Here is a 57671-nt window from a genome sequence, read left to right as displayed (position 1 = left end):
CTTGGCCGTGACCGTGACCGAGACCGAGACCGAGACCGCCGCGGCGGCGGGCCGCCGTCGCTGGACGGGGTCGTGGCCCGCGCTGCTCGCGCGGCGGACGCTCGCCCTCGTGCTGCTGGCCGCGGCCTGGGAGGTGCTGCCCAGGACCGGGCTGGTCGACCCCGTGTTCGTGCCGCCGCTCTCACAGGTGCTGGCCGCCTGGTACGACCTGCTGCTCAGCGGGCAACTGGCCGAGCACTTCGAGGCGTCGCTGATCCGCTCCCTCGGCGGGTTCGGCCTCGCCATCGTGGTGGCCATCCCCCTCGGACTGGCCATCGGCTGGTACCGCCCGGTCGCCGACTTCCTCAGCCCGGTGCTCGAACTGTTCCGCAACACCTCCGCCGTGGCGCTGCTGCCGGTGTTCATCCTGATCCTCGGCCTCGGCGAGCCGTCGAAGATCGTGTTCGTCTTCTACGCCTGCTCGTGGCCGATCCTGCTGAACACCATCAGCGGAGTGAAGACCGTCGAGCCGCTTCTGGTGAAGTCGGCCCGCTCCATGGGGCTCGGGCCGCTGCGCCTGTTCCAGAAGGTGATCCTCCCGGCGGCCGTGCCCACCGTCTTCACCGGTGTCCGGCTGGCCGGGGCGACCTCGATCCTCGTCCTGCTCTTCGCCGAGATGGTCGGCGCCAAGGCCGGCCTCGGCTACCTCGTCCAGGACGCCCAGTTCAACTTCCGCATCCCCGACATGTACGCCGGGATCATCACGATCTCGGCGCTCGGCCTGCTGTTCAACCTGCTCCTGCTCCGCGTGGAGCGCCGCTTCTCGACCTGGAGGACCGTCTGATGACCACCCGGAAGCTCCATCTGAACGCCTTCCTCATGGGCGTGGGGCATCACGAGGCCGCCTGGCGCCATCCGCGCACCGAGCCCGCCCGGCTCACCGACGTACGGCACTACCAGCAGCTCGCCCGGATCGCCGAGCGGGGCAGGCTCGACTCGGTGTTCCTCGCCGACGGGCTGGCCCTGCACGGGGACGTCCGGCACAACGCGCTCGGCGGGCTCGAACCCCTCACGCTGCTGTCGGCGCTGGCCGCGGTCACCGACCACGTCGGCCTGATCGCCACCGCGTCCACCACCTACGGCGTGCCGTTCCACCTCGCCCGCGCGTTCGCCTCCCTCGACCACATCAGCGGGGGGCGGGCCGGATGGAACATCGTGACCTCCGCGGGTGAGGCCGAGGCCCGCAACTTCGGCATCGAGCGGCCCGCCCACGCCGACCGCTACGCGCGGGCGGACGAGTTCCTGGAGGTGGTCACCAAGCTGTGGGACAGCTGGGAGGACGACGCCGTCGTCGGCGATCGCCAGGCGGGTCTGTACGCCGACAGCCGGAAAATCCACCCGGTCAGGCACGCGGGGCGCTATTTCCGGGTGAACGGGCCGCTCAACACGTCCCGGACCCCGCAGGGGCGCCCGCTGCTGGTGCAGGCCGGCTCGTCCGAGGACGGCAAGGAGTTCGCCGCCCGGCACGCCGAGGCCGTCTTCACCGCCCAGCAGACCCTCGCCGAGGGCCAGGAGTTCTACGCCGACCTCAAGGGCCGCCTGGTCCACTACGGCAGGCAGCCCGGGGAACTGCTGATCCTGCCCGGTCTGTCCCCGATCATCGGGTCCACCGAGCGGGAGGCGCTGCTGCTGGAGAAGGAGCTGGAAGACCTCATCATCCCCGAGTACGGCCTGGCGCAGCTGTCCACCATGGTCGGCATCGACCTGACAACGGACGACCTGGACCGGCCCCTGCCGGACGTGCCCGTCGAGACGGAGGGGGCGCAGAGCCGCCGGAAGCTGGTCGTCGACCTCGCCCGCCGGGACGACCTGACCGTGCGGCAGCTGCTCGTCCGCCTGGCCGGCGGGCGGGGGCACCGGGTCGTGGCCGGCACGCCGGAGCAGATCGCCGACGAGATCCAGGAGTGGTTCGAGAACGGCGCGGCCGACGGGTTCAACATCATGCCGCCGGTCCTGCCGGGCGGCCTGGAGGACTTCGTGGACCACGTCGTCCCCGAACTGCAGGTGAGAGGGCTGTTCCGGACCGAGTACGAAGGCCGGACCCTGCGCGAGAACTACGGCCTCGCCCGGCCCGCGTCGCGGTACGCGCTGAGCCGGCGCCTCGAGGTGGTCGGGTCGTGAGTTCCCCCGCCTGACGGGCGTCCGGCGGGCCGCCGGCCCGTCCGAAATCACCGAAGCCCCGGCCGTGACCGTACGGCCGGGGCTTCGGTGACGTTCAGGCCGCGATGGGGGAGTAGGCGGCGGCGTCGCCGGTCAGCACCGTGCTGGGCCGTCCGTCCGTGCCGACCGGAACGCTCCCCGCGATGGTGACGCGGTGCAGGCGGCGCGGCCGGTCGCCGAAGTCGTGCACGACCCGGTGCTGGGTGGCGCGGTTGTCCCAGACGGCGACGTCGCCCGCGGCCCAGCGCCAGCGCACGGTGTTCTCCACCTGGGTGACCGCGTCCTGGAACAGCCGGATGACCGAGTCCGAGACGGACGACGGCAGCCCGCTGATCCGGCGGGCGAAGTCGCCCAGCAGGATCGACCGCTCCCCGGTCTCCGGATGCACCCGTACGACGGGATGTTCGGTCTCGAAGACGGTGGAGGCGAAGACCGCGGCGTGGGCCCGCGCCCGCTCGGGGTTGTCTGAGCCGGAGATCCGCGCGTAGTCGAACTGGTTGGTGTGGACGGCGCGCAGCCGGTCGGCCAGGTCGCGCAGCTCGGTGGGCAGGTGCGCGTACGCGGCGGCGGTGTTCGCCCACAACGTGTCGCCGCCCGCCTCGGGCACGGTGAGCGCCCGCAGCACGGAGGCGGCCGGCGGCCGGTCGACGAAGGTGACGTCGGTGTGCCAGCGGTCGACCTTCTGGCCGTCGCGGTAGTCGAGGTCGAGGATGTGGGCGTTTCCGCCGAGAGAGGGAACGGTCGGATGAGCCGTGGTCGGCTCGCCGAGCAGCTCGGCGAAGGCGACCTGGCCGCGCTCGTCGAGATGCCCCTGCCCGCGGAAGAAGACCACCTTGTGGGTGAGCAGGGCCCGGCGGATCTCGGCGACCACGTCCGCGGGGAGATCGCCGCCGAGACGCACACCGGTGATCTCGGCTCCGATGCGGCCTGCGACGGGGGTGACGGTGAGCGATGACATCGAGTTCTGGTCCTTCCGGTAGGGGGAGATCCGTTGACAGATTAACCCACTTTTCCTACTTTATTAATAGGTATTCCCTTCGCGGCCACGGCCGAACCACCGAAAGGCCCACCCCCCGATGTCCAGAAGTCGCCTTCTGCCGGCCGGTCTCTCCTTGTTCCTGTTACTCACCCTGGCCGCCTGCGGCACGCGCGGCGAGAAGAGCGCGGCGGCCGGTGCCGCCGGGCCGGTGAAGGGCGGCACGCTCACGTTCGCCGTCAACACCGAACCCTCCACCTGCCTCGACCCCCACCAGAGCCCCGCCGACGTGGCCGGCCTGTTCACCCGCCCCGCGCTGGACTCACTCGTGTCCCTCGACGCCGAGGGGAGGATCCACCCCTGGCTGGCCACCAAGTGGACGGTCTCGCCGGACCAGAAGACGTACACGTTCACGCTGCGCGAGGGCGTGAAGTTCTCCGACGGCACGCCCTTCGACGCCGCGGCGGTCAAGGCCAACCTGGACCACATCGTCGCCCCGGCGACCAAGTCGCAACTCGCCGCGGGATACATCGAGCCGTACAAGGGCAGCGAGGTCACCGGCCCGCTGACGGTGAAGGTCCACTTCGGCAGGCCGTACTCGCCGTTCCTGTCCGCCCTGGCCACGGCCTACTTCGGCATCGAGTCGCCGCGGTCGCTCAAGCAGCCGCAGGACGCGCTGTGCAAGAAGGTCGTCGGGTCCGGGCCGTTCGTGATCGACGAGTACGTCCAGCAGAAGAGCATCACCTACCACCGCAACCCCGGCTACGACTGGGCGCCGGAGGGCGCCGGGCACACCGGGCCGGCGTACCTGGACAAGCTGGAGATCAAGGTCATCACCGAGGACTCGGTCCGGCTCGGCGCGCTGACCAGCGGACAGGTCGACGGGATCGCCAGCGTGCCGCCGGTGAACGTCAAGCAGGTGCGGGCCGATCCCCGGCTGACCGTCACCACGCGGCAGGCGCCGGGCGGCAACTACAACTACTACCCGAACACCACCTCGGGGCCCTTCGCCGACAAGCGGGTCCGGGAGGCGTTCCGCGACGGCATCGACTTCGCGACGATCGTCAGGAACCTCTACTTCGGGGCGTTCCAGCCCGCGGCGAGCCCCATCTCCCCGTCCACCGACGGATACGACAGGACACTCGAGGGCAGGACGGAGTACGACCCCGCGGCGGCGGGCCGTCTGCTGGACGAGGCCGGCTGGTCCGGCCGGGACGCCGAGGGCTACCGGACCAAGGACGGCAGGCGACTGACGATCCGCTGGGGATTCCTCAAGGCGGCCGCCCGTGAGCAGCGCGACACGCTGGCCGAGCAGATCCAGGCGGAGGCCAAGAAGATCGGCTTCGACGTGCAGTTCGTCGCCGGCACCGTCAACGAATGGCTGGAGAGATACCCCAAGGGCGACTATGACCTCGTCGACTTCAGCTGGCAGCGCGCCGACGGCGACACCCTGCGCAACCTGTTCGGCACCTCCAGCATCCCCACGGCCGCCAAGTTCGGGCAGAACGCCGCCCGCCTGTCCGACAAGGACGTCGACGGCTGGCTGAGCGACGCGCTGGACACGACCGACCAGGCCAAGCGGGCCGAGCTGTACGCCAAGGTGCAGCAGCGGGTCACCGGCGAGGCCGCGGTCTTCCCGGTCTACGTGTTCACCTACCTGCTCGGGGCCTCCAGGAAGGCGCACGGCATCGGCTGGGAGCCGCAGGCGTACCCCACCTTCTACGACGCCTGGGTCGAGCAGGCATGACCGCCGTCGCCGTACCGGCCGCCCGGACGCGAGCCCGGGCGGCCCGCCCGGCGCTGGTGCGGCTGGGCACGTCCGTCATGGTGCTGTGGGGGGCGGTGACGGTCGCGTTCGCCGGCCTCCACCTCACCCCGGGCAACGTCGTCGACCTGCTGATCGGCAGCAGCACCGTCACGCCCGAGGTCCGCGCCCGGATCGTCGCCGACTACGGGCTGGACCGGCCGCTGGTCGTCCAGTACCTCACCTACCTGGGCCGGGTGCTGCACGGCGACCTGGGCCAGTCGTACCAGCTGCACCAGCCGGTCGCCTCGGCGATCGGCGCGCAGGTCGGCTCGTCGGTCCAGCTCATGCTCTCCTCGTTCACCCTGGCGGTCGTGGTCTCGGTCACGGTCGCGGTGCTGACCGCGGGCCGCCGGTGGGCGCGGGCGGTCTTCTCCGGCATCGAGCTCGTCGGCGTCTCCATCCCGTCGTTCTGGGCGGGGATCCTGCTGCTCACCGTTTTCTCGTTCGGGCTGGGGCTCTTCCCCGCCACCGGCGGGGACGGGCCGGAGAGCCTGGTCCTGCCGTCCGTCGCGATGGCGATCCCGGTCGTCGCGACGCTCAGCCAGGTGCTGCGCGAGGGCCTTGAGCTCACGCTGGAGGAGCCGTTCGTGCTCACCGCGCGCTCGCGCGGCATGTCCGATCTCGGCGTACGGCTGCGGCACGCGCTCCGGCACGCCCTGATCCCTGCGGTCACCCTGGCCGGCTGGCTGGTCAGCTACCTGTTCGGCGGAGCTGTGATCATCGAGTCGGTCTTCTCCCGGCAGGGCATCGGGCGACTGACCCTCGCGGCCGTCGTCAACAAGGACCTGCCGGTCGTGATGGGCGTCGTCCTGATCGCCTCGCTGCTCTACGTCGTGATCAACATCCTGCTCGACCTGCTCTATCTGGCCGTCGACCCGCGACTGCGAGGTGCCTGAGTGACCGCGTCCACCGTCGCGTCCCCCGTGCTCGTGATCGGGCGCGGACGGCGCCGAGCGCCCCGCGCCGGAGTCTGGGCGGCCGCCGCGTTCCTGCTGGTCCTGGCGGTGATCGTGGTCGCGCCCGGCCTGGTGGCGCACGGATCGCCCGATCTCGCCGACGCCGTCTCGGCGCTCCGCCCGCCCGGCGGCGGCCACCCGCTCGGCACCGACGCCAACGGCCGCGACGTGTTCTCGCGCATCGTGTACGGGGCGAGGCCGTCGGTGCTGGCCGGGCTGACCGCCACCGCCCTCGCCGTGACCGGAGGCACCGCCGTCGGGCTGCTGGCCGCGCTCGGCGGGCGGGTGCTCGACGAGATCGCCATGCGCGTCGTCGACGTGCTGCTCTCGCTGCCCGGACTGCTGCTGGCCCTGCTGGTCATCGCCGTCGTCGGCCCGGGGACGCTCAACGCCGTCCTCGCCATCGCCGCGTACACGCTGCCCGGCTACGCCCGCCTGGTCCGCGCGCAGACCATGGTCATCCGCCGGTCCGGCTACGTCGAGGCGGCCGTCTCACTCGGTCTGACCAGGGCCGGCGTCATCGCCCGGCATGTGCTGCCCAACGCGGTCGCGCCGCTGCTGGTGGTCGCCACGATCGAGGTCGGCACCGCGCTGGTCGCGGCCTCCTCGCTCAGCTTCCTCGGCCTCGGCCCCCGGCCGCCCGCCCCGGAGTGGGGGGCGATGCTGTCGGCCGGGCGCGACTACTTCTCCGTCGCGTGGTGGGTCGCGCTCTTCCCCGGCCTGGCCATCACCCTCACCGTCCTGTCCGTCACGGTCGTCGGCCGCCACCTGCGGCGGCGCGTCGAAGGGAGGCTGCCGTGATCCCCGGCCAGCGGCTCGCCCCGATCGTCGAGGTGTCCGATCTGCGCGTCTCGTTCGGCACGATCGAGGCGGTCCGTTCGATCTCCTTCACGGTGCGCCCGGGGGAGTGCGTCGCCGTCGTCGGAGAGTCGGGCTCGGGTAAGAGTGTCACGGCCCGCACGCTGATCGGGCTCACCGGCCCGGACGCCCGGGTGACCGCGCGGTCGCTCGTCGTGGCCGGCCGCGACGTCTCCGCCTACGGCGAGCGGCAGTGGCGGGCGGTGCGGGGCGGCCAGGTCGGCTACGTCCTGCAGGACGCGCTGGTCTCGCTCGACCCGCTGCGACCCGTCGGCAAGGAGATAGCCGAGACGCTGCGGCTCCACCGGGCCGTGCCCCGCGCGGACGTGCGGCGGCGCGTGGCCGAGCTGCTGCGCGAGGTCGGCGTGCCGGAGCCCGAGCTGCGGGCCGCGCAGTACCCGCACCAGCTCTCCGGCGGGCTGCGCCAGCGGGCGCTGATCGCCTCGGCGGTCGCCTGCGAGCCGCCGCTGCTGATCGCCGACGAGCCGACCACCGCCCTGGACGTCACCGTGCAGGCGCAGATCCTGCGGCTGCTGGCCGAGCGCCGCCGGGCCGGGGCCGGGCTGCTGCTGATCAGCCACGACCTCGCGGTGGTGGCGGAACTGGCCGACCGGGTGCTCGTGATGAAGGACGGGACGGTCGTCGAGGAGGGGCCCACGGGCGACGTGCTGGGCGCGCCCCGGCACGCCTACACGCGCCGGCTCCTCGCTGCGGTGCCCTCCGAGCACGGCAGGGGCACCCGGCTCACCGTTCCGGAGGACGGCCCGGCCGCGCCTCCGGCGGCGCCTCCGCCGCCCGGCGGGGTGGTGATCAGGGCATCCGGTCTGGCCAAGTCGTTCACCGGGCCGGACGGGCGGCGCAGGCCGGCCGTCGACGGGGTGTCGTTCGAGCTGCGCGCGGGGGAGACGCTCGGGCTGGTGGGGGAGTCGGGCTCGGGCAAGACCACCACGGCCCGTCTCGTGCTGGGGCTGGTGGAGCCCGACGCGGGCGAGGTGGAGATCGACGGGAGGTCCTGGCGGAGACTGGGCTCCGCCGGACGGCGCGCGCTGCGGCGGCACATCCAGGTGATCTACCAGGACCCGCTCAGCTCGTTCGACCCTCGTTTCACGGTGTGGCGGATCCTCGCCGAGGCGCTCGCCGTCGGCGGCGAGCCGCGCCGCACCCGGCGCGACCGCGCGGCCGAGCTGCTCGGGCAGGTCGGCCTGGAGGCGTCCCTCCTGGACAGCAGGCCGCTGCGGCTGTCCGGAGGACAACGTCAGCGGGTGGCGATCGCGCGGGCGCTGGCGCCCCGGCCCCAGGTGATCGTCTGCGACGAGCCGGTCTCCGCGCTGGACGTGTCGATCCAGGCCCAGGTGCTCGACCTGCTCGCCGACCTGCAGGCCGAGCTGGGTATGGCCTATCTGTTCATCTCCCACGACCTTGGCGTGGTCCAGCACGTCAGCGATCGGGTGCTGGTCATGCGGGACGGCCGGGTGGTGGAGTCGGGAGACGTCCGCCAGGTCTTCACCGAGCCGCGCGCGGCGTACACGCGTGAGCTGCTGGCGGCGATACCCCGGCTGGAGCCCCGGGCTCGCGACGAGGAGGCAGTGGCATGACGTACGACATCGGAATCGTCGGGGCGGGCGTGCACGGCGTGTCGGCCGCGTTCCAGCTGGCCCGGCGCGGCGTGCCCGTGGCCGTGTTCGACCGGGGCCCGATCTCGGGAGGGCCCACCGGCCGGTCGGGCGGCATCTGCCGGGCCTACTACACCGATCCGTTCCTGGCGGAGACCGCGCGCGACGGCATCGCGTTCCTCGCCGGCTTCGCGGAGCGGACCGGCGGGCACCAGTCGGGCTTCCGCCGGACCGGCGCCTTCTATCTGCACGGGCCCGGCGACGTGGCCGCCGCGGCCGAGACCGCCGCGCGGCTCGGCTCGCTCGGCGTGGAGAGCGAGCTCGTCGGAGCGGACCGGCTGCCCGGCAGGCTGCCGTACCTCGATCTGGACGGCGTCGCCGTCGCGGTCTGGGAGGCGAACGCCGGTTACGCCGACCCGTACGCGACGACGACCGGGCTGGCCGCGGCGGCGCGGCACCTCGGGGCGGTGTTCCACCCCGGCCTGCCGGTCGTGGCGCTGGCCGAGAACGCCCGAGGGGCGGCGGTGGTCACCTCCGACGGCCGGGAGCACCGGTTCGGGCGGCTGCTCGTGGCCGCGGGCCCGTGGACCGCCCCGCTGCTGCGGCCGCTCGGCGTCGACCTGCCGCTGACCGTGGAACGGCACGTCGTGGCGGTCGCCGAGCACGACCCGGCGGACACCGCGGGCCTCGTCCCGCACGTCCTGATCGACATCGCCGGCGGCTACTACACGACCCCGCAGCCCCGCACGCAGTATCTCGTCGGCGGAGTCATCTCGGCCTCCGCCGCCGACCCCGACGACTTCGCCGCGCCCCGCCCCGGTGAGCTGGACAGGCTCGCCGCGGCCGCCGGCGCGCGCTCGGCGGCCCGCCGCCGCGCCAAGGTCGTCGGCGGCTGGGCCTCCCTCTACGACGTGAGCCCCGACTGGCAGCCCGTCGCCGGTCAGGTCGGCGAGCACATCTTCGTCGACGCGGGCACCAGCGGCCACGGGTTCAAACTCGCGCCCGCCTGGGGCGAGCACGTCGCCCGGCTGCTCCTCGACGAGCCCGACCCCCGATTCGCCGCCTTCGGCCCCGCCCGCTCCGGCACCGGCGGCGAGCTCGCCGCCGGGTTCGGCCCTGCCCGCATCCTCGGCTGATCCACCACACGATGACAAGGAGACCCATGACCACCCACGCACCCGCTTACGCGAGCCCCGCCGACGTGGCCGCCAACGGTCCGTACGGACCCGGCCGGACCGACCGCCCGGGGCCCCTCTACCCGTTCCGGGGCCGGATCGCCGCCGACGGATCCGGCGAATATCCGGCCGAACCCGGCCGCTACCACCTGTACGTCTCCTACACGTGCCCGTGGGCGCAGCGCGTCGCCATCGTGCGCGACCTGGCCGGGCTGCGTGACGTCGTGTCGTTGTCGTACGTGGACGACGACCGGGACGCGCGCGGCTGGGCGTTCCGCGAGCGGCGCGGGCCCGACCCGGTCAACGGCTTCACGCTCCTGTCGGAGGCGTACGACGCCACCGAGCCCGGATATCCCGGCCACATCTCCGTGCCGGTTCTGTGGGACCGGCGGACGAACCGGATCGTCAGCAACGACTACCCCCAGATCCCCGTCGATCTCGGCACCCGGTTCGCCCAGTGGGCCGTCTCGGGCCTTGACCTCTACCCGGCCGGCCTGCGGGACGAGATCGAGGCGCTGGACGAGGAGATCGCCCGTGAGGTCAGCCACGGCGTGCTCCAGGTCGCCAGGGCCTCGGCGCAGGAGGAGTACGAGCGGCGGCGTGCGCGGGTGACCGCCGCGCTCGACCGGCTCGACGCCCGCCTGGCCGGCGGGCGGTACCTGTTCGGCGACCGCCTCACCGAGTCCGACGTGCAGCTGTGGGTGGTGCTGGTCCGATTCGACCTGCTGCACAACCCGCTGGCCGGAATCAGCGAGCGGCCGCTGACGGGCTACCCCAACCTCTGGGCGTACGCCAGGGATCTGTACACGATCCCGGCGTTCCGGGAGACCACCGACTTCACCGCGTTCCGGTTCCCCGGCACGCCCGCCCATTCCGGCGACGGGCCGGTGCGGATCGAGGTCGCGCCGCGCGAGGCGGACTGGGACGAGCCGCCCGGGCGTTAGAGGCCGGCCGCCGTCCAGGCCTCGGCGAGGAGGTCCTGGGAGCGGACGCGGTCGGCGTGGTCGTGGGCGATCGTGGTCACGAGGAGTTCGTCGGCGCCCGTCGCCTCCTTGAGCACCCGCAGTCCCTCGACCACGCCGCCGGGCGTCCCCACGAACCGGGTGTCCACACGGTCCGCGACGAGCGCCCGGTCCTCGTCCGTCCACACGTGCGCGGAGGCGTCCTCCGGGGAGAGGTACCGCATGGCCCCCGCGCCCGTCCGGATGCTGCGCACCCACAGGCCGTACGGCTCCGCGACACGGCGGGCCTCGGCGTCGGTGTCCGCGACCAGGACGTCGGCGGACACCATGACATGCGGCGCGGGATACGCCTGCGACGGCTTGAAGGCGTCCCGGTAGGCGTCCACCGCCTCCAGCACGGAGGCCGGGCTCACGTGGTAGTTCGCCGCGAACGGCAGCCCGCGCTCGGCCGCGACCTGGGCGCTCTGACCGCCGCTGCTGCCCAGGATCCACAGCTCCACCTCGGCGCCCTCTCCCGGCTGGGCGTGCGCCTCGTGCCCCTCGTCGGATCGGTAGTGTCCTCCGAGCAGCGCCACGATGTCGTCGACCTGACCGGCGAAGTCGGGCGTCTCGGCCCCGGGCTGCTGCAACAGCCTGTGGGCCAGCGCGAACAGCGGAGAGTGGACGAGCCCGGCGAACGAGAACGGCGGCGGGATCAGCAGGCCGCGCACCGTGCGGGCCGCCACAGGGGCCGCGGGCTCGGAGGTAGCGGGCTCGGGGGCCGCCGGCTCGGGGCGCGCGGCGCGCAGCTCACGCGCCCGCTGGCCGGAGCGGCCGAGCCCCAGGTCGATCCGGCCGGGGTGCAGGGCGTCGAGCGTGCCGAACTGCTCCACGACGGTGAGCGGCGTCTGGTGGCCGAGCTGGACCGCGCCGGAGCCGACCCTGATCCGGCTGGTGGCCGCGGCCACCGCGCCGATGAGGACCGCGGGCGCGGAACTCGCCACGCCGGGCGTGAGGTGGTGCTCCGCCAGCCAGTAGCGGTGATAGCCGGCGTCGTCCGCCCGCCTGGCGAGATCGACCGTGTTGCGCAGCGCCTCGCGCGGGGTGCTCCCGGCCGAGATGGGGGAGAGGTCGAGGATGGACAGGCGGGTCATGACGGTCCTCCCGTGGGGAACGGCCTGCTGGGGATCTCTTTCCGCAGGACGGGCGCGATGTCGCTCTGGAACAGCTCCAGCGACGCCCGGTGCTGTGCGTCGGTGAGCCCGTCGGCCTCCGCCTGGACGTGCATCACCTCGTGGCCCAGCAGTTCGTGGTAGCGGTGCACCTTGTCGACGATCTGCTGCGGGCTGCCGACGAGGATGGAGCTGCGTTCGATGGCGTCCTCCAGGGTGGGGAACACCGGGTCGAGGCCCCGCCTCTTCAGGAACGCCACCCGGGCGTCGAAGATCGGCCGGTAGGTCTCGACGGCGTCCTGCGATCGGGGCGTGGCGTAGTAGCCGGCGCTGCCCGCTCCCACCAGGGCGTCGGCCGGGTCGTGGCCGTGGTGCTCCCAGCGCTCGCGGTAGTACCGGACCAGTTCCGCGTACGGTTCGACGGGGTTGGTGACGTTGGCGGAGAAGAGCGGATCGCCGTACTGGGCGGCGAGGTCCACCGATTCCCTGCTGGTGGCGCTGCCGTGCCAGACCCGGACGGGCCGCTGCAGCGGCCGGGGGAGCACCTCGGCGTCGGTCAGGGGCGGCCGGAAGCGGCCCGACCAGGTCACCTTGTCCTCCCGCCAGAGCCGCCGGAACAGCTCGTAGCCCTCGCGGTTGCGGTCCCACTGGTCCGCGTCGGTCACGTGGAACAGCTCGGCCTGCGCGGTGCCGTTGCCCTTGCCGATGATCAGCTCCAGGCGTCCCCCGGAGAGGTGGTCCAGGGTCGAATAGTCCTCGAACGCCCTGACCGGGTCGAGCAGGCTCAGCGTGGTCACCGCGGTGAACAGCCTGATCCTGCTGGTCAGGGCCGCGATGTGGCTCAGCACCACGGGTGGGGCCGAGGACAGGAACGGCCGCTCGTGCCGTTCGCCGAACGCGAAGCCGTCGAACCCCAGCTCCTCGGCGAGGACGGCGGCCGCGACGACCTCCCGGAACCGCTCGGTCTCCGGTTTCACCTCTCCGGTCAGCGGATGGGGCAGTTGGAACGCGAGCGTCAGCGCCAGGAATCTCATGGCCGGGGGACCTCCCTCGTCACGCGGATCGTGCGGGTACGCGAGGCCGCTCCGCGCCTCGTCTCCGCGATGGGGACGGCGTTCATGACACCTTCGCGTAGCGGCTGCCGGGACGGGGCAGGCCGAGCCGTCCCCGCAGGTCGGCGGTCTCGTACGCCGCCCGGAACGCGTTCCGGGCCCGCAGTTCGGGCACCAGGCCCCGGGTGATGGCCGTCAGATCGTGGGGCAGCTCGCCCGGCCGGAGGCGGAATCCGTCCAGCCCCGCCTCCCGCCAGTCGAGCAGCAGCCCGGCGAGCCCTTCCGGGGTCCCGGTGAAGACATGGGCGTCCGAGACGAGCTCGCCTCCGTCGAGCTCGTCCAGGCGTGCCTTCCGGCCGGCCGCGCCGTCCGCGTCGAGGAAGACCACCAGATCCCCGAAGATCTTCAACGGCGCCCCGGGGCGGCCGACGGCGGCCTCCGCCTCCCGCACCCGTCCGACGATGGCGGCGGCGTCGGCCCGGTCGCGCGGCGTGACGTACACGACGTCGGACGACCGGGCGGCGAACTCGTAGGGCAGCGTGTCGTGGGCGAGAGAGGTCACCAGCGGCTGGCCCTGCGGGGAGCGCGGCGTGATCGACGGGCCCCGCACGCTGAACCACTCACCGCGGAAGTCGATGTAGTGCAGCCGTTCGCGGTCGATGAACCGGCCGGTCGCGACATCGCGGATCTCCGCGTCGTCCTCCCAGCTGTCCCACAGGCGGCGGACCACCTCGACCGCGTCCGCCGCCTCGCCGAACAGGTCAGCCACGCTGCTGGTGGAGGCGGGATCCGGGTCGTCGGAGAGGTCCAGCGGAGGCAGGACGCGGCGGCCGAAGTGCCGGGCCTGGTCCGGCCGGGGGGAGAGCCGGGGACGCCAGCCGGCCCGGCCGCGGCTGATGTGGTCGAGGGACGCGATACCGATCGCGACGTGGAACGGCTCGGTGTGAGTCGTGCTGGTGGTCGGCACGAGACCGATCCGCGAGGTGAGCGGGGCCACGGCCGACGCGATCAGCACCGCGTCGAGTCGTCCGCGCACCTGGTCGAGCCGCCCGTCGAGCTCGTTGAGGTGGGTCGACTGGAGGCCGAGCGCGTCCTCGAACGTGACGAAGTCGAGCAGGCCGCGCTCGGCCTCCGTGACGAGCTCCGCCCAGTATCCGGGCGTGAACAGCCGGCCCGGCCGCGCGCTCCCGGACCGCCACGCGGCCGGATGCCAGCCCGCCCCGTCCAGCGCGACGGCGAGAGACAGGGTCATGAGATCTCCTCGGTGCGTGTCGTGAGGGTGCGCGGGGCCAGGCCCAGGTGGTCGCGGAGGGTGGGCCCGGTGTAGTCGGCCCGGAAGACCCCCTTCTCCTGGAGCAGCGGGACGACCTTGTCCACCAGGTCGTCCAGCCCGCCCGGGGTCAGGTGGGGCACGAAGATGAAGCCGTCGGCGGCGTCGGTCTGCACGAACCTGTCGATCTCGTCGGCCACCGATCGCGGGGTGCCGACGAAGGTCTGCGGCGCGGCCACCTCGACGACGAGCTCCCGGATCGACAGGTTCTTCTCCTCCGCCAGGGCGCGCCACTTGGCCGCCACCGCGCCGCGGTCGCCGCGGAACTGCGCGTGACCCTTGGAGACGCCGTCGTCCAGGTCAGGCTCCAGGTCGGGCAGCGGGCCGTCCGGGTCGTATCCCGACAGGTCACGGCCCCACACGGCTTCCACGAAGTAGAGCGCGGTCTGCGGGCTGACCTGCGCGCGGCGGATCTCGGCGGCCCGTTCCGCGGCCTCGGCCTCCGTGTCGCCGAGCACGTACGTCACAGCGGGAAGGATCTTGAGGTCCTCGGGCCGCCGGCCGTACGCGGCGAGCCTGCGCTTGACGTCGCGGTAGAACGCGCGGCCCTCCTCCAGCCTGCTGTGCCGGCTGAAGATCACATCGGCGGAGGACGCGGCGAACTCGCGGCCCTCGTCGGAGTCGCCGGCCTGGATGATCACCGGGTGACCCTGCGGTCCCCGGGGCGTGCTGAACACGCCGGAGATGTCGAAGTGCCGGCCTTCGTGCCGGAAGGGGGTGACGCCGCCCGGCCGCAGGAACCGTCCCGACTCCGGGTCCGCGGCGACCGCGTCGGGCGCCCACGAGTCCCACAGCTCTCTCGCGGTCTGCAGGAACTCCTTCGCCCGGGTGTACCGGTCGGCCTCGTCCAGGAAGCCACCCCGGCGGAAGTTCTCGCCGGTGAAGGCGTCGAAGCTGGTCACGACGTTCCACGCGGCCCGGCCTCCGCTGAGGTGATCGAGCGTGGCCAGCCTTCTGGCCACCTCGTACGGCTCGTTGAACGTCGAGTTCACCGTCGCGGCCAGCCCGAGACGCGTGGTCACCGCGGCCAGGGCGGAAAGGACGGTGAGCGACTCGGGGCGCCCGACGACGTCCAGGTCGTGGATCCGGCCCTTCGCCTCGCGCAGCCGCAGTCCCTCCGCCAGGAAGAAGAAGTCGAACTTCCCGCGTTCGGCCGTCTGGGCCAGGTGGCGGAACGAGTCGAAGTCGATCTGGCTGCCCGATCTGGGGTCGGACCACACGGTCGTGTTGTTCACGCCGGGGAAGTGCGCGGCGAGATGGATCTGCTTGGTCATCGGGGCTCCTGATGGCGGTGGGGTCCAGGCGGGACGCACCCGGTGGCCCTCGTGGCTGCTCCGAGGTGGGGGCGGAGCCGTGCCGGATGCCTCCGGCACGGCCACCGCTCAATAAACCTAGTAATAGAGTAGGAAAAAAGGGTTTTACCGTCAATGTCCCGGGGCCCAAGGGTGGCGGCTAATAGCTGTCATTACCTACCAGTTTTATGGGATACTCTCGTCATGGGCCTGGACTCGATCCGCTCGTCGAGTGAGCGCACAGCGCCTCGCGTCGCCGGACGCGCGGCGCCGGCCGTGTCACCCGGTATCCGCAAACCCCTGCCGCCCGACCTGTTCGCTCTGCACGGCACGAACGCGGAGACCCGTTGGGAGGCGCTTCGCGACGAGGGCTATCTCACGCCGAACGACCTCTTCTTCGTCCGCAACCACACGGCGACGCCGCTGATCGACGCCGCCACGTGGCGGCTCACGTTCTGGGGCTCCGGCCTGCGCGCGGGACCGGTGGACCTCACCTACCGCGAGCTCCTCGACATGCCGGCCGAGACGGTGACGGCGTTCGTCGAGTGCGCGGGCAACGGCCGGAGCCTGTACGAGACGCAGCAGAAGCAGAACGTGTCGGGCACTCCGTGGGGGCTGGGCGCGGTGGGCACCGCCCGGTGGCGCGGCGTGCGCCTGGCGGCGCTCCTGGAGCGGGCGGGGATGACCGGCGCGGCCGTGGCGCTGATGCCGCGCGGTCTGGACGGCGACTACGCCGAAGCGGGGGAGAATCTGGGCCGGGTGCGCCGCCCGCTCCCCGTGGCCAAGGCACTGGACGACGTGCTGGTGGCGTACGAGATGAACGGGCGGCCGCTGCCGCCCGACCACGGCCATCCCGCGCGCCTGGTCGTGCCGGGGTGGGTCGGTGTCGCCTGGACCAAGTGGCTGGGCGACATCGAGGTGTCGGCGGAGCCGCTGGAGTCTCCGTGGAGCACCCGCCTCTACCGCATGCGCGGCCCCGGTCACCCGCCCGAGGGCGGCCCGCCGCTGACCCGGGTGGGGATCAGGAGCGCCTTCGAACTGCCCTGGCCGGCCCGTCTGGAGGCCGGGCGCGAGCACCTGCTGTGCGGCCGTTCGTGGTCGGGCGGCGGACGGGTGGTCCGGGTCGACGTCAGCGCCGACGACGGCGTCACCTGGCGGCCGGCACGTCTGCGCGACGATCGCGAACCGCTGGGGTGGACCCGGTGGGACATCCCCTGGGCTCCCCGGGTCGCCGGCGAGCACCGGCTGCTCGCGCGGGCCGCCGACGAGACGGGCGCGACGCAGCCCGATCACGCGCCGTACAACACCCTCGGATACGCGTTCGACGCGGTGGCGCGTCACCCCGTCATCGTGCGCTGACCGGTCCACGCCCTCGGGGTGCGGGCGGCACGGTGTCAGCGCACTCCGGCGGGTTCCCGTACGGCTGCCGCGCCCCGCTTACCGGCGGTCTCCAGCGCGAAGCTGACGCTCACGAGGACGAGCCCGATGACGCCGAGGCCCACGCCGACCCAGGCCGGGGCGACATAGCCGAAGCCGTGCGCGATCACGAGGCCGCCGAGGAACGCGCCCAGGCTGTTGGCGATGTTCATGGCCGACTGGGTGACGGCCGCGCCCATCATCTGCGCGCCGGGCACGATGTTGATGAGGCGCGACTGCATGGGCGGGCCGAGGATCAGGCACGCCGCGCCCACGAGGAAGGCGCCGGCGAAGAGCCCGGCGGGCCAGTGGGCGACCAGGGCGAAGATCGCCATCGCGGCGATGAACAGCGGGAATCCAATCATCAGGGTCAGCCGCAGGTCGCGGTCGGCGGCCCAGCCGCCCGCGACGTTGCCGACGGTCATGCCGAGCCCCACGGCGACGAGCACCCAGGGGACCGTCGACGCGGACAACTCCGCGACGTGGGTGGTGATGGGCGCGATGTAGCTGTCGATCGCGAAGAAGCCGCCGAAGCCGAGCGACGCCGTGGCGGCGGCCAGCCACACCTGCGGGGCGCGGAAGGCCCGCAACTCGCTGCGGGCCGAGCCGTTCGGATGCACGTCGACCTTCGGCACGGTGGCGAGCACGGCCAGGAGCGTCACCACGAACACCGCGGCGATGGCGAGATAGGCGACCCGCCACCCGGCGGCCTGGCCGAGCCGGGTGATCGCGGGGACGCCGACGACATTGGCCACCGTGAGGCCGCCGAGCGCGACGGCGAACCCCTTGCCGTGGCTGCCCGGACCCATGATGGAGGCGGCGATGAGCCCCGCCGCGCCGAAGTAGGCTCCGTGGGGCAGGGCGGCCACGAAACGGGCGACGAGGACGAGGCCGAACGCCGGGGCGAGCGCCGACGCGACGGTGCCGGCGATGAAGATCGCGAGCAGGGTGATCAGCATCGTCTTGCGCGGCAACCGGGCGGTCAGCGCCGCGGCGGCCGGCGCGCCGACGACCACCCCGAGGGCGTAGGTGGTGATCATCCACCCACCGCGGGCGACCGCCTGCGAGGTGGACTGCGCGTACAGCTGGGGGAGCAGGTCGCGGGCGATGCCGGGGAGCAGCCCCATCGCGACGAACTCCGTGAGGCCGATGGCGAAGCCACCGAGGGCAAGGGCGAGGAGAGCGGACCGGCGCTGCGCCGGGGTGAGGGAGCTCATGGAAAACCTTCGTGCTCAATGGAGCGCCCCGGTGCCATGGGGGCGGTCCGGAATGCTCACGTCAAGGTGCGCTTCAGCGTATAGCAACGGTGTTGCGTAATAAGATGGCGGGGTGGTCAAACCGGCCGATCTGGATTTTCTGCGCGACTACAACGACGCCTCGGTGGTCGCCGTGGCGCGCCGTGCCCGCGTCTTCGACCGTGCGACGATCGCCTCGGCCACGGGCCTCACTCCGCAGGCGGTCTCCAAGGTCGTCGCCCGGCTGGTCGCCGCTGGTCTGGTCGAGCCCGACGGGGTGCGGCGGCAGGGCGTCGGCAAACCGGCCAGCGTCTACCGCCTCGTGCCGAACAGCCGTTACGCCATCGGCGCGCACGTGGCCCGCCGTACGCTCCGGATGGTCCTGAGCGACCTGACGGGACAGGTGCTCAACACGATCGTCGGGCCGCTGCCCCCCGACTTCACCCCGGAGCGGCTGCTCGACGAGCTCGCCGCCGGTGTCGGGAGGCTGGCCGGCGAGTGCCGGGCCGGGCGGCTCGTCGGCGTCGGGATCGGCATGGTCGGCCCGCTCGACCACGCGCAGGGCGTCGTGCGCGACGCGCACCGCCTGCGGCACTGGCACGACGTGCCGCTCCGCGAGATGGCCGCGGAACGGCTCGGCCTGCCGGTGATGCTCGACAAGGACGTGGCCGCCGGGGTCGTCGGTGAGGCGTGGCTGCGGGGGCCGCACTTCCGCGACGCCGCGCTGATCATGGTCGAGTCGGGCATCGGAGCGGGCCTGTGGCTGGGCGGCAGCGCCTACCGCGGCGCGCACACGAACGCGGGCGAGTTCGGGCACATGGTGGTCCAGACGGACGGCCCGCCCTGCGTCTGCGGCAGGCGCGGCTGCCTGGAGACACTGCACGACCGGGCGCTCGCCCGCGGAGACGTCGGGACGGCCGCCCGCGTCCTGGCCGTCGGCGTCGTCAACCTGCTGCAGACGCTCGACGTCGGCCACGTCGTCCTGGCCGGCGCCGACCTGCTTCCGCACGCCGCCGCCTATCTGGAAGCGGTACGGACGGCCGTCCGCACCGAGGTGCCGCGGGCCGACTGGCTGGCCGCCGAGGTGACCACGCCGGCCCTCGGCGTCGACGTGATCGCCGCGGGGGCGGCGATGGGCATGCTCAACGAGCGGTACGGCCTGCCCACGGGGCCGCGACCGGCAGAAGCCGCGAAGGAACGGGCCGAGGAGCCCGCCGAGGAACCCGGGGACCCCGCCGCCGCGCGCGCCGGCGGGTGATCCGGTCCGGGCGGGTCGTCAGAGAGCCGCCACGATCTCCTCGACCCGCTGCCTGGCGTCGCCGAAGAGCATCCGGCTGTTGGGCCGGAAGAACAGCGGGTTCTGCACCCCGGCGTATCCGGTGGCCATCGACCGTTTGAAGACGACCACGTTCTCCGCCTCCCACACGTGCAGGACGGGCATGCCGGCGATGGGGCTGGCCGGATCCTCGATGGCCGCCGGGTTGACGGTGTCGTTGGCGCCGATGACGAGGACCACCGACGTCCCGGGGAAGTCGTCGTTGATCTCGTCCAGCTCCAGGACGATGTCGTACGGCACCCTCGCCTCGGCGAGCAGCACGTTCATGTGGCCCGGCAGGCGCCCGGCGACGGGGTGGATGCCGAAGCGGACCTCGACCCCGCGATCGCGCAGCCTGCGGGTGAGCTCGGCCACCGGATACTGAGCCTGGGCGACCGCCATGCCGTAGCCGGGGGCGATGATCACCGACTTGGCGTCCTTCAGCAGGTCGGCGGTCTCGGCGGCGGTGATCTCCTGGTGTTCCCCGTAGTCGGCGTCGCCGGACGAGGCCGCCTCGATGCCGAACCCACCGGCGATGACGGAGATGAACGAGCGGTTCATCGCCCGGCACATGACGTACGACAGGTAGGCGCCGGACGAGCCGACGAGCGCGCCGGTGACGATCAGCAGGTTGTTGTCGAGCAGGAAGCCGGACGCGGCGGCCGCCCACCCCGAGTAGCTGTTGAGCATCGAGACGACGACCGGCATGTCGCCGCCGCCGATCGACGCGACCAGGTGCCAGCCGAGCAGCAGCGCCACGGCGGTCAGCGCGACGAGCAGCCCGAGGCTCGGGGAGGCGACGAAGAAGACGGTCAGGACGGCGAACGCGGTGAGCGCGCCGACGTTCAGCTGGTTCTTGCCGGGCAGCGTCATGGGCCTGGAGTCGATCCGGGCCGCCAGCTTGAGGAACGCGACGACCGAACCGGTGAAGGTGAGCGCCCCGATGAAAACACCGATGGACACCTCGGCGTGGTGGATGCCCAGCAGCGAGCCGGTGACGTCCGCCCGCGCCCCGCCGTCCGCCTCGACCTCCAGGAAGCCGTTCCAGCCGACCAGCACGGCGGCGAGCCCGACGAAGCTGTGCAGGACGGCGATCAGTTCCGGCATGGCGGTCATCTCGACGATCCGGGCCCGCCAGAGCCCGATCGCGGCGCCGATCGCCATGGCCGCCGCGAGCAGGACGACCGCGAGGACGTCGCCGCCGTCCGCGGCGAGGGCGACCGTGGCGGCGAGCGCGATGACCATGCCGGAGATCCCGAGCACGACGCCCGAGCGCGCGCTCTCGTGCTTGGACAGACCGGCGAGGCTCAGGATGAACAGCAGTGCGGCGACGATGTAGGCGGCCTGCGCGGCCGTGGAGAGGGTCACGTCAGCTCCTGGAGAACATGCCGAGCATGCGCCGGGTCACGGCGAAGCCGCCGAATATGTTGACGCTCGCCAGCAGGATCGCGACGAACGACAGGGCGGTGACGATCGTGTTCGCCTGCCCGATCTGCAGCAGCGCGCCGACGACGATGATCCCGGAGATGGCGTTGGTGATCGACATCAGCGGCGTGTGAAGCGCGTGGTGCACGTTCCCGATGACGTAGTAGCCGATCACGATCGACAGGACGAAGACCGTCACGTGCTCGATCAGCGCGTTCGGGGAGAAGGCGGTCAGCAGGAAGAGCGCGGCGGCGGCCACGGCGGTGATCACGTGGCGGCGGCGGCCCGGCGGGGGCGGCGCCGGGATGGGCGCGGGGCGCGGGGCCGGAGGCGCGGCCGGGGGCTTCGCGCTCACCGGTACGGGCGGTGGCGGCCAGGTCTTCTCCCCGTCGCGCACCACGGTCATCGCCCGCTGCACGGCGTCGTCGAAGTCGAGTACGAGCCGTCCGTCCCGCCCCGGGGTCAGCAGCCGCATCAGGTTGACCAGGTTGGTGCCGTAGAGCTGCGAGGCCTGGGCCGGGAGCCGGGCGGCGAGGTCGGTGTAGCCGATGATGGTCACGCCGTTCTCGGTGACGACCGCCTCGCCCGCGCGGGTGCCGGCGACGTTGCCGCCCTGCGCGGCGGCCATGTCGACGATGACGCTGCCCGGCCGCATGCGCGCGACGTGTTCGGCGGTGAGCAGCCTGGGCGCGGGGCGTCCGGGGATCAGCGCGGTGGTGATGACGATGTCCACGTCGGCGGCCTGCTCGGCGTAGAGAGCGGCGGCCCGCCGGTCGTAGTCGTCACCGGTCTCCCTGGCGTACCCGTCGGCGCTCGCCTCCTGCGTGACGCCCACGTCGAGGAACTCGGCGCCCAGCGAGCGCACCTGCTCGGCGACCTCCGGACGCGGGTCGGTGGCCCGCACGACCGCGCCCAGGCTGGCGGCCGTGGCGATCGCGGCGAGCCCGGCCACGCCCGCGCCCGCCACCAGGACCGTGGCCGGCGGCACCTTCCCCGCGGCGGTCACCTGGCCGGTGAAGACCCGCCCGAAGGCGTGCGCCGCCTCGATGACGGCGCGGTAACCGGCGATGTTCGCCATCGAGCTCAGCACGTCCAGCGACTGCGCGCGGGAGATGCGCGGCACGGCGTCCGTCGCCAGCACGGTGAGCGGCCGTGCCGCGAGCGCGTCCAGCAGCGCGGCGCCGGTCGCCGGGCCGATCAGCGACACAAGCGTGGCGCCGTCGCGCAACGCCGCGATCTCCTCCGTCGCCGGCGCGCTCACCTTGAGCACGACGTCGGCGCCCCACGCCTCCTCCCGCCGGCCGGTCCGCGCCCCGGCCTGGACGTACGCCTCGTCGGTGAAGCTCGCCCGCCTGCCCGCGCCGGCCTGCACGATCACCTCGTAGCCGAGCGAGACCAGTTGCCGCACGGTGGCGGGGGTGGCGGCCACCCGGGTCTCGCCCGGCGCCGATTCGGCGACCACGCCGAGGCGCTGGGGTGAGTGACTCATCGCGATTCCTTTCTCAGCCAGGTCGCCGGGGTCGTGGAGTGCTCGGCCCCGCGCCGCCGCCCGCTTGTGGTGGGCGGCGGTGGACGTGACGGTGTTCGGGGGATCGGGTCCGACCGCCGGCGCCTTCTCTCACGCACAGCGGCGGGGAGATCATCGATGGCCACCAAACGGGACGGGCGATGCGATCAAACGCCGTGTATGGGAAATTCTCCCGAATTTCCATATTAGGGAGCAAGAGTGGTGGGGTTGGCCGCCCGGGTCGGAGGGTGTCCAGGGGTGGCGCTGAAACTTTCACCTCGACGGGCCGGGCTCGTCCGGGGGCCTTTCGCATCGGCGGCCGCACGTTTCCCGGAGTGCGAAAGTATGAGTACGACTTATATCTGCTGGGCGCAGTGTGGCCTGGCATGGCGTATGTACGGGTGAATACCGCATCGGCCCGCCGGAAGGGGCGGTTCGGGCGGACAGCCTGGGGTGAAGGAGGCGAGCCGCACGGCGGTCGGTCGGCGGGCGGCGTGGTCATGAGCCGGGTGTGTCTGAAACTTATGCCTTGACGGGCTCCCGGTTTCCACAGGTAATTAGCACTTAATGCCCGGGGCCGACCTCGCTCGGGGGAGGTCGGCCACGTCGGCTTCTCCTGCGAGGTGGGCGTGACCTGACCACACTCCCAACCCCGTAAGGAAAAACTGTGCTCATTTCGTCTCGTGTGGCGACCAGACCGGTTCTCGCCGGTCTGGTCGCCACTGTCTTAGCCGCGGCCGGTGCGGTCGCCTCGGTGGTTCCGGCTTTCGCCGCCACCACTACGTTGTACGCGTCCCCGTGGGGTTCCGGTTCGGCGTGTTCGTCGGCGCAGCCGTGTTCGCTGGACGGGGCGCAGGCGGCGGTGCGGTCGCGGAACGGGTCGATGTCGGGGGACATCGTCGTGGAGCTGGCCGACGGTGTGTATCGGCGTACCGCCCCCTTGGTCTTCACCGCGGCCGACTCGGGCGGCAACGGTTACCGGGTCGTGTGGCAGGCCGCGCCGCAGGCGCATCCAACGATCAGCGGGGCCAAGGCGGTCACCGGATGGACGGTGGCCGACTCCGGCAAGAACATCTGGAAGGCCTCGGTCGGGGCCGGGATCGACACCCGCCAGCTGTACGTCGACGGGGTGGAGGCGGTGCGGGCCCGCACGGCGGTGAACCGGTCGGACTTCACGGCGAGCAACACCGGGCTGAGCTTCTCCAGCGGCGCGCTCGGCTATCTGAACAACCTGGCCAATCAGGGGCGGGTGGAGCTGCACGGGATCGGGTCGTTCACCGACCGGTACGTGCCGGTGCAGAGCATCGGCGGCAACGTCATCACGATGAAGCAGCCGGCCTGGAACAACAACATCTTCGGGTACGACACGATCATCAATCCCTACCGTCAGGGGCCGATGTATCTGGAGAACGCCTATGAGTTCCTGAACGCGGCGGGGGAGTGGTACCTGAACACCGGCACGGGGACGCTGTACTACATCCCGTTGCCGGGGCAGAGCATGAACACCGCCGACGTCGAATTCCCGCTGGTCCAGTCGCTGGTGCAGATCGGCGGGACGTACGCGGCGCCGGTGCATCACCTGACCTTCTCGGGCATCACGTTCTCGGGGACGAGCTGGCTGGGGCCGAGTAGCAACCAGGGGTACGCCGACCAGCAGACCGGGGCCTACATCTCCGGCAACTGGGGGTGGCCGGGCAATCCGCTGTCGTCGTGTCAGTACGGGTGCACGCAGTTCGAGTCGGTGCGGCCGCACTGGAACCAGATGCCGGGCGCGGTCCAGGTGTCGGCGGCCAACAACGTCGACTTCATCCGGAACCGCTTCCTGAACCTGGGGCAGACGGCGCTGGGGATCGGCAACGACGCCAACGCGCACGCCTCGGGGGTGGGACTGGGCACCGGTTCCATCACGGTGACCGGCAACGTGTTCGCCTACAGCGCGGCGGGCGGAGTGGTGGCCGGTGGCGTGCAGGCCGACGCGCACCATCCGAGCGATTCGCGGATGGTGAACCGGGATCTGGTGTTCAGCAACAACCTGGTGCATGACATGGGGCTGGACTACCGGGGGATCACCTCGTTCCTGCCGACGTACGTGACGAACGCGACGATCTCGCACAACGAGATCTACAACATGCCGTATCTGGGAGTGGCGTACGGATACGGATGGGGATCCAACGACGCGGGGGGCAGCCCGGACTACACCAACCGCGGGTTGTACAACTACCAGCCGCGGTATTCGACCGCGACGACGGCGTCGAACAACAAGATCACTGACAACTATGTGCATGACGTGATGCAGCAGATGAACGACGGGGCGTGCATCTACACGTTGTCGGCGAATCCCGGCGGGACGATCAGCGGGAACTACTGCCTCCGCGCCTCGACGGGTCAGTTCGGGTTGTATTTCGACGAGGGGTCGCGATACACGGCGGCGTCGAACAACGTGTTCGACGGGAGCTGGTGGATGTTCGCGCACGCCAACACCCAGGGGGGCAACAACACCGGGACGTTGACCCTGACCAATAACTGGACGACCAACACCGGCACCGACCTGGTCAACGGCTCGCGCGGCAACACCGTGTCGGGCAACGTCGGGGTCACCAACGGCAACTGGCCCTCCGGGGCCCGGTCGGTGATGGCCTCGGCCGGTCTCCAGGCGGCCTACCAGGACATCAAGAATCCAGTCCCGCCGTCGAGCCCGTCTCCCAGCCCGTCCGCGTCGCCCTCGCCTTCGCCCTCCGCGTCGCCGAGTGCGTCGCCGAGTGCGTCGCCGAGTCCTTCTCCCAGTCCGTCTTCGAGCCCGTCACCGAGTCCGTCTTCGAGCCCGTCGACCACCCCGTCACCCGGCGGAAGCGGCTGCACCGCCGCCTACCGGGTCGTCAACGAGTGGCCGGGCGGGTTCCAGGGCGAGGTCACGGTGACGAACACCGGTAGCGCGGCGACCACCTCGTGGAGCGTGGGCTGGACGTTCCCCAACGGTCAGACCGTGACCCAGCTGTGGAACGGCACCCTGGCCCAGAACGGCTCCGCGGTCACCGTGGGCAACGTCTCCTACAACGGCGCCCTCGGCGCGGGAGCCTCGGCCACGTTCGGCTTCACCGGCGCCTGGAACGGGAGCAACGGCGCTCCGTCGCCGATCACCTGCGGCGCCTCCTGACCGGTGACCCGCGCGATGTCCTGACGGGCCGGGCGGGGGCGGTGCCGCCCCCGCCCGGCCCTCACGCGCACGGCAGGTCCCCGGCCCGGTCCTCGTCGATCAACGCGTTCCCGGCAGGGGGTACGCCGGCGCCGGGACGTCCGCGACGGGCACCCCGCCCCGGACGTTCGCGTAGGAGAACAGGCTGATCGGGCCGAGGCCGGCGGGCGTCCGGTCCTTCACGGTCACCGACAGGGCCAGCGTGTTGGCGCCGTGCTCGTGCAGCAGCCCGGCGGGCAGGACGAACTCCTTCTGGGGGCCGATGTCGCCGCCGTACTGACCGACGTTCCAGCCGTTGAGGTAGACGACCACCCGGCAGCCGGCCGGGACGTCGCCGCCGAAGCGCAGGCCGGTGGACACGTCCTGGCCCTTGGGGAGGTCGAGCCGGAAGTCCGTGCGATACCAGGTCACGCCGGGCGCGAGCGGGCGGCCGGCCGGTGAGGGGACGCCGGTCCACGAGCGGTCGGGGTAGCCGGGCAGGTGCCAGCCGGAGCGCTCGCCGTACTGACCGCCGGTGTTGAGCGGTCCGCGGACGGGGTCGGGGAGGTCCTCGCCGCCCCGTGCTCCCTGGATCTTCCAGGCGATCGGCGCCGTGGACCCCTCGACGGCGGCCGCCACCAGGCCGCGCGGCTGCTTGAAGCGGTTGTCGTCGGCCGTCCAGTCGTCGTTGTGTCCCATGTTCTGCACGAGGACGGCGAGCGTGGCGGTGTGTCCCGGCTTCAGCAGGCCCGCGGGCACGGTGAAGCGCCCAGGCCCGGGAGCGGGGTTCGCCGTGTCGGAGTCGGCCTGGACGCCGCCCGCGGCCGTGCCCAGATAGTGTCCGTCGAGCCAGACGAGGTACTGCCCGCGCCTGCCGGTGATCGTGTTGAGCGTGACGGCGGTCTCCGCGCCGGTCGCGGTGAAGCGGCCCCGATACCAGACGTCGCCGTAGTGGAAGCCGTAATCGTCGGCGTAAAGCACCGGGCCGGACGCCGGCTTCATCGGGCTCTCGGTGGTGGCCCTGTCCGCCGTGCGCCAGGACGAGTCGTCGAAGCCGGGCGCGGTCTCCGGCGCCCCGTCGTGGGTGCGCCACCCGGTGAGCGTGGGCAGGCGCGCCTCGCGGGGCCCCGGCGCCCGGCCGAGCAGCGACCCGCTCGGCGTGCGGGTGACGGGCACGTCGGCGTCGCCGGCCCGCAGGCGGGCGGCGCCGGGATCGGCGAACACCTCCACCTCGCCGGGCGCCGCGGTGTCGGCGTCGAGCCGCACGGTGCCCCGGTCGAGATCGGCCGATCGGACGAGCGAGGTGCCGCGCACCAGGATCGGCGCGGCGGCGGTGCCGGCCCGCCAGAACGTCGCGGCGGTCTCGTCGGTGCCCAGCAGGAGCAGCAGCGGCCGCCGCCCGCCGCCCGACACCAGCACGCGGGCGAGCCCTTCGTGCCGGTAGTCCAGGCGCAGGTCGCCGTCCGGCGAGTAGGCGTACCGCACGTCGCCCGCGAGGACGCGCACGTCGGGCCGGGTGGAGTAGCGCAGGATCGTCGCGCCGGGGGAGCCCGCCGTGCCGTACAGCACCGCGACGTCCCGGCCGCCGATCGAGGCGTGCGTCATGATCTCTGAGCTGGACGCGGCGAGGCGCTGGCCGCCCAGGTCGTAGCCGCCGACCAGGACGTGCGCGTCCCGCCCCTTGACCTGCACGGGCAGCGAGTAGGTGCCGTCCGGGACGGTCCACGTCAGCGTGGCGGAGTCGGTGGTCGTGGCGGTGCCGTCGGCGTGCCGGATCAGCGCGAACCGCGTGCCGGTGTCCGGGTTGGCCCGGGCGACGACCCCGATGGCGGGATTGTCGGCGGCCACGGCCGCCGCGGGGCCGGTGACGAGGTCGGTCTTCGCGAGTGGGGCGACGGCCTGCAGGAAGTAGCCCTGCCGCTTGAACTCGTCGTACTTGCGCGTGAGCTGCCGGGCCTCGGTGATCGCCGCGCCGTAGTCGTACGACGTGTAGACGTCGTTGGGCTGGGCCAGCCAGCCCCAGTTGGTGCCGCCGAAGCCCATGTAGTAGTTGAAGGCCGTCGCGCCGGTCACCATGAGGTTGGACTTGTAGAAGTACTTCATGTAGGCCGGGCCGGTCAGGTCGCGGCATCCGTCGTAGCCCGTGTTGTTCCCGTCGATGGCGCCGGCCTGGTACTCCGCGGCGAACACCGGGATGTCGTCGCGCAGCCTCTCCGTCGTGCCCTCGCCCCAGGGGCCCCAGACCGTATCGGCGTTCGCGCAGTCGAAGGACTGCGGGTAGTCGTCCACGCCGGGGAGCTGCACGGCGCCCGGTCCCTCGGCCCAGGTGGAGGTCCAGCTCGCGGCGTCGCAGCAGTCGTTGGTCGTGATCGGCACGTCGATGCCGTCCGCCCGCGCCCGGTCCTGGACGTCCTGCATGTAGGCGGCGTCGGTGTTGGCGGCGTACTCGTTCTCCGCGTTGTAGAGCACGACCGATCCGCCGCGGCTCAGCTGGTGCCTCGCGATGATCGGATTGATGTGGCGGAGCCAGTCACGGTACGCCTCGGTGAACCCGGCGTCGCTGCTGCGGGCCCGGCCGGGCACGTTCTTCAGCCACGCCGGGAAGCCGCCGCCGGTTGTCTCGGCGTTGATGTACGGCCCCGGGCGGGCGATGACGTACAGGCCCGCCCGCTCGGCCGTGCGCAGGAACCGGTCGACGTCGCGCACCCCGGTGAAGTCGTACACCCCCGGCTTGGGGGAGTGGTAGGCCCAGTCGAAGTACACCGAGATCGCGTTGAACCCGCCGGCTCTGATCTTGTCCATGATGTCGGGCCACAGCCCCGGGCTGGGCAGGCGGAAGTAGTGGACCTCGGCCGCCTGCACGACGAGTCGCCGGCCGCCGATCATCAGGGAGTGATGGTCGTACGTCACGCCGGACCCGGTCGCAGAGCCCTTGGGGGGCCCGGCCGTGCGGCCCTCGGCGGGACCGGCGAAGGCCGGGGACAGCAGGACGAGCGATGCCGCGAGCACCGCCAGAGCCTTGAGCTTCATGCGGGCCTTCCGATCCTTGGGGGACGAGTTCCGCTCGCGATCTTTGGTGGTTAGTTTGACCAGCCACCAAACAAAAATCAAGACGAGGCCTGACCGGTCCGGAGGTCGGGACGCGGCCCGCGCGTGGTTTCCGGTGGGCCCGCGAGGGCACGCAGACCAGGTGGAAGGGGGGTACGCCAGGCGAGCCGGCCACCGCCCGCGCCGGGGCGCGGCGGCGGGGCCGTGGCGGCGGCTGTGGGGCCGGTTGTGGGGACGCCTGTGGGGCCGGTTGACGGCTGTGCTGGGCGGGCGGGCCCGGACCCGGGTGATCGTCATCCTCGCCTGCGTGCTCGCTCTCGACTCCGCCGACAAGGGGACGGTCGGAGCGCTCGCTCCGGAGCTCCGGCGGGATCTCGGCATCACCGAGACCCAGGTGGGGGCGCTGGTCGCCGTCTCGTCGCTGTCCGGAGCGGTGGCCGCGCTCTTCGTCGGCCTGCTCACCGACCGGGTGCACCGGGTGCGGCTGCTGACCGCCGGCATCACCCTGTGGGCCCTGGCGATGAGCCTGGGCGCCCTGGCGGGGTCGTTCCCGGCGCTGTTGCTCTCCCGGGTGCTGCTGGGCGCGGTGACCGCGACCGCCGGGCCCGTCCTGGCCTCACTCGTCGGCGACTACTTCCCCGTCGCCGAGCGCGGACGGATCTACGGGTTCATCCTCGCCGGGGAGATGCTCGGCGCGGGTTTCGGCCTGATCGTCGTCGGCGACCTCGGCTATCTGATGTCGTGGCGGTTCTCCTTCTGGATCCTCGCCCTGCTCGCGATCGGCCTGACGTGGGCGGTCGGGCGCGGGCTCGCCGAGCCCGCCCGAGGCGGCGCGAGCCGTATGGAACCCGAGTCTCGACTGCTCCGGCCGCGAACGGGCGGAGCGGAAGCTGGCGGAGCGGAACCGGGCGGCCCACGACCGGGCGACCTGGCGCGGCGATCGATCCGGCGGCGGGGGATCGCGCCCGAGCCATCACTGGTCCTGCGCGAGGATCCCGCGCGCATGCCGATGTGGCGTGCGGTGATCTACACGCTCCGGATCCCGACGAACCGCGTGATGATCATCGCCTCCGCCGTCGGCTACTTCTTCTTCGCGGGGCTGCGCACCTTCGCCGTCGAGTTCATCGGCGGGCACTACGGCTTGAACAAGGTGGCGGTGAGCGGACTGGTCCCGATCGTGGGCGTCGGCGCTCTCCTCGGCGTGCTGAGCGGAGGGCGCCTGGCCGACCGGCTCATGCGGCGCGGGCATCCCGCCGCGCGTGTCGTCGTGCCCGCGGCCGCCTACGTCGCCGCGACGGCGCTGTTCCTGCCCGCGATGACGACCACCTCGCTGGCGGCGGCGATCCCCCTCTACACGGCCGCGGCGTTCGCGCTCGCGGCGGCCAACCCGCCGCTGGACGCGGCGCGCCTCGACGTGATGCATTTCCTGCTCTGGGGGCGCGCGGAGAGCGCGCGCACCACCGTCCGGATGGCCGCGGAGGCGGGCGCGCCCGTGGCGTTCGGCTTCGTCGCCGACATGTTCAGCGGTGTCGCGGGGCAGGCCGGCGGCCTCGAATACGCCTTCCTCATCATGCTGGCGCCGCTGGGGGCCAACGGGGTGATCCTGCTCCGGGCCCGGCGCACCTACGCGCGCGACGTCGCGACCGCCGTCGCGTCGGAGGAGCGCGCCCGCTAGCGGGGCCGGCGCGAGCTGAAAGTTTCACCCCCCGATTGGGCGATCCGCCAGACGTCGGGTCAATTTTTGACGAGCGTCGAGTAAGAGCCGGATGATCCGGGCCCGAGAGGTCAGGCATTTCATGCCGTAAAGCGACCCATAAATCGACAAGGAGGAACGCCGTAGTGCGACGACGTGTGAGTGACCCCCCGGCCCCCCGTGCCGCCGGAGGGCTCCGATCAGGATCCGTGCCACGGGGCCGGCTGATCAGGCGTGCGATGGCCGCGGCGGCGGTCGTCCTCGGGCTGATCTCGGCGACCGTGGCCACCCGGCCCGCTGCCGCCGCGGACAACCCCTACCAGCGTGGTCCGAACCCGACCCTGGCCAGCGTGGCGGCCACGAGGGGAACCTTCGCCACCGCCCAGATCAACGTGCCGGGCGGGAACGGCTTCGGCAGCGGGGTCATCTACTATCCGACCGACACCAGCCAGGGCACCTTCGGCGGGGTCGCGATCGTGCCCGGCTACTCCGCCCTGTTCGCCAACGAAGAGGCGTGGATGGGGCCGTGGCTCGCGTCCTTCGGCTTCGTCGTGATCGGGATCGAGACCAACAGCCGCACCGACAGCGCGGACGCCCGGGGCACCCAGCTGCTCGCCGCGCTCGACTACCTCACCCAGCGCAGCTCCGTACGCGACCGGGTCGACCCCAGCCGCCTGTCGGTGGTCGGCCACTCCGCGGGCGGCGCCGGCGTGCTCAGCGCGGTGATCCGGCGGCCCTCGCTGAAGGCCGCGGTCGGGCTCGCGCCCGGCTCGCCCGTGGGCAACTACGAACTGTCCGCCGACAAGGTGCCCCTGATGTTCATCTCCGGGCAGAAGGACACGACGGTCACCCAGTCCTACCTCAACGGGCTGTACACCACCATCCCGGCCTCGACCCCGAGCGCGTGGGTGGAGATAACGGGCGTCGACCACCTGTTCGCGACGCGGGCCAACACGACCGAGATGCGCGTGCTGATCCCGTGGCTGAAGATCTTCCTCGACAACGACACCCGTTACACCCAGTTCCTGTGCCCGCTGGCCGACTCGTCGGGCATCTCGATGTACCGCAACAAGTGCCCGTACGTGCCGCCGGGCGGGTCGTCGCCCTCTCCGTCGGCCACCCCGTCGCCGTCGGTGTCGCCCAGCGCGTCGCCGTCGGCGTCCCCGTCCGCGTCTCCGTCCGTGTCCCCGTCGGCGTCGCCCAGCGTGTCGCCCTCGGCCTCGCCGTCGGCCAGCCCCTCGTCCCAGCCCTCGGGCGCCTGCACCGCGAGCTACAAGACCGTGAACTCGTGGCCCGGCGGCTACCAGGGCGAGGTCACCGTGACGGCGGGCAGTGCGGCGATCAACGGATGGACCGTGAGATGGACGCTGGGCAGCGGCCAGTCCGTCAGCCAGGTCTGGAACGGCACGCTGACAACGAGCGGTTCCACGGTGACGGTGAAGAACGTCTCGTACAACGGCTCGCTGCCGGCGGCCGGATCGGCCACGTTCGGATTCCTCGCCAACGGCACGGCGTCGACCCCCGCCGTCACGTGCACCAGCCCGTGACGACGACCGGCACGCGATAGCGGCTCACCGGCCGATCACCACCGGGAAGCGGCGGACCCTCCGGAACCGGACGCCGGGCACGGCACTCCGGCTCCCGGGTCCGCCGCGACCCACGCCTTTGGCGGGTCGCGCGCTGACGTGGTGAAAGTTGCAGGGCCCGCGGCGCGTAGCGAGTGCTCACGCGGGAGGAGGGGGCGCCGATCCTTGACCGGCGGACCGGCGCCGAGAACGATCACGCGCGGACATCCGCCCCTTTACCCTGATTGGCGCCCCTGTATGAGCACGAGCAGGTTACGCACCGCCACCGTGAGCGCCGCCCTCCTGCTGGGCGTCGGAGCCGTGGCCCCCATGAGCGTTCCCGTCGCGAACGCCGCAACCACATCGGCCACCACATCGGCGGGCACATCGGCCGCCGAGTCGCCCGCCACCGTCACCGTCAACACCCGAGCCGCGCTCGCCACCGTCCCCGACACCGGCGTCGGCGCCAACCACGCCGTCTGGGACTCCCAGCTCGGCACGGACACCGTGGCCGACCTGCTCAAGGACGCCGGAGTGCGGATGATGCGCTACCCCGGCGGTTCGTACTCCGACATCTACCACTGGAAGGACAACACCGCGCCCGGCGGATACGTCGCCCCGGGCACCGACTTCGACACCTTCATGGGCGGAGTCAGGCGCGCGGGCGCGCAGCCCATCATCATCGCCAACTACGGCACCGGCACCGCCCAGGAAGCCGCCGACTGGGTCAAATACGCCAACGTCACCAAGGGCTACGGCGTGAAGTACTGGGAGATCGGCAACGAGCTGTACGGCAACGGCCACTACGGCGCCAACTGGGAGGCCGACGACCACGTCGACAAGGGCCCGGCCGAGTACGCGAGGAACGTCGTCGCCTACGCCGACGCCATGAAGGCCGTCGACCCCACCGTGAAGATCGGCGCGGTCCTCACCGCCCCCGCCAACTGGCCCGACGCGCTCGTCGGCAGCGGCGACCAGGGCAACTGGAACCAGGTCGTCCTGGCGGCCGCCGCCTCGAAGATCGACTTTGTGATCCTGCACTGGTACCCCAGCGCGACGTCCCCGGCCGAGGTGCTGACCAGGCCCGGCCAGATCGACGACATGATCTACCTGGTCCGCCGGCAGATCGCCGCGTACGCCGGCAGCCGCGCCGCCGACATCGGCATCGCGATGACCGAGACCAACAGCGGCCTCGGCACCACCACCCAGCCCGGCGCGCTGTTCGCCGCCGACGCGTACACGACCCTCCTGGAGAACGGCGTCTTCAACGTCGACTGGTGGGACGTCCACAACGGTCCCGGCACCGTCTCCACCATCGCCGGGCAGACCGACTACGGCGACTGGGGCATGCTGTCCAGCGGCACCTGCGCCGCCAGCGGCGAGTGCGAGCCGGCCCTGAACACCCCGTTCGCGCCCTACCACGGGATCAAGATGGTCAGCACCTTCGCCCGCCCGGGCGACCAGCTGGTCCGCGCAGCCAGCAGCGAGCCCCTGGTCAGCGCCCATGCGGCACGGCGCCCCAACGGCGACCTGGCGGTGCTCCTGGTCAACCGCGACCCCGACAACCCCCACCCGGTCACCCTCGACTACTCCGGGTTCGCCCCCGCCTCCGGCGCGCCCACGGTGTACTCCTACACGAACGGCGCGGCCTCGGTGACCAGCGCGTCCACCGGGACCGCCACCGCCCAGACCCTGCCGCCGTACTCGCTGACCACGCTCGTCCTGCACCCGGCCGCCGCGACGACCGGCGCGCCCGGGATCCCCGGCGGGCTCTCCGCGAGCGCGGTGACGGACACCTCGGCGACGATCAACTGGACCGCCGCGGACCCCGGCGCGAAGCCCATCGTCAAGTACGAGGTCTACCGGCAGAACGGCGCCACCGGCGACCAGTTCGGCGAGACCCCGGGCACGTCGTTCACCGTCCACAACCTCATCCCGGGCACCCGCTACACCGTCAACATCGTCGCCCGTGACAGCGGCGGCGGCGTGAGCTGGGCCTCCCCGCCCCTGACGTTCACCACCGGCTCGCCCGCCCAGAGCACCTGCTCCGTGCGCTTCACCGACACCAACGACTGGGGCAACGGCTACATCGGCAGCGTCGACATCACCAACAACGGCTCCACGGCCATCGACGGCTGGACCCTCCGGTTCTCCTGGCCCACCGATCTGCAGACCGTCGGCAGCGGCTGGAACGGCACCTGGACCCAGACCGGCAGGTCCGTCACCGTCACCGGCCTCCCCGGGAGCAGGCTCGACCCCTCCGGCGGCACCACGAACGTGGGCTTCGTCGGCAACTACAGCGGGCCCAACATCCTGCCCGGGTCGTTCACCCTGAACGGGACGGTCTGCACCGTCCTGTGACCCGGTTCCGCTGAGTCATACCGCGAACGGCCGGCCGCCCCCGGGCGGCCGGCCTCCGCCGGTTCCTGAAACTCTCAGGCGCCCGGGGCCGTGACCTCGGCCCCAGGTTCATGATCGTTGACCCTCCGATCGGCCGAGCCGATAATCCCCGCGTGACCCCGCCCCACGCCGTACCCGAGCAGAGGTGAGCCGTCGATGACAGCGCGAAGGCCGTTGGTATGGGCGGCGGTGGCCGGTGCCGCCCTGGCCGCCGTCCTCATGGGACCGGCCGTGTCCCCCGCCCTCGGCCAGGGGACCGCCGCGACCCCTGCCCCAACCCCCGCGGCCCCGGCGACCCCCACCCGGGCGGCGACCCCGTCGGCGCCCGCGAGCACGGCGGGCACATCCGGCGCCGACACGTCCGCGCCGACCAAGCCGCCGTTCGTGAACATCTGCCCGCCGCCCGTCCCCGCGGGAAGCATCACGGCGTACGTCGGGCTCTGCTGGGCCGCGTCGACCGACGACGTGGGAGTGACGGGTTACGAGGTCTACCGGCTCGACGACGGCGGCTTCGTGCTCGCGGCGAGCCCGGCGGGCACCTCGACCGTGATGTCGAACGGCCTCGTCTACGGGCACGACTACACGTACTACATCGTGGCCAAGGACGCGGCGGGTAACGTCAGCGAGCCGTCCGTGCTGGTCACCACGACCGCCGTGACGGGCGCGCGGCCGACGGCGACGCCGAGCCCGACCGGGGACACCACGTCGCCGACCGCGCCCACCGGGCTGCGCCCCGACTGCGTGTACGACATCCCCGGCACCAGTTTCTGCTGGGACGCCTCGACCGACAACGTCGGCGTCACCGGCTACGACATCTACCGGCAGACCGCGACCGGCTACATCAAGGTGGGCAGCCGCAGCGCGAGCAGCACCTGGTTCTACGAGACGGGCCTGGTGACCGGCCGGTCCTACACCTACTTCGTGGTGGCCAGGGACGCCGCGGGCAACATCAGCCGGCCGTCCGGCCTGGTCACCGCGCTGGCGCGGCAGGGCTTCCCGACGTACAGCCCGTCTCCCACCCCCACCTCGTCGCCGAGTCCGTCCCCGAGCGTGTCGCCGAGCCCGTCGGCGAGCCCCGCCTCGGCCTGCGCGGTCACCTATTCGGCGACGTCGTGGAACACCGGGTTCACCGCGACGGTGACGATCACGAACATCGGCGGGGCGGCCATCGACGGCTGGACCCTGCGGTTCGCCTTCCCCGCTCCGGGCCAGAAGGTGACCAGCGGATGGTCGGCCACCTGGCTCCAGTCGGGTGCGGACGTCTCGGCGACCGCCCTGTCGTGGAACGCGCGGATCGCTCCGGGCGCGTCCGTCCAGATCGGTTTCAACGGCTCCCACACGGGTGTCAACCCCGCTCCCGGCGCCTTCACCCTGAACGGCGCCCGCTGCGCGGCGGTCTGACCGGGGAGGCCCGCTCACCGGACGGGTGACCCGGTCGTCACCCGTCCGGAGCAGGAAGACGACGCCGCCCGGCGGGATGCCGGGCGGCGTCGGGCGTCAGCGCGCGGACGCGGACGCCGGCAGGGACGTCACTGCTCGAACTGCCCGGGGCCGAGGATCCGCCACGGCTGGCCGGCCGGGTCGGAGATCGAACGGTAGGGGGCGGTGAAGCTCAGCACCTGCGAGGTGGAGCGCTTGATCGTCCACAGTGTGGGGGTGCCGCCGGAACGGTCCCAGGCGATTCCCTGGCCCTCCACGCCGGGCAGGGTCACGGTGGCGACCCACTCCAGGTCGGAGCCCGCGGCCGGGAGCTTCATGACGTAGGCCTCGCCGAGGTCGTGACCGGTGAGCCAGAGCCGGCCGTCCGGGCCCCACGACCCCCCGGAGTTGCTCATCGGCTTGAACCGGTCGAGGATCGTCTTGGGAATCGTCCACGACTCGACCACCCGGAAGTCGTCGTCCATCTTGACGACCTGGGTGTTGTACGTCTCGCCGTACGGCTTGGTCTGGCCGCTCTGCACCTTGTCATAGTTGGCGAACCCGGCCCACCAGGCGCCGTCGTGGCGGTCGAGCCAGGTCAGCGAACCGCGGTAGATGCCGAAGCTGTGGGTCTCGATGTGGCGCAGCGTCCGGGTGTCGTAGACCTCGATGGAGCTCTCCATCGGCCAGTCGCTGTAGTTGGAGTGCGCGGTGTAGAGCTTGTCGCCCACCACGGCCGCGCTGTCCATGTGGATGATCGGGCCGTCCTCGTCGCCCGCGAACTGCAGCAGCGGCCGGCCGGTCGCCTTGTCGTGCTTGGTGATGTGCTGGTTGTCCACCGCGTAGAAGTACTTCTTGTCGACGGCCACGGCCTGGTGCGCGTCGAAGGTGTCGTACGACCTGTCCAGGGTGGCGGTGAGCACCGGCGGCGTGGCGGTCGTGGCGGCGGCGCCGGTGGTGGCGCCGGTGGTCTCCGCGGTGGTCGCGGCGGGCGTGGGCTCGGCCGCCCGGGCGGGCAGGTGGCCCGCGCCCAAGGCGATGGTGCCGGCGGCGAGCGCGGCCGTCAGGGTGGCGGTCACGGTGGGACGAGAGAGCATGGTTTCCTCTGTCGGCGTCGGTCTTGGAGGCTGGGCGGCCGCGTCGCCCGCGACCGCGGGCGACGCGTCGATCAACCTGTGGAGACCTTGGTGGCCGCGACGGTCGGCCGTGGGAACTCCGCCCTACCGGTCCATGAACCGGTAGGGAAAAGTGATTAGATGCGCCGTCAGTGACCGTTCGCGGCCTTTGCCCGCCAAGGCGCCGGTTTCTACGCGGTGGCCTTCTCCAGGACGCCGCGCAGGCCGCTGGAGGTGAGCGTCGCGTCGTCGTCGACCTTCACGCCGTCGAGCAGGAGCGTGGGGGTGCCGTGGAAGTCGGGAGACGAGAAGGCCGTCTGCGTGCGCTGCCGCACCTGGGCGGCATGGCTCTGCGACGCCATGCAGGACAGCACGGCGGGGTCGGTGACGCCCGCCTTCGCGGCGAACCTCTTCAGGTCGTCCACGGTGAGGGCGACCCGCTCGTCCGGCTGCCTGGCGAACAACTCGTCGTGGTAGGCCATCCAGGAGACGGCGGGCACGCACTGCGCCGCGGCGGCGGCCCGCAGGGACCCCTGCGGGTTGACGAACGCGATCGGGTGGTAGACGACCTTGATCTTCCCCTCCGCGGCGAACCGCTTGATCTGCGCGCCGTTGATGCGCTCGAACTCCTTGCAGATGGGGCACTGGAAGTCCTCGTAGACGTCCAGCACCGGCTTCGTCGTCCCGGCCGTGGCCATGGTGACCGTCCCGTCCGCCTGCACGGTCACAGGGGCGAGGGCGCCGGCGTACGACGTGGCCGTGGTGCGGTTCATCTGGAAGAGCACCGTGGACACGGCGGCGATGACGACCACCAGGCCGACGGACGCGACCACGAGCCTGCGGCGGCGCTTCTCCCGCTGCGCCTGCCGGATCCGCTCCCGCCGCAGCCGCTCACGCTTCGATGTGCTCATCTTCGCTCCTGATCTTCGAAATGGGGGGTCGTGCGACGCGGTCAGAGGGCGTCAAGCAGGCTCTGGCCGAGGTGGCTCCGGGAGCTCGTCCCGGGCGGGACGGCGAACAGCGCGCTGGTCTCGTGCACGACGAACCGGCTCAGCTCGTCGGCCAGCGCCAGGCGCTGCTGGATCCGGGTGAATCCGTCCCGGGGATCGTTCTGGAAGGCGAGGAACAGCAGACCGGCGTCCGGAGCGCCGTCGGGCCGGAGGCCGTCGAAATAGGAGAACCCCTTCCGGAGGATCGTCGCCCCCGCGTTCGAGGCCGGCGCGGCCTGCCGCACGTGGGCGCCGGGACCGATGGCCAGCCCGCCGCCGGGGTTCTGCCCGCCGAGGTCGAGCGGGGTGAACTCGGTGCCGCCGGACAGCGGAGCGCCGCTGTCCTTGCGCCGTCCGATGATCTGCTCCTGCCGTTCACGCGGCAGGGTGTCCCACGCGTCGAGCAGCATCCGGATCCGCCGGAACACCAGATAGGTGCCGCCGCGCATCCACGCCGGATCGGCGGCGAAGACCCGTGTGCCGAACCCGGGATCATCCGGTTTGGGGTTACCCGTTCCGTCGAGCTGGCCCATGAGGTTGCGCGGGGTGGTCCCTCTGGCCACGGTGACGCCGCCGGTGGAGTTGAAGCCGCTCATCTGCCAGCGGACCGTCGCCGTTCCCCGTGCCGTGCGGGTCAGCGCGCGCAGGGCGTGCGCGACGACGATCGCGTCGTCGGCGGTCAGCAGCACGCCGATGTCCCCGTCGCCGCGCCGCGGGTCCAGCTCGTCCCGGGGGAAGGGCGGGATGGGCGCGAGCTCGGCCGGCACGGGCGCCTTCAGCGCGCGCAGCAGCGACGCGCCGAAGCCCACGGTGATCGTCAGGGACGACGGGCCGTGGCCCAGCGCCATCGCGTCGTCTCCCGGCACGGGTTCGCCCGCCGTCAGCAGCCGGGCGTCCCGCGTCCACGTGCGCAGCAGGGACGCCAGCTCGGCGGGTGCGGCGCCCGGTGCGAGGTCGAAGGCGGCGAACCAGCCGTGCGCGGCGGGCGGGGCCAGGATGCCCGCCTGGTGGACGCCGTCGAACGGAACGCGCAGCCCGCCGACGTCCTCGGCGCGTTCGCCCCCGCGGATCGAGGCCGCCGCGGTGCCGCCCACCGCTCCCGCGACGGCCGCGGCACCGGCCGCCGAGGTCGCCGCCAGCACGCCACGCCGGGTGAAGCGGCGCGGCGTGCCCGCGGCGCTCACCGGTGCCGCGCCGGAGGACGGTAGCCCACCGGCACGACCGGAGCGGTGACAGTGACCTGACCGACCTTCGCGAAGCTGAGCGTGAGCCGCACGTGGTCGCCCGGCTCCAACGTCCGCGACGGAGACTCGATCATGACGTGGTAGCGGCCCGGGGCGAACACGAAGACGCCGTGCGCGGGCACGGTCACCGAGTCGAGCATCGTCATCGACGTGCCGGTGGTCCGGTGCATCATCGACGTCGCGGAGACGTCGGTGTGGACGCCGGTGAGCACCGCCGGGACGTCGCCGGAGTTGGCGACGGTGAAATAGGCGGCGGCGACGTCCGGAGAGGCCGGTCGCGGCACGTACGCGTCGGTGACGCGCAGGTCGGAGATCTTCACGTTCCCGGTGCGGCCGCTCCACACCCAGGCGATCGCGGCCACGACGACGGCCACGACGACGCAGACGACGATCAGCGACGGGCGGCTCCTCGCCGGGGTCATGACGCCGCTCCCCGGGCGCCCGCTGCCGTGGCCGCGCCCCGCCTGAGCAGTTCGCGCAGGTCGGCGACGTAGTCGGCCGACGGGGTGCCCGAGCTGAAGATCAGCCGGCCCTGGTGCGCGGCGTCGTAGGCGATCACCTGGGCGCCGTGCGTCACCTCGTAGTCGCCCGACGTGGACGTGGGCGGCTCCAGCGCGATCCCCGCCGTCCTGGCCGCGGCCCGGATCGTGGCGTAGTCGCCGGTGAGCCCGACGAACGACGAGTCGAAGGACGCGAGCCACGACCTGATGACGGCGGGAGTGTCCCGGCGCGGATCGGTGGTGACGAAGACGACGGAGATCTTGGCCCGCTCGGCTCCGCTCAGTTCACGCAGCGCGGAGGCGAGGTCGGCCATCGTGGTCGGGCAGATGTCCGGGCAGTGGGTGTAGCCGAAGTAGACGAGGGTGAGCCGGCCCGCCGTGCCCTCGCGCAGGTCGAACGGCCTGCCGGAGGTGCCGGTCAGCGTCACGTCGGGCTCGGGGAGCGGCTGCCGCAGCCAGGTCCCGTGGAACTCGCGCGCGGTGCTCAGCACCCGCACGGGCGCCCCGCCGGTGCCGGCGCCGGTGCGGCCGTCCTGCGGGCCGGCGCAGCCGGCGAGCGCGCCGGCCAGCAGGAGCAGGGCGAGCCCCGCTCGTACGGCAGGCCTTCGCCGGGATTCCGGCGTGGTGAATGGGTGGAGTGTCAAGGTCGTTTCCTCGTTCTCGGGCAGGCCGACGGGCACGCCTGACCAGGCCGATGCCGGCCGTGACCGCGGACGGCGCGGTGCCCGGGAGGAGGTTCGACGTGGTCAGACGAGGTGAAGCGAGACGCGTCGTCCCCGTGGCGGTCCCCGCCGCACCACGGTGTGCCGGAGTACGGCGGTGACCGAAAGATCGTCTTCGTCGTGGGACGCGGGCGCGGTGGCCGGGATGACGTGGATCGTCAGGGGTGCGACGAGGGCGAGCACGCGGCCCAGGTGAGTGGAGACGGCGAACGCCAGCGAGCGCAGGGCCCGCCAGAGCGCGCGTTCGCCCACCGACAGCCAGAGGGCGACCAGCGCGCCGGCCACGGCGTGGGCGGCGAACATCGCCGGGACGGGCATCCCGTCGTGTGCCGGAAGCCCCGTCTGGGCGGCTGACGCTACGTCCATCGGTGTCGCGTGCCCGGTCATCGCGCCGTGGACGGCGACTCCGGGCGCTCCGCCCGCCGGGGTCGTCCAGGTGAACCAGACGTGCAGATAGAGCTGGACCGTCTCCACCGCCGCCAGGAGCCAGCGGGCCGACCGCTCACGGCCGGCCAGCCGGTAGCCGATCAACGTGACCAGGCCGAGGGCCACGCCGACCGACCAGGCCGGCACCGGGCGCGGCGCCATCACGTCGTGGCCGGCCTGGGACAGGCCACCACACACCAGGGCGAAAACCCCGGCGCGCATCAGCCGGAACCATCCAGGTGGGCGCCGCATGACCTCCGCCCCTGCTCTACGTCGCGTAGAGCGCCATCTTACCCGCGGACGCCCGGCGGTCGTCACGGCGAACCGGTGATCGATCTCGCGCCTCTCCGTCGCGCCGGGCATTATCGGACGACGCCCGATTGCCATATTGGTGAAAATCGAAAACAAAACTCCCTGAACCGGCTCGCGTCCTCCCCTCTCGGCGTGGGTTCCCGAAACGGCGCCGGGGCGGGGATCCGAATACCAGTCTGATTTCTCCGGCAATTCCCAGCTTTTGGCTGGGTTGTGCTGAAGGGCCGCGTCTTCGGGGCGCGGATGTAAGTTTCAGGGAACCCGTCCCGGCAGGACGGGCGGAGGCGAGGCGGGAAGCCGGATCGCCCGGATCCGCCGTCCGCGCCGGTGAACGTGGGTGAACGTGGGTGAACGCCGGAGAAAGCCACCCCTTTTCTGATTTCCGGCAAGCGGATGACGTCTTTATGTCCGATGATAAATCGCCCGCCCGGCGGCCCGAATTTTCCGGTATGAGAAATCCGTTCCGCTGATATTGTCAGCCTCACTTTCGCGGTCCACACTCGGTGAGGAAGAATCCCGCCCCCCATTTTGGAGCCGCAATGGACCGAGCCGTAATGGGAGTTCGCGGACGCAGGAAATCGATCCTCCGGCGTCTGCTGTCCGCCGTCGTCGCGGTGCTCGGCGTGGCACTCCTGTGCGTGCCACCCGCCTCCGCCGCCTCCGTGCTGCCGACGCCGAAGGACCTGACCGCGTTCTTCGACCTCGAGTGCTACAAGACCGACCCGTACCAGCCGCCGGCCACCAAGCTCACGCTGCGGCACATCAACCCGGTGCTCGCGAACCTGCCGACCGAGACCGTCGCTCTCGGCCAGCGCGAGCAGCTGTGCGTCCCGGTCGCCAAGAACACCCAGGTGCCGCCGTCGCCCGCGCTCGACTTCATCCGGTACGTCGACCTGTCCTGCTACCGGATCTCCGGTGCCACGGTGAACACGGGCCTGGTGCTCAGCCACCTCAACCCGCTGTTCCAGAACCTGCCGCGCACAGAGGTCGTCGTGAACACCCCGCAGCAGCTGTGCGTTCCGGTGATCAAGAACAATGTGGTCCCGCCGCAGGAGATCCTGAATCTTGTCAGCCACATCGACCTCAAGTGCTACGGCATCACGCCCAACGCCGCGCTGAACCAGAAGGTGTCGCTGCGCCAGCTCAACCCCGTGCTGGTTCCGTCGATCCCCACGCACAGCGCGGGAATCCTCTACGCCCGCCAGCTGTGCGTCCCGGTGCAGAAGGCGGGTGACACGATCCCGGCCGACGTGTTCAAGGTCGTGCAGTACATCGACGTGGAGAAGTTCGACATCACCACGCCCGCCCTGCCGACGGTCTCTCTGGTCCTGCGGCACATCAACCCCGTCCTCGCGGGTCTGCCGGAGGAGAAGGCCGTCCTCGCCGGCGCGAGCCAGCTGGCCCTGCCGGTGGCCAAGAACGGCAACTTCCCGCCGGGCTGATCCCCTGACCGGTGCCGCTGGCCCTGTCACCGGCCCCGTGTCGACTGAACGGCGCCCCTCCGCCCGGCCGGGTGGAGGGGCGCCCCGCCGTCCGCGGACGCGGCCGAACCGGCATGGTTCAGTGGTATTAGCGTGATAAAAACCGTCATTTCGGCTGCCATCATTGGACGATGCTGGAGGTGGCGGGGCTCAGCGCCGCGGAGGAGCGCACATACCGGCTGCTGGTCGCAGCCGTGGAGGCCGATGCCTCGTCCATCGGGGACGTCCTCGGGATGGAGACCGCAGAAGTCGAGGAGGTCCTGCGGTCCATGCGGGCCAAGGGCCTGGTGCGTCTGGCGGCTCCCCGTGGCCGGTCGTCCCCCGAGCCTTCCCACGAGCCTTCCCACGAGCCTTCCCACGAGGACTCCCGCGCGGAACGGCGGTACGCCCCGGTCCCGCCGGAGATCGCGCTCGGCGCGTCGTTGCTGCGGCGGCGCCAGGAGCTCGACTGGGCGCGCCGGGTCATGGACCAGCTGTCGGAGGAGTATCGGGGCAACGCCCGCCGCTACGACTCCAGGCAGCTCGTCGACCTGCTGCCCTGCCGCGACTCGATCCGGGAACAGCTGCTCCACCTGCAGGACAACGCCCGCGACGAGGTCGTCTGCTTCTGCCGGGCCGCTCCGGTCGCCCTGACGTCCCAGGAGAACGACGCCGAGCCCGCGGCCCTGGCCAGGGGAGTCTCCTATCGGGCCATCTACGAGCGGGCGCACCTCGAAGAGCCGGGCATGCAGTCCAATGTGGCGTACGGCATCAAGCTGGGGGAGCAGGCGCGGGCGGTTCCGCACCTCCCCGTACGGCTGACCGTCGTCGACCGCCAGGTCGGGGTGCTCACCCTGGTCCAGCATTCCGGAGTCGCCGAACCGACGGCCGCGCTGATCCGGGGCAGCACGCTCCTGGACGCGATGCTCGCCCTGTTCGAGGCGTACTGGGAACGCGCGATCCCGCTGCGCGTCATGGACGACGGCGTCGTGTCCATGGAGGAGGCGCCCTGCCCGCTGGACTCCGACGACCTCTTCCTCCTCTCCCTGCTGGTCGCGGGCGTTCCTGACAAGTCCATCGCCAGTCAGCTCGGCATCAGCCAGCGAACCGTCCAGCGCCGGATCTCCCACATCATGGACGTCGCCGGGGTGCGGACGCGCATGCAGCTGGCGTGGCACGCGGCCCGCGAACGGTGGCTGTAAGACCGTTTGATGACTCACTGAAAGGTACAGAGTCGTCTACGGGTGGCCGTGATCGCCGCCGCCGCGAAGAGGCAGCTCGGCGGCGCCTGGACCGGCCTGAGCAGGGCGGGGCGAGGGTCTGACATCGTCGGCAAGGTATTCGAACCCGGAGAAGTCACCTACCATCGTCGCCACATGTGCGAGCGCTCACATGCGACCGGATCCCCCAACCGGAAGATGGACCACCACATGCATCCACATCGCTCATCCCTGGCCCGGCGCTGGGCCGTGCGCGCGTCGGCCCTGGTGACCGCCGCGGTGGCCTGCCTGGCCACCTGGGCGGGGCCGGCCTCCGCCCACGGCTCGATCGTCGACCCGGCCAACCGCAACTACAGCTGCTACGTGCGCTGGGGCAGCGACTTCCAGAACCCCGCCATGGCCCAGCAGGACCCGATGTGCTGGCAGGCGTGGCAGGACAACCCGCTGGCCATGTGGAACTACATGAGCCTCTACCGCAACGGGCTCGGCGGCAACTTCCAGGCCGGGATCCCGGACGGACAGCTGTGCAGCGGCGGCCGCGCCGACAACGGGTCCTACAAGTCGATGGACACGGTCGGAAACTGGAAGGCCACGGACATCGGCAACTCGTTCACGGTCAACCTGCGCGACCTGGCCAACCACGGCGCCGACTACCTTCTCGTCTACATCACCCGTCCGGGCTTCGACCCGACCACGCAGGCGATCAAGTGGAGTGACCTGCAGTTGCTCACCAAGACCGGGAGGTTCAGCCCCGGCCAGAACTACACGGTCAACCTGAACACCTCCGGGCGTACCGGCCGGGCCGTGGTCTACACGATCTGGCAGGCCTCCCACATGGATCAGGCGTTCTTCTTCTGCAGCGACGTGAACTTCGTGCGCTGACCCCACGCCGATCCCCGCCGCGGCCCCCGGTGATCCGGGGGTCGCGGCACGTCCGGCGGTCCGCTCCTCATCCGACCGGGACGTCCGCCGGGACGTCGGCGGGCACACGTATGAAGGCGAACGGTGTCTGACGGCGGAGGCGGAAACCGAGCGCCTCGTACACCCGGATCGCGGAGGTGTTCTCGGCGGCGGTGTGCAGGAACGGGGTCTCGCCGCGGGCGCGGATGCCGGCGGCGACGGCCAGCACGAGCCGTGACGCCAGACCCTGCCGCCGGAAACCCGGATCGGTGCAGACCGCGCTGATCTCCGTCCAGCCGGGCGGGTGCAGCCGCTCCCCGGCCATCGCCACCAGCGCGCCCTCACGGCGGATGCCCAGGTATGTGCCCAGCTCGACGGTGCGTGGCCGGAACGGGCCCGGCTGGGTCCGCTCGACGAGGTCGAGCATCTCCGGCACATCGGCCGGTTCCAGGCGGACCGCCTCGTCGTCCGTCGCCGGGGTGACGTCGTCGCCGACCAGTTGCACGCCCGTGATGTTCGTCACGACCTCCCAGCCGTCGGGCGCCGCGGAGGCGTCGCCGGTGAGGGGGACCGTCGCGCCGGGTCCGGCGAGCGCGGCGAGGTCGTCCCAGTCGGTGGGGGAGGGATCGCCGGGCAGGGCGTAGAAGGGGGAGACGTCGTCCGGGTAGCGCAGCGCGCCGCCGTGCCCTTCGGCGAAGCGCGCGTGCGGACCGGTCAGGGACGCCCACACGGGGTTGTCCAGGAGACGCCGGTCGCTCATGGGGGAACCTCCTGTCGCTCTTACGTCCACGGGCTGCATCCTAGAGCGAATATCCCACTAAATCAGTAGGTCTTGACGGGAATATCTGCCGCTGGCGAAGATTGCTCAGGTACCTCTCACGATGTCGGCATGCCCGCGGACCGCCGCGGTCGCCGGGAGGGCTGATCCATGACTGTCGAGCCATTCGAGCTCCGGAATCTCCAGCCCCGCCCCGCTCTGGGGGAGCGATGAGCGCGTCCTTCGTGCTGGAGGAGACGACGGCGGAGTCCGCCGGTTCTCTGACCGTGATCAGGGCGCGCCGCCCGGGACGCTGGGCCGCCGGCGCGGTGGTGGCGGTGCTGCTGGCGATGGCGGCCAACGCTCTGGTCACCAATCCGGCCTGGGACTGGCCGGTGGTGGCCGCGTACCTGTTCCATCCCTCGGTGCTGCACGCGGTCCTGTTCACCATGGAGCTGACCGCGCTCGGCATCGTGCTCGGATTCCTGCTCGGGACCGTGCTGGCGCTGATGCGGTTGTCGCACGTCCCGCTGCTCGCGTCCGTGGCCTGGGGCTACGTGTGGCTGTTCCGCTCGGTGCCGCTCATCCTGCAGTTGCTCTTCTGGTACAACCTCGCCGCGCTGTACAAGCAGATCTCGTTCGGGGTGCCGTTCGGGCCGGCCTTCTTCTCCGTCGGCTCGATGGACCTGATCGGACCGGTCACGGCCGCCGCGCTCGGCCTGGCGCTGCACCAGGCGGCGTACGCCGCGGAGATCGTTCGCGGGGGCTTCCTCTCCGTGGACCCGGGCCAGCTGGAGGCGGCCGCGGCGCTCGGCATCCCGAGGGCCAGGCAGATCGTGCGGATCCAGCTTCCGCAGGCCATGCGATCGATCGTCCCGGCCGCGGGAAACGAGATCATCGGCCTGGTCAAGGGAACCTCGGTCGTCTACATCATGGCGCTGCCCGAGCTGTTCTACCAGGTGCAGGTGATCTACAACCGGAACGGCCGGGTGATCGCGATGCTGCTGGTGGCGGCGATCTGGTACCTCGTCCTGACCACCGTGCTCTCGGTCGGGCAGTACTACGTGGAACGCAGGTTCGGGCGCGGCCTCGCGCGGGCCCTGCCGCCCACACCGGTGTGGCGCGTCCGCCGGGTGCTCGCCGTACGGCGGGCCGCCCGGCGGCGGCGCTCGGCCGGTGGCGGAGATGAGGAACGATGAGCGGGCCCATGGTCGACGTGCGCGGCGTCTACAAGAGCTACGGCTCGCTCGACGTCCTGCGCGGGGTGGACCTGCGGGTTGAGGCCGGCGAGGTGACGGTGGTCATCGGCCCGTCGGGGTCGGGAAAATCGACGCTGCTGCGCAGCATCAACCACCTGGAGAAGATCGACCGCGGGTACGTCACCATCGACGGCGAGTTCGTCGGCTACCGGCGCTCCGGAGACCGTCTCTACGAGCTGAAGGAACGCGACATCCTTCGCCAGCGCACCCACATCGGTTTCGTCTTCCAGAACTTCCACCTGTTCCCCCATCTCACCGTCCGGCAGAACGTGACCGAGGCGCCGCTCTCCGCGCAGGGCCGCCCCCGCGACCAGGTGGAGGCGCTGGCGACCGAGCTGCTTGAGCAGGTGGGCCTCTCCGGCAAGGCCGGCGCCTATCCACGGCAACTGTCCGGCGGGCAGCAGCAGCGCGTCGCGATCGCGCGGGCCCTGGCTCTGCGGCCCAAAGTCGTGCTGTTCGACGAGCCCACCTCGGCTCTCGATCCGGAGCTGGTCGGCGAGGTGCTGGAGGTGATGAAGGCGCTGGCCCGCGGCGGCACCACCATGATCGTCGTGACCCACGAGATCGGCTTCGCCCGTGAGGTCGCCGACACCGTGGCGTTCATGGACGCCGGCCGGATCGTCGAGCAGGGCCCGCCGCCGCAGGTGCTCGACCGTCCGCGGCACGACCGTACCCGCGCCTTCCTCAGCAAGGTGCTCTGACTCCCCGCCCCCGGGGCTGCCACTCCCGAGTCCGCCGGATGGCGGCTCGCCGACACTCACTAGGAAACCCATGCCCTCCATCCCCTCGTTATCCCGGTTCGCCGTGCTCAACGCGTCCGCGCTGGTCCTGCTGGTCGCGTGCGGCGCGACGCCCGACGACGCGGCGACCGGTGCGGCTCCGGCCGCCCCCGCCGCCGTCTCGAAGGCCGCGGCTCCGGGCGGACTGAAGATCAACACCAGTCCGGAGCAGAACCGGATCCGGGCCAGGAAAGTCGACGCGATCGCCGCCGAGGTCCCCGCCGCCCTCCGGGAGAAGGGGGAGCTCCTGGTCGGCACCGCCACATCCGAACCGCCGCTGTCGTTCGTCGCCGACGACAACGTCACGCCGATCGGCGTGGAGGAGGACATCGCCTCCCTCGTCGCCGACGTGCTGGGCCTGAGGCTGCGCCTCGAACCGACCTCCTGGGAGAACCTGTTCCTCGCCGTCCGGTCCGGCAAGTACGCGGCCGGGTTCTCCAACATCACGGTGACCGAGGAGCGCAAGGACATCTATGACTTCGCCACCTACCGGCTGGACCAGCTCGCGTGGGAGGTGCCCAAGGACAGCACGATCGCCGCGATCACCAAGCCGGCCGACATCGCCGGGCTCAGTGTGGCCGTGGGGTCCGGCACCAACCAGGAGAAGATCCTGCTGGGCTGGGACAAGCAGAACCAGGCCGCGGGACTGAAGCCCGTCCAGATCCAGTACTACAAGCAGGCCGCCGACACCTACCTCGCGCTCAAGTCCGGCCGCATCCAGGCGTTCTTCGGGCCCAACCCGACGTCGGCGTACCACGTGGCGGTGAGCGGCGACACCAAGATCGTAGGCACCTTCTCCGGGGCCGGCCCCACGCTCCAGGGACTCATCGCCGCCATGACCCAGAAGGGCAACGGACTGGCCAAGCCGATCAGCGAGGCCATCGACGCCCTCATCAAGGACGGTACCTACGGCCAGGTCCTCACCCGCTGGGGCCTGTCCAACGAGTCGGTCCCCAAGTCGCTGGTCAATCCCCCCGGTCTGCCCCGGGAGCAGTAGGCCGGAGGCACGGTGGCCGCCACCGGAGTCACCCGAGGTAACAGCCCATTTTCTATGTAGGTAATGTAGGTTTTTAGCTATCATGGGCCCATGGGAGCATTGCTCGACCTAGTGCAACTGCGAACTTTCGTGGCCATCGCCGAGTGCGGGGGCTTCGGCCGGGCCGCCTCCGCTCTGCGGACGAGCCAGCCCACCGTGAGTCAGCACGTCAGGTCCCTGGAGCGGGTCGTGGGTCAGCCGCTCGTCGAGCGGACCGGCAGATCGACCCGATTCACCTCGGCGGGGGAGACCCTGCTGGTGGAGGCGCGGAGGCTGCTCGCCGCACACGACGCGGCCATGTGCCGGCTCGGCGCCGAGCGGCCGGCGGCGCTCACGGTCGGGGCCATCGAGCACGCCGCGTGCCAGGTGCTGCCCGACCTCCTCGGAGCGCTGATGGCGGCGCTTCCCGGGCAGGACGTCGTCTTCCGGCTCGACCGCAGCACGGCGCTCGCGGAGGCGACGACACGCGGCACGCTCGACATGGCGCTGATCCTCGGCGTGGTGCCCAACGTCGGTGGCGTCCAGGTGGGCACCCTGCCGCTGCACTGGCTGTCGGCGCCCGGCTGGTTCATGCCGCCGCCGGACGGTCCGGTGCCTCTGGTCGCCTTCCAGGAGCCGTGCGCCCTGCGCACGCGGGCGGTCCGCGCGCTCGAGGGGCTCGGCTGGTCGGTGCGGATCACCACCGAGGCCACCAATCTCGAGGGCGTGCTGGCGGCGGCCCGCGCGGGCCTTGGGGTCGCGCTGCTGCCCACGGCGTACGGCGTCCCACAGGGTCTGGAGGAGGTGCGTCACCTGCCGTCCCAGGGCTCGATCGGGCTGCGCCTCGTCAGCAGGCAGGGGCTCGACGCGGCCATCGAGGCGGGTGCGGGGGAGGCGCTGCGGCGGTTCTTCTCGTCCATCACGGATTTCCCCGGCCCGCTCGCCGAACGGGTTCCAATAGGAAATTCGAATTAACACCCATAGGGAAAGTGAATTGTTCGCGGAGGTGGCTCCGGAAATACCCTTCGAAATTGCATGGAATCCGTTGACGGGTGCGTACGGTTATGGTGTGATCGAAGTGCGGATCCGAATGGTGGCCCGCATGAGAAACGGAATTGGCTTTTCCTGATTCACGCGTGGGATCCCGGGAGAAGGCGATTCCGTCCCGGCGTGTCCCGCCGCAGGGGCGATGGCGTCGCGGGGCACGCCGGTTCCCGGTCACCGCGCGGGGCACGCCGATCTCTCACTCCCTTCCTCCGTGGTTCCCCCGTGCGACAGGAAAAGGTTCCACCCATGTCATTGAGCGATGAGACCGTCACCACCTTCGACGATCGCCCGGCCCCGCGGCGGCGGGGCCTGCGCTCCCGGCGCCGGTTCGCCGTGGTGGCGGCGCTGCTCGTGATCGCGGTGGTCGCCGCGGTCCTCGTCGTGTCGGCCCGGGGCGGCGACGACCGGCCGGCGCGGGCAGCGGGCGCCGGTCCGGTCGCCGGCGGCACTCTCACCTACGCGGTCGCCGGCACCCAGGTGTCGCTGGACCCCGCCGTGGCCGCCACCGCGGTGACCGGGCTGATCGACCGCAACGTCTTCGACTCGCTCATCACCCAGACCGGCCCGGACACCTTCGGCCCCTGGCTGGCCAGCAAGTGGGAGGTGTCGGCCGACGGCCGCACCTACACCTTCACCCTCCGCCAGGGGGTGACCTTCCACGACGGCACGCCGTTCACCGCCGACGCGGTCAAGGCGACGCTCGACCACGTCGTGGACCCCGCCACCAAGTCGGCGTACGCGGCCTCGCTGATCGCGCCGTACAAGGAGTCGCGTGTCGTGAACGACCACGTGGTCGAGGTGACTCTCGCGCGGCCCTTCACCCCGTTCCTGCAGGCGCTGTCGGTGCCCTATCTGGGCATCCAGAGCCCGGCGGCGCTGGCCAAGCCCGTCGCCGACTACCGCCCTGTCGGGACCGGGCCGTTCTCGTTCGTCTCCTGGGAGAAGGACAAGAGGGTCACGCTGCGGAAGAACCCGGGCTACGCCTCCCCTCCGGCCGGAGCCGCCCACCGCGGCGCGCCGTACCTCGACGACCTGGTCTTCGAATTCGTCGGGGAGGACGCGACGCGTTACGGCGCGCTCACCAGCGGCCAGGCCCAGGGAATCGCCGGCGTGCCACCCGTCAACGCGGCACGGCTCAAATCGCTGCCCGGTTTCTCGTTCGCCACGCAGGAAACGCCCGGACTGAATTACAACCTCTATTTGAACCAGACCCGCGGGCCGCTGCGCGACGTCCGGGTGCGGCGGGCGCTGTCGGCGTCGATAAACGTCGACGAGCTGGTGAAGAACATCTATTTCGGGCTTTTTCCCGCCGCGCGCAACCCGCTCAGCCGGACGACCGCCGATTACGACGCGGCCGCCGAGGGGGATTTCGCCTCCTACGACCCGCAGGAGGCGAAGCGGCTGCTCGACGAGGCGGGCTGGACGAAGACGGATGAGAACGGCTACCGCGTCAAGGACGGCAAGACCCTCACGCTCGTGTGGCCGTACTGGGCGGAGGGCAACAAGGAGCAGCGCGACGTCCTCGCCCAGGGCGTCCAGGCCCAGGCCAAGCTGGTCGGCATCAAGATCGAGCGGCCCACGGTGGACACCGGGGCGTTCGTGAGCAAATACCTCATCGGCGGCGCCTACGACCTGGTCGACGTCAGCTTCGCACGGCCCACCCCCGACGTGCTGCGCTTCGCGTTCGCCTCGGGCAACACCTACGCCAAGGCCGGCGGCAACGTCGCCCTGGTGAAATCGCCTGAGATCGACAAATGGGTCGAGGAGGCGGCCGAGACCCTCGACCCGGCGACGGCCGCGCGCGACTACTCCTCCGTCCAGCGCGAGGTGCTCCGCCAGGCCTACGTGGTGCCGCTCTACACACCCGTCCAGCTCACCGCCTTCTCGGCCAAGGTGCGCGGCGTCGCCTTCGACGCCCAGACCTATCCCGTGTTCTACGACGCGTGGCTGGGGGCCTGACCCGCATGCCGACGCTGGCGCGCCGGCTGTCCCGCCGGCTGGCGCTGACCCTGATCGCCATGTGGGGCGCCGCGACCCTGGCGTTCGCCGGCATGCGGCTGGTGCCCGGCGACCCCGCCCGCGTCATCGCGGGCGGGGTGCAGGCGAACGCCACCCCGCAGGTGCTCGACGCGATCCGGGACCAGTACGGCCTGCGCGAGCCCGTCCTGGTGCAGTACGGCGTCTTCCTGGGCCGGCTCCTCCGCGGTGACCTCGGCGAGTCCTACCAGCTCAACCAGTCCGTGAGCGGTGTGATCCTCGACCAGCTCGGCCCCACGGTCGCCCTCGCGGCCGGCGCCTCCGCCCTCGGGTTCTCGCTGGCGGTCGGCGCCGCCCTGCTGACGGCGGGCAGGCCGGGGCCGCGGGTCGTCTCCCGGGCGCTGGAGTTCGGGTCGATCTCCACCCCGAACTTCTGGATCGGGATCCTGCTGCTGGCGGCCTTCTCGTTCCGCCTGCACTGGTTCCCCGTGATCGGCGACGGCGGGCTCTCCGCGCTCGTGCTGCCGTGGGTCGCGCTCGCGCTGCCGATCGCGGGCGTGCTCGCCCAGGTCACCAGAGAGGGACTGGAACGGGCGCTCGGTCAGCCGTTTGCGCTCACGGCACGGGCGAGAGGCGCCACGGAGCACCGCGTCCGGCTCCGCCACGCGCTGCGGCACGCCGCCCTGCCGGTGCTCACGCTGTCCGGATGGGCGCTCGGGGAGCTGCTCGCGGGTGCCGTGGTCGTCGAGACGGTCTTCGCCCGGCAGGGGCTGGGGCACGTCGTCGTCGCGGCCGTGCGCGGGCGGGACTTCCCGGTCGTGACGGGGGTGGTCGTGCTTTCCGCGCTGACGTTCTCACTGGTCAACACCGCGCTCGACCTGCTCTACCGGCTCGTCGACCCGCGTATGCGCCAGGCGGCCCTGTGAGCGCGCCCGCCGCCGTGCCGTACGACCCGGTGCGCGCGGCCGAGGCGCGGGCGCGCGCACCGCGCCGCCGGTGGCCGTTCCGGCCGGGGGTGCTGCTCGCCGCGGCGTTCCTCATGCTGGTGTGCGCGGCCGCCGCGTTCCCCGGACTGCTCGGTCACGCGCCCGACCAGGTCGACCCGGCCGCCGCTCTGCGCGGCCCGGGAGGCGCGCACCCGTTCGGCACCGACGAGCTCGGCCGCGACGTGCTCGCCCGGATCGTGTATGGCGCGCGGCCCTCGCTGCTCGTCGGTGCCGGCTCCACCCTGCTGGCGGGACTGGCCGGCGCGGTGTGGGGACTCGCCGGCGCGCTCGGCGGCCGGGTCGTGGGCGAGGCGGCGATGCGGGTCGCCGACGTGCTGCTGGCGTTTCCCGCCATCCTGATGGCCCTCCTCGTGGTCGCCGTCCTCGGGCCCGGCACCCGGAACGCCGTTCTCGCGATCACCGTCGCCCTCGCGCCGGGCTTCGCCCGGGTCGTACGCGTACAGGCCCTCGTCGTGCGGGACTCGGCGTACGTCCGGGCGGCGGTGAACCTCGGGCTGTCGCCGGCGCGCGTCCTTGTGCGGCACATCGTCCCGAACGTCGTCGCGCCCCTGCTCATCCTCGCCACGGTCAACATCGGAACCGCGATCATCGCGGGGGCCTCGCTGAGTTTCCTCGGGCTGGGGCCCCAGCCCCCCGACCCCGAGTGGGGCTCCATGCTCGCCCAGGCCCGCGACTACCTCGACGTGAGCTGGACCCTCGCCCTCTTCCCTGGCGCGGCGATCACGCTCACGGTCATGTCGGCGACGATCGCCGGGCGCGCCCTCCAGGCCCGGTACGAGGGGCGGGGAGGCGGATGAGCCGCCCACTGGTGGAGGTGGCGGGCCTGTCGGTGGAGTTCCCGGCTCGCCGCGGCGTCGTCCGGGCCGTCCGCGACGTCGGCTTCGCCGTACACGCGGGGGAGTGCCTGGCCGTCGTCGGCGAGTCGGGCTCGGGCAAGAGCGTCACCGCCCGGACGCTGCTCGGACTGGCCGGCCCGGCCGCCCGGGTGCGCGCCGCGACGCTGAGCTTCGAGGGGCGCGACCTGCGCGCGCTCACGCCCCGCGAGTGGCGGCTGCTGCGCGGCCGGCGGATCGGGTACGTCCTGCAGGACGCCCTCACCTCCCTCGACCCGCTCCGCCGCGTGGGGGACGAGGTCGCGGAACCGCTGGAGGTGCACGGCCTGGCGACCGCGGCAGACCTCGACGACCAGGTCGTCGCTCTGCTGGCCGAAGTGGGCATCCCCGACCCCTGGACACGTTTCCTGCAGTACCCCCACGAGCTGTCCGGCGGTCTGCGGCAGCGGGCCCTGATCGCCTCGGCCATCGCGGCCCGCCCGTCCCTGCTGATCGCCGACGAGCCGACCACGGCCCTCGACGTGACCGTGCAGGCGCAGGTCCTCGACCTGCTCGACGCCCGGCGCCGGGACGGCACGGGGACGCTGCTCATCAGCCACGACCTGGCCGTGGTCGCCCGCCTCGCCGATCGCGTCTCGATCATGTACGCCGGGCTCGTGGTGGAGGAGGGCCCGGCGGCGGACCTGCTGTCGTCGCCCGCCCATCCGTACACCGCCGACCTGCTCGCCGCCGTGCCGAGTCTCGACGGCCCGGTGCGGCGGCCACGCGAGATCTCCCTCGCCCCGGCCGCCCGGTCCGGCTGCCCGTACGCGTCCCGATGCGCGCTGGCCGACGACCGCTGCCGGGCCGAATCGCCGCCCGCCGCGCCGTACGGGCCGGGCCGGACGGTCCGGTGTTTCCGGCCCGGGCAGGATCCGCCGCGCGCGCCGGAGACCCCGCCGGTCACCGTGCCCGTAACGCTTCCGGTCCCCGCCGAGTCGCCGGCCGCCGAGCGCGCGGTCGTCTCGGTCCGCGGCGTCACCAAGCGGTTCCGCTCAGCCGGGGGCTCCCGGCGTACGGCCGTGGACGAGGTGTCGTTCGAACTGCGCGCGGGGGAGGCGCTCGGACTGGTCGGCGAGTCGGGGTCGGGCAAGAGCACCACGGCCCGCATGGTGCTGGCCGAATTCGCCCCCGACGCCGGAGACGTGCTGCTGGACGGCGAGGCGTGGAGCGGCCTGCGTGAGCGGGACCGCAGGCCCCGCCGTGCCCGGATCCAATTGGTCGACCAGGACCCGCTCAGCTCGTTCGACCCGAGGTTCACCGTCCAACGCATCATCGGCGAGGCGCTGCCACGCGGGTTCACGGGAGACCGCGGGCGGCGGCGCGTCGCCGGACTGCTCGGCGACGTCGGTCTCGGGCCCGAGATCCTGGATCGGCTGCCCGCCCAGCTGTCCGGCGGGCAGCGGCAGCGGGTGGCGATCGCCCGCGCGCTCGCCCCGGGGCCGGAGGTGCTCGTCTGCGACGAACCCGTGTCGGCTCTCGACGTCACCGTGCAGGCGCAGATCCTCGCACTGCTCGCCCGGCTGCGCCGCGGTTCCGGTCTCTCGCTCCTGTTCATCTCCCACGACGTGGGCGTCGTCCGTCAGGTGTGCGACCGGGTCGCCGTCATGAAGGACGGCGCGCTCGTCGAGATCGGCGACGTCGAGACCGTCCTGCGTGCTCCTCGCGCCCCCTACACCCGTGCGCTGCTCTCGGCCGTCCCGCGCCTCGCCGTGGGCCGGCGGACCGCCGTCCCCATACCCGTACCCGACATGGACCTGAAGGGCCCGACATGACCTCAGCCACCTCTCCCGCCGCCCCCCGCGCCGCCGTCGTCACCGGCGCCGGATCGGGGATCGGCCGGGCGACCGCCGAGCTGTTCGCCGAGCGCGGGGTCGCCGTGCTCGCCGTGGATCACGACGAACGCACCCTCAAGGAACTCGCCGGCCTCGACCGGGTGGTGACACTCGCCGGCGACGTGTCGCTTGAGGAGACCAACCAGGCCGCGGTCGCGCGGGCACTCGCGGAGTTCGGCCCGCTCGACGCCGTCGTGCTCAACGCGGGAGTCGGCGGCACCAGGCCGTGGGAGGCGCCCGGGGCGGTCGAGGCTGCCGAGCGGATCCTGGCGGTGAACCTCCTCGGTCCCATCCTGGGAATCCGCGCCGCCGCGCCCGCGCTCCGCGCCTCCGGCGGAGGCGCCATCGTGGTGACCGCCTCGGTCGCCGGCCTGCGCGCCGACCCGGGCAACTGGGCGTACAACGCGTCCAAGGGCGCCGTGCTCAACCTGGTCAGGGCGGCCGCCATCGACCACGCGCCCGACGGCATCCGGGTGAACGCCCTGGCCCCCGGGCTGACGTGGACCCGTATCAACGCCGGAGTCCGGCAGGACCCGCTGCTCACGGCCGAGATCGAGAGCCGGGTGCCGCTCCAGCGGTTCGCCGAGCCGCGCGAGCAGGCCGAGGCCGTGTGGTTCCTCGTCTCGCCCGCCGCCTCGTACGTCACCGGGACGGCCCTGGTCGTGGACGGCGGCCTCGACGCCAGCCTCGGCGTCCTCCCCCTGCCGTCCGCACGCCGATGACGGACGGCTTCCCGTCCACCATGCACCCCACAAGAGAGAGGACCCACAGCTATGAGCACGACCGAGACCAACCGCGCGGTGGCCAAGCGTTTCTACGAGGAGGCCGTCACCCAGGGACGGCTGGAGGTCCTCGACGAGATCATCGCCGATGACGCCACGGACGCCGCCGGACCGGCCGACGGCAACCGGGGACGCGCGGGATTCGTCCGGCACATCACCTGGCTGCGGTCGGCGGTCGAGGGTGTGACGGCCACCGTCACCGACACCGTCGCCGAGGGCGACCGGGTCGTCGTGTACTGGACGATCGACGGCGTGCAGCGCGGCGAGGTCTTCGGCGCGCCGCCGAGCGGCCGCCGGTTCACCGGGCAGAGCATCAGCACCATCCGGTTCAGAGACGGCAAGATCGTCGAATACGAGGTGCTCCCCGACCGGCTCGGCATCGTCCAGCAGCTCACCGCCTGACGCCCTTCCTGAGCCGGCCGCGCCCGTGACGATGACCGCGGGTCGCGTCACCCGGCCTGTCGTTCGATCCAGGACCGCACAGCCTCGGCGGTGCTGCCCGAGTGCTCCTCCAGGGTGCTGAAGTGGTCCCCCGGGATGTCCACCGACTCGTGCGCGACCGGCCAGTACGCCCGCCAGTCCGTACGGCCCTCGGGGTCGACCGTCGTGCCGGGCAGGGGCTCGGCCGCGCGCAGCAGCAGGATGGGCGTCTCCACGGGCTTGGGCTGCCAGCCGATGAACAGCCGGTTGTAGACACCCATCGTCGTCAGCCTGTCGTCGTGGAGCTTGAGGTCGAACCGGTCGATGCGCTCCAGCATGCCGCCGATCATGGCACCCTGCCACCATCCCATGTCCTCCCGGGAGGCGGCGTCGATCGGATAGCTGTCGATCAGCGCCAGGCCGGCCGGAGGGAGTCCCGCCTCCTCCAACGCCACGGTGACCGCGTGCGCGACGCAGCCGCCCATCGACCGGCCGACGACCACGAACGGTTCGCCGTCCCCGACCACCCGCCGCAGACCCTCGACGTTCATCTGGATCAGCGTCTCCAGAGAATCGGGCAGCGCGTCGCTCTCTGTCCGGGTGAAACCCGGGGACGGCACCACGTACACGTCGCGATCGTCGCGGAACGCCTGGCCGAAACGCGCGTACTCGTGCGGCCCGGAGATCGCGCTCAGCGCCGGGAAGCACACAAGCGACACCCGTCCGGGCCCGGTCGCGAGTTTGATGGGCGCCTGCGCGTGCCGCTCCCGTTCCGCCGCGCCGAAGCTGTCACGCGCGTGCGAGGCCGCCACCAGCAGCAGCGCGGCCTCGTCGTGCTTGCCCGTGTCGTGCATCCGCCGGTGCAGCGCCGCCAGCCCCCGGCTCGATCCCGTCTCCGCGCGCACGGCCTCCCGGGCGCCCTCCCCGGCCGGCAGTTCGCGATCCAGATAGGTGGCGATGGCGTGGGGGGTGGGGTGGTCGAAGGTGAGTGTGGCGGGGAGGCGGAGGTCGGTGGCGGTGGTGAGGTGGTTGCGGAGTTCGATGGCGGTCAGGGAGTCGAGGCCGAGCTCCACGAGGGCTCGGTCGGCGGGGATGGCCCGCGGGTCGGGATGGTTCAGAACCAGGGCGACCTGTGCGCGGACGAGGTCGAGCAGAGCCTCGGTCCGTGCCTCACCCTCCAGGCCCCGTAGCCGCGCCACGAGCGGAACGCCGCCGGTACCCGTGCCCGCGGCCGGACGGGCAGCGCGGACGATGCCGCGCAGCAGCGGCGGAGGCGCGCCCTGCACCGAGGTCGCGAACTTGGCGGGGACGAGGACCGGCTGGTTCTGGCTGCTCTGGAGGGCGGTGTCGAAGAGGGTGAGTGCGTGGTGGGGGTTGAGGGGGTGGAGGCCGGTGCGTTGGATGCGGGCGTGGTCGGTGGTGGTGAGGTGGTTGGTGATGGTGCTGGTGGTGTTCCAGAGTCCCCAG

General features: G+C 72.0%; 45 protein-coding genes (1 of these 45 running past the window's edge). 28 read left to right on the top strand and 17 right to left on the bottom strand.

Going from position 1 to position 57671, the window contains the following annotated elements:
- Positions 1-823 carry the 3' portion of an ABC transporter permease gene (locus JOL79_RS28460; RefSeq protein ID WP_307848787.1) on the top strand. 80 nt of this gene lie to the left of the window's left edge, so the window shows 823 of its 903 coding nt (coding positions 81-903); the start codon falls outside the window, past its left edge; it ends in the stop codon at positions 821-823.
- Positions 823-2160, top strand: coding sequence for an LLM class flavin-dependent oxidoreductase (locus tag JOL79_RS28455; RefSeq protein WP_210158982.1), 1338 nt, complete (start codon positions 823-825; stop codon positions 2158-2160). Before JOL79_RS28460 ends, JOL79_RS28455 begins: the two co-directional genes overlap by 1 nt.
- Before the next feature lie 94 nt (positions 2161-2254).
- Here the strand turns inward: JOL79_RS28455 and JOL79_RS28450 are convergent, their stop codons facing one another.
- Positions 2255-3157, bottom strand: a complete 903-nt coding sequence (locus JOL79_RS28450; RefSeq protein WP_210158981.1) for a TauD/TfdA dioxygenase family protein — start codon at positions 3155-3157, stop codon at positions 2255-2257.
- Between the two features lie 154 nt (positions 3158-3311).
- Between JOL79_RS28450 and JOL79_RS28445 the strand changes: the two genes are divergently transcribed.
- From JOL79_RS28445 to JOL79_RS28420, 6 genes are read left to right on the top strand one after another with little or no spacing between them, the layout of a single operon-like run.
- Positions 3312-4922: an ABC transporter substrate-binding protein gene (locus JOL79_RS28445; protein WP_230985654.1), complete on the top strand. Its 1611-nt coding sequence runs from the start codon at positions 3312-3314 to the stop codon at positions 4920-4922.
- Positions 4919-5878: an ABC transporter permease gene (locus tag JOL79_RS28440; protein ID WP_210158979.1), complete on the top strand. Its 960-nt coding sequence runs from the start codon at positions 4919-4921 to the stop codon at positions 5876-5878. The genes JOL79_RS28445 and JOL79_RS28440 overlap by 4 nt, the downstream gene beginning before the upstream one ends.
- On the top strand, positions 5879-6739 hold the full coding sequence (locus JOL79_RS34615; protein WP_210158978.1) for an ABC transporter permease: 861 nt from the start codon (positions 5879-5881) through the stop codon (positions 6737-6739). It abuts the gene before it with no gap.
- On the top strand, positions 6736-8391 hold the full coding sequence (locus JOL79_RS28430) for a dipeptide ABC transporter ATP-binding protein (RefSeq protein WP_307848786.1): 1656 nt from the start codon (positions 6736-6738) through the stop codon (positions 8389-8391). Before JOL79_RS34615 ends, JOL79_RS28430 begins: the two co-directional genes overlap by 4 nt.
- Positions 8388-9545: an NAD(P)/FAD-dependent oxidoreductase gene (locus tag JOL79_RS28425; RefSeq protein WP_210158977.1), complete on the top strand. Its 1158-nt coding sequence runs from the start codon at positions 8388-8390 to the stop codon at positions 9543-9545. Before JOL79_RS28430 ends, JOL79_RS28425 begins: the two co-directional genes overlap by 4 nt.
- A 26-nt stretch (positions 9546-9571) precedes the next feature.
- A complete protein-coding gene (locus JOL79_RS28420; RefSeq protein ID WP_210158976.1) occupies positions 9572-10528 on the top strand; it encodes a glutathione S-transferase C-terminal domain-containing protein in 957 nt (318 codons plus the stop codon).
- Here the strand turns inward: JOL79_RS28420 and JOL79_RS28415 are convergent.
- The 4 genes from JOL79_RS28415 to JOL79_RS28400 form a co-directional block, all read right to left on the bottom strand.
- Positions 10525-11679 carry an LLM class flavin-dependent oxidoreductase gene (locus JOL79_RS28415; protein WP_210158975.1) on the bottom strand — a complete coding sequence of 385 codons (1155 nt, stop codon included), beginning with the start codon at positions 11677-11679 and terminating at the stop codon, positions 10525-10527. The genes JOL79_RS28420 and JOL79_RS28415 overlap by 4 nt on opposite strands.
- Positions 11676-12731 (bottom strand): LLM class flavin-dependent oxidoreductase, encoded by a 1056-nt coding sequence (locus JOL79_RS28410; protein ID WP_210158974.1) that lies wholly within the window; start codon positions 12729-12731, stop codon positions 11676-11678. Before JOL79_RS28410 ends, JOL79_RS28415 begins: the two co-directional genes overlap by 4 nt.
- 82 nt (positions 12732-12813) lie before the next feature.
- Positions 12814-14001 carry an LLM class flavin-dependent oxidoreductase gene (locus tag JOL79_RS28405; protein ID WP_210158973.1) on the bottom strand — a complete coding sequence of 396 codons (1188 nt, stop codon included), beginning with the start codon at positions 13999-14001 and terminating at the stop codon, positions 12814-12816.
- Entirely contained in the window at positions 13998-15353 is a 1356-nt protein-coding gene (locus tag JOL79_RS28400; RefSeq protein ID WP_210158972.1) for an NtaA/DmoA family FMN-dependent monooxygenase, read from the bottom strand. The genes JOL79_RS28405 and JOL79_RS28400 overlap by 4 nt, the downstream gene beginning before the upstream one ends.
- A 222-nt stretch (positions 15354-15575) precedes the next feature.
- On the opposite strand from JOL79_RS28400, the gene JOL79_RS28395 reads away from it, so the two are divergent.
- On the top strand, positions 15576-16730 hold the full coding sequence (locus tag JOL79_RS28395; RefSeq protein WP_210158971.1) for a sulfite oxidase: 1155 nt from the start codon (positions 15576-15578) through the stop codon (positions 16728-16730).
- A gap of 35 nt (positions 16731-16765) precedes the next feature.
- Here the strand turns inward: JOL79_RS28395 and JOL79_RS28390 are convergent, their stop codons facing one another.
- Positions 16766-18004 carry an MFS transporter gene (locus tag JOL79_RS28390; RefSeq protein ID WP_210158970.1) on the bottom strand — a complete coding sequence of 413 codons (1239 nt, stop codon included), beginning with the start codon at positions 18002-18004 and terminating at the stop codon, positions 16766-16768.
- Between the two features lie 112 nt (positions 18005-18116).
- Between JOL79_RS28390 and JOL79_RS28385 the strand changes: the two genes are divergently transcribed.
- Positions 18117-19280: an ROK family transcriptional regulator gene (locus JOL79_RS28385; protein WP_210158969.1), complete on the top strand. Its 1164-nt coding sequence runs from the start codon at positions 18117-18119 to the stop codon at positions 19278-19280.
- An 18-nt stretch (positions 19281-19298) separates the two neighbouring features.
- Here JOL79_RS28385 and pntB read toward each other — a convergent pair whose 3' ends face one another.
- Both pntB and JOL79_RS28375 read right to left on the bottom strand, forming a co-directional pair.
- Positions 19299-20705: a Re/Si-specific NAD(P)(+) transhydrogenase subunit beta gene (gene pntB, locus JOL79_RS28380; RefSeq protein ID WP_210158968.1), complete on the bottom strand. Its 1407-nt coding sequence runs from the start codon at positions 20703-20705 to the stop codon at positions 19299-19301.
- A gap of 1 nt (position 20706) precedes the next feature.
- Positions 20707-22251 (bottom strand): Re/Si-specific NAD(P)(+) transhydrogenase subunit alpha, encoded by a 1545-nt coding sequence (locus JOL79_RS28375; RefSeq protein WP_210158967.1) that lies wholly within the window; start codon positions 22249-22251, stop codon positions 20707-20709.
- A gap of 685 nt (positions 22252-22936) precedes the next feature.
- Between JOL79_RS28375 and JOL79_RS35655 the strand changes: the two genes are divergently transcribed.
- Positions 22937-25423, top strand: coding sequence for a cellulose binding domain-containing protein (locus JOL79_RS35655; RefSeq protein ID WP_307848785.1), 2487 nt, complete (start codon positions 22937-22939; stop codon positions 25421-25423).
- A gap of 99 nt (positions 25424-25522) precedes the next feature.
- On the opposite strand, the gene JOL79_RS28365 is transcribed toward JOL79_RS35655, so the two are convergent.
- The gene (locus JOL79_RS28365) at positions 25523-28471 is read right to left on the bottom strand and encodes a beta-galactosidase (RefSeq protein WP_210158966.1); all 2949 of its coding nucleotides are present in this window, start codon (positions 28469-28471) and stop codon (positions 25523-25525) included.
- Between the two features lie 160 nt (positions 28472-28631).
- On the opposite strand from JOL79_RS28365, the gene JOL79_RS28360 reads away from it, so the two are divergent.
- The 4 genes from JOL79_RS28360 (at position 28632) to JOL79_RS28345 (ending at position 35548) form a co-directional block, all read left to right on the top strand.
- Positions 28632-30164, top strand: coding sequence for an MFS transporter (locus JOL79_RS28360; protein ID WP_210158965.1), 1533 nt, complete (start codon positions 28632-28634; stop codon positions 30162-30164).
- Positions 30165-30391: 227 nt separating this feature from the next.
- The gene (locus JOL79_RS34605) at positions 30392-31729 is read left to right on the top strand and encodes a poly(ethylene terephthalate) hydrolase family protein (protein WP_307848783.1); all 1338 of its coding nucleotides are present in this window, start codon (positions 30392-30394) and stop codon (positions 31727-31729) included.
- A 306-nt stretch (positions 31730-32035) separates the two neighbouring features.
- Positions 32036-34108, top strand: a complete 2073-nt coding sequence (locus JOL79_RS28350) for a cellulose binding domain-containing protein (protein ID WP_307848782.1) — start codon at positions 32036-32038, stop codon at positions 34106-34108.
- Between the two features lie 195 nt (positions 34109-34303).
- Entirely contained in the window at positions 34304-35548 is a 1245-nt protein-coding gene (locus tag JOL79_RS28345; RefSeq protein WP_210158964.1) for a cellulose binding domain-containing protein, read from the top strand.
- Positions 35549-35676: 128 nt separating this feature from the next.
- Here the strand turns inward: JOL79_RS28345 and JOL79_RS28340 are convergent, their stop codons facing one another.
- The 6 genes from JOL79_RS28340 to JOL79_RS28315 all read right to left on the bottom strand — a co-directional run bounded on the left by JOL79_RS28340 (position 35677) and on the right by JOL79_RS28315 (position 40784).
- Positions 35677-36645, bottom strand: coding sequence for a hypothetical protein (locus JOL79_RS28340; RefSeq protein WP_210158963.1), 969 nt, complete (start codon positions 36643-36645; stop codon positions 35677-35679).
- Positions 36646-36872: 227 nt separating this feature from the next.
- Positions 36873-37592, bottom strand: coding sequence for a DsbA family protein (locus tag JOL79_RS28335; protein WP_210158962.1), 720 nt, complete (start codon positions 37590-37592; stop codon positions 36873-36875).
- A 41-nt stretch (positions 37593-37633) separates the two neighbouring features.
- Entirely contained in the window at positions 37634-38854 is a 1221-nt protein-coding gene (locus JOL79_RS28330; RefSeq protein ID WP_210158961.1) for a Dyp-type peroxidase, read from the bottom strand.
- Positions 38851-39336: a copper chaperone PCu(A)C gene (locus tag JOL79_RS28325; protein ID WP_210158960.1), complete on the bottom strand. Its 486-nt coding sequence runs from the start codon at positions 39334-39336 to the stop codon at positions 38851-38853. Before JOL79_RS28325 ends, JOL79_RS28330 begins: the two co-directional genes overlap by 4 nt.
- A complete protein-coding gene (locus JOL79_RS28320; RefSeq protein WP_210158959.1) occupies positions 39333-40058 on the bottom strand; it encodes an SCO family protein in 726 nt (241 codons plus the stop codon). Before JOL79_RS28320 ends, JOL79_RS28325 begins: the two co-directional genes overlap by 4 nt.
- A 102-nt stretch (positions 40059-40160) precedes the next feature.
- A complete protein-coding gene (locus JOL79_RS28315) occupies positions 40161-40784 on the bottom strand; it encodes a hypothetical protein (RefSeq protein ID WP_210158958.1) in 624 nt (207 codons plus the stop codon).
- Between the two features lie 629 nt (positions 40785-41413).
- Here JOL79_RS28315 and JOL79_RS28310 point away from each other — a divergent pair.
- The 3 genes from JOL79_RS28310 (at position 41414) to JOL79_RS28300 (ending at position 44436) form a co-directional block, all read left to right on the top strand.
- Complete coding sequence (locus tag JOL79_RS28310; RefSeq protein ID WP_210158957.1) at positions 41414-42316, top strand: hypothetical protein; 903 nt, start codon at positions 41414-41416, stop codon at positions 42314-42316.
- A gap of 170 nt (positions 42317-42486) precedes the next feature.
- Positions 42487-43536 (top strand): helix-turn-helix domain-containing protein, encoded by a 1050-nt coding sequence (locus JOL79_RS28305; RefSeq protein ID WP_210158956.1) that lies wholly within the window; start codon positions 42487-42489, stop codon positions 43534-43536.
- 228 nt (positions 43537-43764) lie between these two features.
- Entirely contained in the window at positions 43765-44436 is a 672-nt protein-coding gene (locus JOL79_RS28300) for a lytic polysaccharide monooxygenase auxiliary activity family 9 protein (protein WP_210158955.1), read from the top strand.
- A 67-nt stretch (positions 44437-44503) separates the two neighbouring features.
- On the opposite strand, the gene JOL79_RS28295 is transcribed toward JOL79_RS28300, so the two are convergent.
- Entirely contained in the window at positions 44504-45214 is a 711-nt protein-coding gene (locus tag JOL79_RS28295) for a GNAT family N-acetyltransferase (protein WP_210158954.1), read from the bottom strand.
- Positions 45215-45441: 227 nt separating this feature from the next.
- Between JOL79_RS28295 and JOL79_RS28290 the strand changes: the two genes are divergently transcribed.
- The 10 genes from JOL79_RS28290 (at position 45442) to JOL79_RS28240 (ending at position 56186) form a co-directional block, all read left to right on the top strand.
- Positions 45442-46410 carry an amino acid ABC transporter permease gene (locus tag JOL79_RS28290; RefSeq protein ID WP_210158953.1) on the top strand — a complete coding sequence of 323 codons (969 nt, stop codon included), beginning with the start codon at positions 45442-45444 and terminating at the stop codon, positions 46408-46410.
- Positions 46407-47171: an amino acid ABC transporter ATP-binding protein gene (locus JOL79_RS28285; protein WP_307848781.1), complete on the top strand. Its 765-nt coding sequence runs from the start codon at positions 46407-46409 to the stop codon at positions 47169-47171. Before JOL79_RS28290 ends, JOL79_RS28285 begins: the two co-directional genes overlap by 4 nt.
- 70 nt (positions 47172-47241) lie before the next feature.
- Positions 47242-48246, top strand: coding sequence for an ABC transporter substrate-binding protein (locus tag JOL79_RS28280; RefSeq protein WP_210158952.1), 1005 nt, complete (start codon positions 47242-47244; stop codon positions 48244-48246).
- Positions 48247-48336: 90 nt separating this feature from the next.
- Positions 48337-49239, top strand: a complete 903-nt coding sequence (locus JOL79_RS28275) for a LysR family transcriptional regulator (protein ID WP_210158951.1) — start codon at positions 48337-48339, stop codon at positions 49237-49239.
- A 318-nt stretch (positions 49240-49557) separates the two neighbouring features.
- On the top strand, positions 49558-51270 hold the full coding sequence (locus JOL79_RS28270; RefSeq protein ID WP_210158950.1) for an ABC transporter substrate-binding protein: 1713 nt from the start codon (positions 49558-49560) through the stop codon (positions 51268-51270).
- Entirely contained in the window at positions 51255-52214 is a 960-nt protein-coding gene (locus JOL79_RS28265) for an ABC transporter permease (RefSeq protein WP_307848780.1), read from the top strand. Before JOL79_RS28270 ends, JOL79_RS28265 begins: the two co-directional genes overlap by 16 nt.
- The gene (locus tag JOL79_RS28260; RefSeq protein ID WP_307848779.1) at positions 52211-53092 is read left to right on the top strand and encodes an ABC transporter permease; all 882 of its coding nucleotides are present in this window, start codon (positions 52211-52213) and stop codon (positions 53090-53092) included. Before JOL79_RS28265 ends, JOL79_RS28260 begins: the two co-directional genes overlap by 4 nt.
- Entirely contained in the window at positions 53089-54942 is a 1854-nt protein-coding gene (locus JOL79_RS34600) for a dipeptide ABC transporter ATP-binding protein (protein WP_230985653.1), read from the top strand. The genes JOL79_RS28260 and JOL79_RS34600 overlap by 4 nt, the downstream gene beginning before the upstream one ends.
- Positions 54939-55724: an SDR family NAD(P)-dependent oxidoreductase gene (locus tag JOL79_RS28245; protein WP_210158949.1), complete on the top strand. Its 786-nt coding sequence runs from the start codon at positions 54939-54941 to the stop codon at positions 55722-55724. Before JOL79_RS34600 ends, JOL79_RS28245 begins: the two co-directional genes overlap by 4 nt.
- A 51-nt stretch (positions 55725-55775) precedes the next feature.
- Positions 55776-56186: an ester cyclase gene (locus JOL79_RS28240; RefSeq protein ID WP_210158948.1), complete on the top strand. Its 411-nt coding sequence runs from the start codon at positions 55776-55778 to the stop codon at positions 56184-56186.
- A gap of 47 nt (positions 56187-56233) precedes the next feature.
- Here JOL79_RS28240 and JOL79_RS28235 read toward each other — a convergent pair.
- A partial coding sequence (locus JOL79_RS28235; protein WP_230985652.1) for a thioesterase domain-containing protein occupies positions 56234-57671 on the bottom strand: 1438 nt, incomplete at its 5' end.

The sequence above is a fragment of the Microbispora oryzae genome, from assembly GCF_017896165.1.
Taxonomy (GTDB): domain Bacteria; phylum Actinomycetota; class Actinomycetes; order Streptosporangiales; family Streptosporangiaceae; genus Microbispora; species Microbispora oryzae.
This window is presented reverse-complemented; position numbering and strand designations above follow the sequence as displayed.

Bases quoted from the DNA above. Each gene is read 5' to 3' on its own strand.
- JOL79_RS28300 (WP_210158955.1), top strand. From the start codon at position 43,765: ATGCATCCACATCGCTCATCCCTGGCCCGGCGCTGGGCCGTGCGCGCG.
- JOL79_RS28420 (WP_210158976.1), top strand. From the start codon at position 9,572: ATGACCACCCACGCACCCGCTTACGCGAGCCCCGCCGACGTGGCCGCC.
- JOL79_RS28455 (WP_210158982.1), top strand. From the start codon at position 823: ATGACCACCCGGAAGCTCCATCTGAACGCCTTCCTCATGGGCGTGGGG.
- JOL79_RS28390 (WP_210158970.1), bottom strand. From the start codon at position 18,004: ATGAGCTCCCTCACCCCGGCGCAGCGCCGGTCCGCTCTCCTCGCCCTT.
- JOL79_RS28325 (WP_210158960.1), bottom strand. From the start codon at position 39,336: ATGACCCCGGCGAGGAGCCGCCCGTCGCTGATCGTCGTCTGCGTCGTC.
- JOL79_RS28450 (WP_210158981.1), bottom strand. From the start codon at position 3,157: ATGTCATCGCTCACCGTCACCCCCGTCGCAGGCCGCATCGGAGCCGAG.
- JOL79_RS28245 (WP_210158949.1), top strand. From the start codon at position 54,939: ATGACCTCAGCCACCTCTCCCGCCGCCCCCCGCGCCGCCGTCGTCACC.
- JOL79_RS34600 (WP_230985653.1), top strand. From the start codon at position 53,089: ATGAGCCGCCCACTGGTGGAGGTGGCGGGCCTGTCGGTGGAGTTCCCG.
- JOL79_RS28410 (WP_210158974.1), bottom strand. From the start codon at position 12,731: ATGAGATTCCTGGCGCTGACGCTCGCGTTCCAACTGCCCCATCCGCTG.
- JOL79_RS28400 (WP_210158972.1), bottom strand. From the start codon at position 15,353: ATGACCAAGCAGATCCATCTCGCCGCGCACTTCCCCGGCGTGAACAAC.
- JOL79_RS28280 (WP_210158952.1), top strand. From the start codon at position 47,242: ATGCCCTCCATCCCCTCGTTATCCCGGTTCGCCGTGCTCAACGCGTCC.
- JOL79_RS28405 (WP_210158973.1), bottom strand. From the start codon at position 14,001: ATGACCCTGTCTCTCGCCGTCGCGCTGGACGGGGCGGGCTGGCATCCG.
- JOL79_RS28345 (WP_210158964.1), top strand. From the start codon at position 34,304: ATGACAGCGCGAAGGCCGTTGGTATGGGCGGCGGTGGCCGGTGCCGCC.
- JOL79_RS28310 (WP_210158957.1), top strand. From the start codon at position 41,414: ATGGACCGAGCCGTAATGGGAGTTCGCGGACGCAGGAAATCGATCCTC.
- JOL79_RS28290 (WP_210158953.1), top strand. From the start codon at position 45,442: ATGAGCGCGTCCTTCGTGCTGGAGGAGACGACGGCGGAGTCCGCCGGT.
- JOL79_RS28365 (WP_210158966.1), bottom strand. From the start codon at position 28,471: ATGAAGCTCAAGGCTCTGGCGGTGCTCGCGGCATCGCTCGTCCTGCTG.
- JOL79_RS28335 (WP_210158962.1), bottom strand. From the start codon at position 37,592: ATGAGCACATCGAAGCGTGAGCGGCTGCGGCGGGAGCGGATCCGGCAG.
- JOL79_RS28315 (WP_210158958.1), bottom strand. From the start codon at position 40,784: ATGCGCGCCGGGGTTTTCGCCCTGGTGTGTGGTGGCCTGTCCCAGGCC.
- JOL79_RS28440 (WP_210158979.1), top strand. From the start codon at position 4,919: ATGACCGCCGTCGCCGTACCGGCCGCCCGGACGCGAGCCCGGGCGGCC.
- JOL79_RS28375 (WP_210158967.1), bottom strand. From the start codon at position 22,251: ATGAGTCACTCACCCCAGCGCCTCGGCGTGGTCGCCGAATCGGCGCCG.
- JOL79_RS28425 (WP_210158977.1), top strand. From the start codon at position 8,388: ATGACGTACGACATCGGAATCGTCGGGGCGGGCGTGCACGGCGTGTCG.
- JOL79_RS28275 (WP_210158951.1), top strand. From the start codon at position 48,337: ATGGGAGCATTGCTCGACCTAGTGCAACTGCGAACTTTCGTGGCCATC.
- JOL79_RS28240 (WP_210158948.1), top strand. From the start codon at position 55,776: ATGAGCACGACCGAGACCAACCGCGCGGTGGCCAAGCGTTTCTACGAG.
- JOL79_RS28295 (WP_210158954.1), bottom strand. From the start codon at position 45,214: ATGAGCGACCGGCGTCTCCTGGACAACCCCGTGTGGGCGTCCCTGACC.
- JOL79_RS28415 (WP_210158975.1), bottom strand. From the start codon at position 11,679: ATGACCCGCCTGTCCATCCTCGACCTCTCCCCCATCTCGGCCGGGAGC.
- JOL79_RS28270 (WP_210158950.1), top strand. From the start codon at position 49,558: ATGTCATTGAGCGATGAGACCGTCACCACCTTCGACGATCGCCCGGCC.
- JOL79_RS28305 (WP_210158956.1), top strand. From the start codon at position 42,487: ATGCTGGAGGTGGCGGGGCTCAGCGCCGCGGAGGAGCGCACATACCGG.
- JOL79_RS28395 (WP_210158971.1), top strand. From the start codon at position 15,576: ATGGGCCTGGACTCGATCCGCTCGTCGAGTGAGCGCACAGCGCCTCGC.
- JOL79_RS28285 (WP_307848781.1), top strand. From the start codon at position 46,407: ATGAGCGGGCCCATGGTCGACGTGCGCGGCGTCTACAAGAGCTACGGC.